The following is a 57,671-nucleotide window of genomic DNA, read 5'->3' on the forward strand; positions in this document are numbered from 1 at the left end:
CAATTCCCCCAAGGGGGGGTCGACGACGGTGAGTCGGCGGAGGAAGCTATGTACCGTGAGTTATATGAAGAAGTGGGCCTAAGACCCGAGCACGTACATATATTAACTTCCACTCGCTCTTGGTTAAGGTATCGTCTGCCAAAGCGTTTAGTGAGGCAAGACAGTAAACCTGTGTGTATTGGGCAAAAGCAAAAGTGGTTTCTGTTACAACTGAAAAGCCAAGACAGTGCGATTAATTTGAGTTCTTCGGGACATCCTGAGTTTGATGATTGGCGTTGGGTAAGTTATTGGTATCCTGTACGGCAAGTCGTCTCATTTAAGCGTGATGTTTATCGTAAGGTAATGAAAGAGTTTGCGGTAACGGCATTGTCATTCCAGACCCAAGAAATACCGAAAAAGCGGGGACGGCAAAAGGCAACAGGCTGATTTTCAAAAGAGGATTGAAAACAGTGTTAAATACGCTCAGGGATATCACCCAGGCTGTGGCATCTGCCCATAGTCTAGAAACCGCATTAGAAGTCTTAGTTTCATCGACGAAGGCCGCGATGGAAACCCAGTGCTGCTCAGTTTATATTCTAGAGCAGCAAGAACTCGTGTTATCTGCCACCGATGGCCTTGAAAAAAGTGCCGTCGGTCGAGTGCGTATGCCACTCAGCCAAGGATTAGTGGGTTTAGCCGCCGAACGAGAAGAAGCCGTTAATTTAGCCGATGCCCGGGTGCACCCTAGATTTAAGCTCTTTCCTGAAGTGGCCGAAGAGGAATACCGTGCCTTTTTAGCTGTGCCTATCATCTATCAGAAAGCTGTGGTTGGCGTTATCGTTGTCCAGCAGGCGAGTGCTCGTCAGTTTAGCGAAGGTGAAGAAGCCTTTTTGATGACGCTTGCCGCTCAGCTCGCGATGGCGGTGCGCGGTTTGAAACAAAAGGCACAGGTGAGTTCGCATCACCAACAGATTCTTTTTCAAGGTACTTCAGCCTCAAATGGCATCGCCATTGCCCATGCCTTTGTGCTGGGCGGAGAAATTTCCCTAGAGCAACCCGATATACATTGCCAAGATATTGCACTGGAATCTAGCCGATTAGTCGCGGCAATGGGGCGGTGCAAAGAGGCAATTGGCGCCCTATCCCAACGATTTGACCGTGAGCAGGATGAAGAGGTTGTCTCTATCTTCAATGCGTTGTTGTTATTGCTCGATGATGCCAGCTTAGGGGGGGAATACGCCCGTGAAGTTCAACTGGGGTGGGAGGCCGAATCTGCGGTCAGTCGTGTGTCCCTTAGATACATCCAGCAATTTTTGGCGATGGAGGATCCTTATCTTAAGGAGCGGGCGAGTGATATCCGCGACTTAGGTCAAAAAGTATTACGCCAGCTTATTGAGCCTGAGCGTTTAGAGCTTGAGCCCGATAAACCGGTTATTTTAGTGACCCGTGAAGCCGATGCGACTATGTTGGCTGAGTTCCCAAGGCAAAAGTTAGCGGGAATTGTGACTGAGCTTGGTGGCGTCAATTCCCATGCTGCTATTCTCGCTCGGGCACTGGGCGTACCAGCGATAACGGGGGTAGAGCAGTTATTGTCCGCCGATATAGATCAAAAACTCTTAGTGGTTAACGCCAGTCGTGGACACTTGATGGTGTCGCCATCCCCCGCGATTGTCAGTGAATACCGCAGTTTGATTTCGGCGCAAAAAGCCCTACAGCGACAATATGCTCAGGAACTCTCTTTACCTTCAGTGACCACGGATGGCTCTCGTATCCGTTTGTATTTAAATGCGGGTTTGCTCAGTGGTGTCGCCTCTGAAATTGCCGAAGGCGCAGATGGGATTGGGCTCTACCGCACTGAGATCCCTTTTATGTTGCAACAACGATTCCCGAGTGAATCTGAGCAAGTGAAAGTGTATCAGCAGGTGTTATCGGCGGCGTCCGGTCGACCAGTCGTGATGCGCACCTTAGATGTGGGCGGAGATAAACCTTTACCTTATTTTCCGATTAAAGAAGATAACCCTTTCCTTGGGTGGCGGGGTATTCGGTTATCGCTCGACCATCCGGAACTATTTCTAGTGCAGTTAAGAGCTATGCTGTTGGCTGGTGCACAAGGGCGGCAATTGAGTATTTTACTGCCTATGGTCAGTAACTTAGATGAGATTGATCAGTCTCTTGAATATTTGCAGCAGGCGTTTATTGAATTAAAAAATGATGTCAATAGCGCGATTGTTATGCCTAGAATCGGCATAATGCTTGAGGTTCCTGCGCTGTTATATCAACTCGATGAAGTGGCTAAACGTGTCGATTTTGTTTCCGTTGGTAGCAACGATCTGACTCAATATCTGTTAGCCGTCGACCGTAATAACCCCAGAGTAAGTTCATTATTCGATAGTTACCACCCAGGGATTTTACGGGCATTACATCAAGCTCACCTCGATTGTCGCTACCATAAGCTCGATATCAGTATTTGTGGAGAATTGGCGGGGGAACCTATGGGGTCAATCCTATTGGTGGCCATGGGGTATGATCAGCTGAGCATGAACCAAGGCAGTCTAGCACGCATAAATTACCTGTTGCGCCGAGTCGCTCGCGCCGATTTAGACCAATTGCTGGCACAGGCACTAAGTCTATCCAATGGCTTTCAAGTACGTGAGCTGGTTAAAGAATATTTGAACTCTCAAGGTCTAGCGACAATTCTTAATTAACTAAAGTTGTCTTTTGCTTTAAGCTAAGACCCTCAATTTATCACGCTGTAGGTACTCGTGTGGATAGTTTGTTGTCGGTGTTTTTTATTTGTTTGGCCTTAGGTGCATTTGTCGGCTTTATGGCGGGGCTATTAGGGATCGGTGGCGGATTGATTGTCGTGCCCGCACTGCTCTATATTTTGCCATCGGTCGGTATTACCTCTGCTCAGTTACCCCATATTGCGATTGCCACTTCGTTGGCGGCTATTATTCTCACTTCAATTTCGTCGGCGCGAGCCCACCATAAGCGTGGCAACATTCCTTGGGATTTATTCAAATCAATGTTACCAGGACTGGTTATCGGGGCGCTTGCTTCAGGCTTTATTGCTGGGCGTATTCCCGCAGACACCTTACAGCAAGGTTTTGCTATCTTCGTAATTTTAATGACAATTCAGATGGCTTACCCCGTTAAGGCCGAGTCGAAGCGTCAGTTACCCAATGCTGCGGTGCTTTTTATTGCATCGGCTTTTATTGCGGTTTTGGCCGGTTTGACAGGGATAGGTGGCGGTATACTCATAGTGCCATTTTTGACTTTTTATGGCTTGCAAATGCGTTACGCCGTTGGTTTTTCTGCGGCTATGGGTTTCTTGATCTCTCTTTCCGGTAGTGTCGGATACATTATTGCGGGGATAAATGCGCCTGAATTACCCTATGGTACCGTCGGATTTATCTATTTGCCCGCATTGTTTGGTTTAGTGATCACTTCTGTCTTGATGGCACCTGTAGGGGTGAAAGCGGCAAGCACTTGGCCAACACCTGTACTCAAAAAGATATTTGCACTGTTACTACTGTGTGTTGGCCTTAAGTTAATGTTGACCTAGTTTTTATTTTACCTCTGTTTGAGACTGCTAATGGATGTGTTATGGCGCTGAGCTTTCCCAATATCGATCCCGTGATCGTATCTTTTGGCCCCTTTAATCTTTTTGGGCAAACCTTTGAGCCAGCCTTACGTTGGTATGGTTTTACCTATCTAGTGGGTTTTGTCGCGGCGATGTGGTTACTCAATCGTCAAGCGGACAGATCTCAGGGGGGGTGGACCCGTGAGCAAGTGTCCGATCTGTTATTTTATGGATTCCTAGGGGTGATTTTAGGTGGTAGAGTCGGATATGTGCTCTTCTATCATTTCGATTATTTCCTCGCTAGTCCTATGTATTTATTTAAGATCTCAGAGGGAGGAATGTCATTTCACGGTGGATTGATGGGGGTGATTACCGCCATGATTTACATCGGATGGAAACAAAAGCGCACTTTCTTCGCCGTTGCTGATATGGTGGCGCCAGTAGTCCCGATCGGATTAGGTGCTGGGCGTATTGGTAATTTTATCAATGGAGAGCTTTGGGGACGCGTGACCGATGTTCCTTGGGCCATGGTGTTTCCAAGCGGTGGACCTGAGCCACGTCATCCGTCGCAATTGTACCAATTTGCGCTTGAAGGGGTAGCGCTGTTCTTGCTCTTGTTCTGGTTTAGCAAACGTACAAACAAAGTCGGTGCTGTGTCTGGGATGTTCTTATTCGGTTACGGTATTTTCCGTGTGCTGGTGGAATCGGTGAGGCAACCCGATGCACAGTTGGGACTCTATTGGGGCTTTATGACTATGGGGCAGATCCTATCTGTGCCAATGATTTTATTCGGTTTATATTTAATCTTTCGTCCACAGGGTAAGCAGTAATGCAACAGTATTTAGACTTAATGAAGCACATCTTAGCTGAAGGTGTCGATAAATCCGATCGCACAGGTACAGGCACTCGCTCGGTATTTGGCTACCAAATGCGTTTCGATTTGAGTAAGGGGTTTCCCCTAGTGACGACCAAGAAGTGCCATATGCGCTCTATTATCCATGAGTTGCTTTGGTTTCTAAAGGGAGATACTAATATTGCTTATCTGCGTGAAAACAAAGTGAGTATTTGGGATGAATGGGCCGACGAAAACGGCGACTTGGGACCCGTTTATGGTGCACAGTGGCGCAGCTGGCCAACCCAGAGTGGCGATGCTATTGATCAAATTTCACAGGTGATCGCGCAGATAAAATCTCAGCCTGATTCACGCCGTCTTATTGTGTCGGCATGGAATGTGGGGGAACTCGATAAAATGGCCCTAGCGCCTTGCCATGCATTTTTCCAGTTTTATGTCGCCGAGGGTAAATTATCTTGTCAGCTTTATCAGCGCAGCTGTGATGTGTTCCTTGGTTTACCATTCAACATCGCAAGTTATGCGCTGCTGACAATGATGGTGGCCCAGCAGTGCGATCTCGCCTTAGGGGATTTTGTATGGACTGGCGGTGATACGCATTTGTACTCCAATCATATGGAGCAAACGGCGTTGCAGTTAAGCCGCGATCCCAAACCATTACCCAGCATGACCATTTTGCGTAAACCTGCCTCCATTTTTGATTATCAATTCGAAGATTTCGAATTGACCCACTACGATCCCCATCCCCATATCAAAGCCCCCGTGGCCATATAACAGCGATTTAATCGGCTAACACCTCGGAAAAACCGAGGTGTTTTGTCGAAACTTACGATTATATTTGTTGTTATTATTCATTTACACTCAACTCATTATGGTTTTTTGGAGTGCAAGATGGAAAAAGCAATTAGAAATTTTCTGAGTCAAGAATCGGCGGGGGGCATCCTCCTATTGGTTGCTGTTGCCCTAGCCATGTTGCTGGCGAATTCTCCTTTATCTGGGCTTTACCAAGGATTTTTAGGCACAGATGTTCAGGTTCGTGTTGGTGCTCTCGATATCCATAAACCTCTATTGCTATGGATTAACGATGGCTTAATGGCATTGTTTTTTCTACTGATTGGTTTAGAGGTAAAACGTGAATTGCTCGAAGGAGCACTGTCGAGTGTTACTCAAGCTTCCTTGCCAACCTTTGCCGCAATAGGTGGCATGATTGCCCCTGCGGGGATCTATCTGTTATTCAACTATGGCGATCCTGTTACGCAGGCGGGGTGGGCAATTCCAGCGGCAACGGATATCGCCTTTGCGCTCGGGATTATGGCATTACTGGGAAGCCGTGTTCCCGTGGCGCTAAAAGTCTTCCTATTAGCCTTGGCCATTATCGATGACTTGGGCGTTATCGTGATTATTGCGCTGTTTTACAGCAGTGATTTATCGACCATCAGCTTAGTGATTGCCAGTTTGGCGATTGCGGGCCTTGTTGGGTTAAATCGTAAAGGCGTGACTTCACTGACGCCATACGGAATATTCGGCCTTATTCTTTGGGTTGCTGTGCTTAAGTCGGGGGTTCATGCGACTCTGGCGGGGGTTATCATTGCCTTTTGTATACCGCTTCGAGCTAAAGATGGCAGCTCACCCTCAGAGCATCTAGAGCACAGCCTGCATCCATGGAGTACTTTCCTCATTCTGCCCGTGTTTGCCTTCGCTAACGCGGGTGTTTCATTGGGAAATATGAGTTTAGATACACTTATTTCGCCGGTGCCAGTGGGAATTGCCTTAGGGTTAATCCTAGGTAAACCGATAGGGGTCATGGTGTTTAGTTTTGTTGCAGTAAAACTGAAATTGGCGCAATTACCCGACGGTATAGGCTGGAAGCAAATTGCGCCGGTCGCGGCCATGTGCGGTATTGGTTTTACTATGTCGATGTTTATTGCCTCATTAGCCTTCGAGCAAGCGGATCCTATGTACGGTGATTTGGCTCGGCTAGGCACCTTAATTGGGTCGATTCTTGCCGCCTTAGTTGGGTATTTCTGGCTATCAAAAGTGTTACCTAAAAAAGGAGTATGACTATGATAAACTTGAAATTAGTAGGAATAGCAGCCCTCTTAACCTTATCTTCAACTGTGATGGCTTCTCAAATTGATGCCTGTAATAAAGACGTAACGTCACAAACCTGCCAGAGTTACCTTGAAGGTATAGTCGATGGTGCTTTGATGTTTAAATCGGAGGCATTAGGCGCAAGGCTCGAAACCAACGGTTATGAGTCTCGTGCGCTCAAATACCGCGGTGGCAAGCGTTTCCAAGAAGCCAACCGAACCTACTGTGCCAGTCGTATACCTGACCGCGATACGTTAGTCTTGGGAATCACAGAAGCCGTCAGTACTGGGACCGCTGCCGATCTAGAACAATTACAGGGCATAGTTGTTAACTTATTGGATTGTCAGCGTTTAAAATAGCCACTAGGATCCACATCGTTGAGCGCTATGGTGAACCTTTGCAATACTGAGTGCCGTTGAGTGTACTTAAGCGCAACGGTATAAATGATAGAAAAGGTGAGTGGCTATGCTGCATTTGAATTATAACCATCTGTATTACTTTTGGATGATTAAAAAAAAGGGTTCAGTAGCTAAGGCTGCTGAGGCCCTTTGCTTAACGCCGCAAACCATAACGGGGCAGATCCGCGCCTTAGAAGACAGGTTAAATGGCAGTTTATTTAAGCGAGTGGGGCGCACCTTAGAGGCGACCGAATTGGGGGAGTTAGTGTTTCGTTATGCGGATAAAATGTTCAGCCTTAGCTACGAGATGCTCGATCTACTTAACTATCAAAAAGATGATGCGATTCTGTTTGAGGTAGGCATTGCCGATGCTTTATCTAAGGCCTTGGTTAGTCGTGTTTTATTGACCGTTGTCCCGAACGATGGCTCAATGCATTTGGCTTGTTATGAAGCGACACACGAGAGTTTGATGGCTCGGCTGCGTGAACATAAGCTAGATATTATCCTCTCGGATTGTGCTGGCGAGTCTTTGAAGTACCCTGAAATTCTATCTAAGAAGCTTGGCGAATGTGGCGTGAGTTTCTTCTCTGCCGAACCCTATAGTGCAGATTTTCCTGCTTGTTTAGAGCAAGGTCAGTTACTGATCCCTGGGCGTAGAACTTCCCTTGGTCAGCAGTTATATCGTTGGTTTGATGAACAAAATCTCAATGTGAGTATTTTAGGTGAGTTTGATGATGCGGCAATGATGAAGGCATTTGGATACTTGAAACGCGGTATTTTTGTTACGCCGTCTATTTATCGTCAGGAGGTGATCTCCCATGGTATGCATTTACTCGGTGAAACCCTCGATGTGAAAGAGGAATACCATGTGATGTTTGCCGAGCGAATGATCCAACATCCGGCGGTAAAACGATTATTAGAAACGGATTTCAGTGATCTGTTTGCGGGTCTCGATGCTCAAGTGCAGCAATGCTAATTTGGACCTTCTCAATCGACACCTTAGGGAATGAACTGGTAGACTAAGGCCAAATTTGTTTTGGGAGAAAAACCTTGGAATTAATGAACATTGCACGGGTACGTTGGGCATGTCGCCGCGGCATGCTGGAGCTAGACGTACTGTTTCAACCCTTCGTCGAACATGTTTATCAAGATTTAGCCGATGAAGATAAAGCCGTGTTTATTCGCTTGCTCGAGTGTGAAGATCCGGAGTTATTTGCGTGGTTTATGGGCCATGAAATCTGCCCTGACGCCGAATTAGCTCGTATGGTGGTGAAAGTCCGTGGAAGAGCGGCACCATAGTTTTAGTGTCAAAGCCTCCTTCGACCAACGACTATCGTTGGTCGTTTTTATGTCTATTTGCTTATCATCCTTGCTCGCTTGGCCCCAAACTGAGTCCTTTGGCGTTTTTCTATTAAAACTGGCAGTTATTTCGCTGAATGTGTGTTTTTTGCTGTATCAATTTTGGCGACTTAAAGATTGGCAATTATGCTTTGTACTCAATCGAAATGGCGAGGGGCGGCTTGCTACGGGGGAGCATTTTCAGGTTTTACGGCGGACTTGGGTGACCCCGTTTGTATGTTTGATGTATCTCGATATCGACGCTAAACCTAGGGTATTGCCGCTTTGGGCCGATATGTTTACCGATGCCGATTATCGCCATTTATGCCGCTTGCTGCTCAATGCTAAAACATTGCAGGCTAAATCTCGTACTGAAATTTAGCCTGTAGCATGTTGAAGTGGTTTTTACCGATTTATTTCTCTGGTTGCAAAATGGTCGGCAGTGGCGAGTCTAGTTTGCCTGGGTGATCAATATTGTAATGCAATCCACGGCTTTCCTTGCGTTCCATCGCGCAGCGAATGATGAGTTCAGCCACCTGCACTAGATTACGCAGTTCGAGCAGGTTATTGCTGACCCTGAAGTTGCTGTAATACTCTTGGATTTCCTGCTGAAGCATCAAACAGCGGCGCAGTGCCCGTTCGAGACGCTTATCCGAGCGCACAATGCCGACATAATCCCACATAAATAGCCGCAGTTCGTGCCAATTGTGGGCAATCACAACCTCTTCATCCGAATTTGATACTTTACTCTCATCCCAAGGCGGAATTTGCCCTGGTAGAGCGATTTTATGCAATTGGCTCTCAATATCCTGTGAGGCGGCGCGGGCAAATACCAGACATTCGAGCAGAGAATTACTCGCAAGGCGATTGGCACCATGCAGGCCTGTATAGGCAACTTCACCAATCGCATAGAGTCCATTGAGATCCGTTTGGCCATGCAAGTCTGTCATTACGCCGCCACAGGTATAGTGGGCTGCGGGTACCACAGGGATAGGACCTTGAGTGATATCTATGCCTAATTCTAAGCAGCGACTGTAAATCGTCGGGAAATGCTTGATGATAAAGTCGCTATCTTTATGGCTAATATCCAAATAAACGCAGTCGGCACCGAGACGCTTCATCTCATAATCGATGGCACGGGCAACGATGTCACGGGGAGCTAACTCGGCGCGTTCATCAAAGTCGGGCATAAAACGGCTACCGTCTGGGCGACGTAAATAAGCGCCTTCACCGCGCAGCGCTTCGGTCAGCAAAAAATTACGCGCATCGGCATGGTATAAACACGTCGGGTGGAATTGGTTAAATTCCATATTGGCGACACGACAACCTGCGCGCCAGGCCATGGCTATACCATCACCGCTGGCGACATCGGGGTTTGAAGTATATTGGTAAACTTTAGAACTGCCGCCCGTCGCTAAGGCGACAAATTTGGCCTTAACGGTTTCAACGTGTTCTTCGTTGCGATTCCACACGTAAGCGCCTAACACTCGGTTTCCTGGGCGGTTAAGCTTACGGGTGGTAATAAGATCGATGGCGTTATAGCGTTCCAACACTTTAATGTTGGGGTGGGCAAGTGCGCGTTCTTGCAGCGTTGTTTGCACTTCTTTGCCCGTCGCATCTGCGGCATGCAAAATACGCCTATGACTATGGCCACCTTCACGGGTGAGATGATAGGGCGCATCCTTAGCATTGCCATCGTTGGTTTCTTCTTTATCGAAGGCGACGCCGCATTCGATAAGCCATTGCATGGCACTTTTTGCGTTTTCTGCGGTAAAGGTCACCACTTCTTTATCGCATAAACCCGCTCCCGCGACTAAAGTATCGGCCACATGGGATTCGATAGTGTCACTTTCATCGAAGACGGAGGCTATTCCGCCTTGGGCATAGTACGTCGACCCTTCCGAGAGCGGGCCTTTTGAAAGCAGAATTACGTTTGCTTTTTCAGCAAGATGCAAAGCTAGTGTCAGACCTGCGGCACCGCTACCTATGACTAATATGTCAGATTGGTGTTCAACTACTTGTTTCATCGGGTATCATGATGTGACTGAGAGTGCCATCTATGGTAAACCAACTGACGAAATATGGGTACTTTCCTTTTGCCTTTACTTTTTTTGTATAATTTTAAGAACTTTTTCAAAGCACGCTAGTCTACATAAGTGAATATGATTCGAGCGACTGAGAAATCAGCATTTTAGATTTGGGAGAAGTCGGCTCGGATGAGTGGACAAATAAGTGATCAACAATTAGTTGAGCGCGTGCAACGGGGAGATAAAAACGCTTTTAACCTGTTAGTGCTTAAATATCAAAGTAAAGTTATTAGCTTGATTTCGCGGTATGTGCGTAACCAAGCGGACGTTACCGATGTGGCACAGGAAGCGTTTATCAAAGCTTATCGGGCTTTGCCAAACTTTCGCGGAGAAAGTGCGTTTTATACCTGGTTGTATCGCATTGCAGTAAACACTGCGAAGAATTATCTCGTATCACAGGGGCGTAGGGCGCCTGCGAATGATGTTGATGCTGAAGATGCCGAATATTATGAAGGCAGTGATGCGCTAAAGGAGTTTGCCTCCCCCGAGCGCATCATGTTATCGGATGAAATCAAAAAAGTGATTTTCGATACTTTAGAGACACTGCCAGAAGAGTTACGAATGGCTATCTCCTTGCGTGAGCTCGACGGTATGAGTTACGAAGATATTGCCATAGTGATGGATTGCCCCGTCGGCACAGTGAGATCGCGTATCTTCCGTGCTCGAGAGGCCATCGATAAAAAGCTCCAGCCCTTACTGGAAGCCTAAGTTCTTATACTAAGTTAGTTCTTATACTAAGAAAACTCTTATATACAGGTGAACAATGGACAAATTAGGTCAAGAATGGGTATCTGCCGCGGTCGATGGAGAGACTGATGCGCAGACCATGGCAGAATTAGTTGTCGATACGCATTCGCATAATAAATGGCATAACTATCACATGATAGGTGATGCTATGCGAGGCGAGTTGCCTCAAACTATTATGTTAGATCTTTCCGCTAGCATTGCAGCTGCAATTGAACTTGAACCTGCGATTGTCGCCCCTCAAGTGACGGCTCCTGAAGTCGATTCTCCGGTAACGACGCAAATTGCTGTTAATGCTGGCAATAGTCGTGTTGTGCCATTGTTTAAGCAGTTTGGTCAATACGCTATCGCGGCAACCGTGGCTATGTTTGCGATTGTCGGTGTACAAAATTACAATCAAACGGCCGATGATGCTGCGTCTCCATCGCCGGTATTGATCACCCGTCCTTTGGTGGGCAGTGCTTCTCCAGTGAGTTTACAAACTGGGCCAGTGCAGCAAAACCAAGGTTACACTAATGATCAAATGAACGAACAACGCCGTCGAATTAATACTTATATTCAAGATCATATGTTGCAACAACGATTGAATACTGGGGCGGTTATAGAAGACAATACCGAGGTTATCCCCGTTCCGCTCAATCAGTAGTAAGGAGTTAGCTTGCGTCTAATCCTGTTGGCTTTGTTAGCCTTGGTGTTCCCTGCAATGGCGCAGGAAGATATGCCCGCCAAGGTCTGGCTCGATAAAATGAGTCAGGCGTTAAAAGAGAAAGAGTTTAAAGCATCGATTATCCAACTTCAGGCCGATCATATTCGGCCTTTGGTTTATCTTCACGGCAAAGTAAATGAACAAGAGGTTGCTTTTTTAGAGTACCTCAATGGTCCCCCAAAGAATGCGGTACGTGTGGGGAATCGTGTGACCTTTATTGAGCACGATCAACCGGCATACAGCATTATATCTAATCATATTCAAGGTGTTTGGCCTGCGGCATTTTCCTCTAAAATGAGCGATTTAGAAGTCGGTTATCAATTCGTGCTCGGTGGTCGAACGCGTATTGCAGGCCGTCCTGGGCAAATGATCCGCTTGTTACCAAATGATGAATATCGTTATGGTTTTCAGATCTGGCTCGATATGGAGACCTATTTGCCGCTGCGATATGACATGCTGACTCAAGATAAACAACTGCTTGAGCAGATCATGGTGATTGAACTTATCGAATTCACCGAGCCGCCAACTATTTTACAGGAAGCCTACAAACAAGAGTGGCCTGCTGTTATCGATCAAGCGGAGCGACAAGATGGTCAAAATTGGCAATTCTCTTGGTTACCTGCGGGTTTTAGCGTTGTTGTGCGTGATCATCACCGTTTAATCGGCAGCCATGAAGCGGTGGAATATATCGCATTGACCGATGGGCTCGCTAATATTTCCGTTTATGTGGCCAGAGCCGGTTCTAGCCCATTGCCAGAGGAGTTAATCACCCGCAATGGTTTATCGCTGGTCTCTGAAACAGTGGGCAATGCTGAAGTCGTCGCCGTAGGTAAAGTGCCGACAGAAACCCTGTCGCGCATTGCAAAAAGCCTCAGACTAGAATAGGGCGCTGCACTATGATGGAAGAAGTAGCAAGGGTGATTGCCTGTGATAATCAGGGCTGGCTCAGGGTTGAAGTTGAGCTTAAGAGCACCTGTAAGAGTTGCAGTAGTAATGAGTCCTGCGGTACTTCCGCCGTGGCGCAGGCTTTTTCAGCCAAAACCCAACAATTCTCCATTCAAAGCGAGCGTCCCTGCGAGCCCGGTGAGCTTCTGAAGTTAGGTCTTCCCGAGAGTGTTATTCTAAAAGCGGCCGCCTTGGTCTACCTATTGCCTTTGTTAGGTTTGTTTGCCGGGGCCGTTTTAGGGCAATTTATCGCTCATCTTATCCAATTGAATCCTGATCTGAGTGCCATGGCTTTTGCCGCCCTTGGCACTTTGCTGGCTTGGTGGTTTGGAAAACAGTGGGCTAAACGGCTCGAAGTGGATGCAAAGCCCGTGATTTTGGCTTATTTAGGTATGGGCGTCAGTTTAGGTAAATTAACCGATTAGTTTCAGTCTATTAGCCGTTTAAGATAGCAAGTTAATTTGAGACTTTCATGCCTTTTGGTGGCATAAATGTAACTAGGAGTGAATCTGATTGGTATTGAAACCGCAATCAGGTACAATTTCGCTCCTTTGAACCGTATCCATTTTCAGTATTAGTCATTGCAGCATAATGAAACACATTAGAAACTTCTCAATTATTGCCCATATCGACCATGGTAAATCGACGCTATCAGATCGTCTTATTCAGGTTTGTGGCGGTTTAACCGACCGTGAAATGGATGCTCAAGTGCTCGATTCTATGGATCTTGAGCGTGAGCGTGGTATCACGATTAAGGCACAAAGTGTCACCCTAGACTACAAGGCTAAAGATGGCCAAGTCTATCAACTCAACTTTATTGATACCCCTGGCCACGTCGACTTTTCCTATGAAGTGTCACGTTCATTGGCGGCCTGCGAAGGTGCATTGCTGGTGGTGGATGCGGGTCAGGGCGTAGAAGCTCAGACTTTGGCAAACTGTTATACCGCACTGGATATGAATCTGGATGTAGTGCCTATTTTAAACAAGATCGACTTACCGCAAGCCGATCCTGAGCGTGTTGCCGCCGAAATCGAAGATATTGTCGGTATCGATGCGATGAATGCCGTGCGCTGTTCCGCTAAGACCGGTGTCGGCGTCGATGATGTGTTAGAAGTGATCGTTGCACAGATCCCGCCACCAGAGGGTAATCCGGATGCGCCGCTGCAAGCCTTAATCATAGATTCTTGGTTTGATAGCTATTTGGGTGTTGTGTCGTTAGTGCGCATTAAACACGGTAGCCTGAAGAAAGGCGATAAGTTTAAGGTGATGTCGACCGGACAAAACCATACCGCCGATCGCGTCGGTATTTTCACGCCAAAACAAACCGATAAGGCCGAGCTGAAAACCGGTGAGGTAGGTTTTGTGATCGCAGGTATTAAGGAGATCCACGGCGCGCCAGTGGGCGATACCTTGACGCTGGCGAAGAATGGCGCGGATAAGCCACTGCCAGGTTTTAAGAAGGTAAAACCGCAGGTTTATGCGGGCGTATTCCCGATTTCGACCGACGAATATGAAAACTTCCGTGATGCGTTAAACAAACTCAGCCTGAATGATGCTTCATTGTTCTTCGAGCCTGAAAGTTCATCGGCCCTCGGTTTTGGTTTCCGTATTGGCTATTTAGGCCTGCTCCACATGGAAATCATTCAAGAACGCTTAGAGCGTGAATACAATCTTGAACTGATCACTACGGCACCGACGGTTGTTTATGAAGTGGTGATGACGAACGGTGAAACCGTCTATGTCGATAACCCGTCAGATTTACCCGCGATTAACAATATCGAAGAAATGCGTGAGCCGATTGTTGAGGCCAACATTTTAGTGCCAAAAGAATACCTAGGTAACGTGATTACCCTGTGTATTGAAAAACGTGGCACTCAGGTGAACATGGTTTACCACGGTAACCAAGTGGCCGTGACCTATCATCTGCCAATGGCGGAAGTGGTGATGGATTTCTTCGACCGTTTGAAATCGACCAGCCGCGGTTATGCTTCGCTCGAATATAACTTTATTCGCTTCGATCCCGCCGACATGGTGCGCTTAGATATCTTGATTAACGGCGATCGAGTCGATGCCCTCGCTATGGTCATCCACAGATCAAACATTCGTCACCGCGGTTTAGCACTTGTTGAAAAGATGAAAGAGCTGATCCCACGCCAAATGTTTGATATTGCGATTCAAGCAGCCGTTGGCAGCCAGATTATTGCCCGTTCAACCGTAAAAGCCCTACGTAAAGACGTTACGGCTAAGTGTTACGGCGGCGACGTTTCCCGTAAGAAAAAACTCTTAAATAAACAAAAAGAGGGTAAGAAACGGATGAAGCAAGTGGGTAACGTTGAGGTGCCGCAGGAGGCATTCTTAGCGGTACTTAAACTCAATGAGTAATCTTGGGTAACAACATGACAATTTAGTTAACTATTGCGCCGCAGTTTGCGGCGCTTTAGTTAGGTTATCGCATGATTTTGTGGTGTTTATGATGAAATGCGGTAAGTTAACTAAAGTTCGCGAGTCGAAATACACTAGTCGCTAAGTTAAGAACCTTTAATTATTTCAAGGCAGGAGTTCAATAAGCAATGGCAGCCTATTTTTCCATTATTTTAGTGCTGGTAACCCTGATTTCAGGGCTTATCTGGTTAGTCGATGTGCTGATGTTTGCCCCTAAGCGCCGCGAGAGTTTAGCGTTGGCAAAGGCATCACAGGCGACGTTAACCGAAGAGGCCGAGTACCAAATCATTCGTGAGTCGACCCTAGTCGAAACTGCGCATTCTATCTTCCCTGTGATTGCCTTTGTGTTGATCCTGCGTTCCTTCATTTATGAGCCATTTCAAATCCCCTCGGGTTCTATGATGCCAACCCTGTTGGTGGGGGATTTTATTCTGGTGGAAAAGTTTAGTTATGGCCTTAAAGATCCCGTATGGCGCACTAAGCTAGTTGAAACGGGCGAGCCTGAACGTGGCGATGTGATCGTATTTAAATACCCTGAAAATCCGCAAATTGACTATATCAAGCGCGTTGTCGGATTACCGGGTGATCGTATTATTTATCGCAATAAGCAGCTGATGCTCCAAAAAGTCTGTGGTATTGAGCAGTCAAATTGCCCCGAGCCAGAAGTGGTTGCACGTACCGAGATCAGCCGTGGCGACTATAGTCAAGATGGGGTGCCATTGTTGCGTTATAAGGAACAATTGGGCGAAGTGGCCCACGATATCTTAATCAACCCAAGCCGTCCTGATATGTTGGGTTACTTTAAGCGCGAAGGTAACTTACCCGCAGGTGAATTCCTCGTGCCTGAAGGCCATTACTTTGCCATGGGTGATAACCGCGATAACAGTACCGACAGTCGTTTCTGGGGTTTTGTCCCCGAAGAAAACTTGGTTGGTAAAGCGGTAGCGATTTGGATTAGTTTTGAATTTGACCGCGCAGCCGCCGATTTCCTCCCAACTTGGGTACCAAGCGGTGTGCGTTTTGAGCGTGTAGGTGGAATAAAATAGCATGGAACCGATTAAAAATTTGCCACGTTTGTGTCGTACCTTAGGCTATGAGTTCAAGAAAATTGAGTTATTAACCCAGGCCTTGACCCATAGAAGTGCGGCAAATAAACACAACGAACGTCTAGAGTTTTTAGGTGATTCGATTTTATCCATCGTGATATCCGATGCACTTTATCACCAGTTTCCTAAGGCGACCGAAGGCGATTTAAGCCGAATGCGCGCCACCTTAGTGCGTGGCGACACCCTAACGCTTATCGCCCAAGCTTTTAAGCTAGGGGACTATCTATACTTAGGTCCTGGTGAATTAAAAAGTGGTGGATTTCGTCGTGAGTCCATTCTTGCCGATGCGGTAGAAGCCATTATCGGTGCGATTTATCTCGATTCAGATCTAGAGGTCTGCCGCAAGTTGCTGCTGACCTGGTATGCCGAGCGTTTAGCGGAAATTCAACCCGGCGTAAGCCAGAAAGATGCTAAAACCTTGCTGCAAGAATATTTACAAGGGTTAAAAAAGCCACTACCGGATTACCAAGTAATCAATATAGAAGGCGATGCCCATGACCAGACATTCACCGTTGAATGCCGTATTGAAGACTTGAGCCAAAGCGTAATCGGGGTGGCGAGTTCACGCCGCAAAGCCGAACAGATCGCCGCGGCCCAAGTATTGGAGTTACTGAAGAAATGACCAAAAAAACAGACTTGCCAGCTGTCGATGCCGCGAATGCGAGCAATGAACCTAGCTTAGACGAATTACTGGCAAGGATGAATGCGGCCGCGCCAACGCCGTCGGCCCACTATGATGTGACCTACTGCGGCATGGTGGCCATTATCGGCCGTCCGAATGTGGGCAAATCGACCCTATTAAATCGTTTGCTCGGGCAAAAGGTGAGTATCACCTCTAAAAAACCACAAACGACCCGTCACCGTATCATGGGCATCCATACCGATGGCCCTAAGCAAATCGTGTTTATCGATACACCGGGGCTGCATATTGAAGAACAACGTGCCATCAACCGCTTGATGAACCGTGCCGCGGCCAGTTCACTTGCCGATGTCTCTATGGTGATTTTTGTTGTCGATGGTATGACTTGGACCGCCGATGATGAAATGGTATTGAGTAAACTGCGCCGCGGTGGTGAAGAGCGTAAAACCATTTTAGCTATCAATAAAGTCGATAATATCAAAGACAAAGAAGCACTTTTCCCCTATTTGGAAGAAGTCGCGAAGAAGTATCCCTTCGATGAAATTCTGCCGATTTCAGCCAGCAAAGGCACTAACGTTAAGCGGATTTTGGAATTAGCGGCTGACTCCCTGCCGGAGAATCCATTCTTCTTCCCCGAAGATTATGTCACCGACCGTTCCCAGCGTTTTATGGCGTCGGAAATTGTCCGTGAAAAACTGATGCGTTTTCTTGGGGATGAGCTGCCCTACGATGCCACGGTTGAAATCGAGCAGTTTAAGATGATGGAAAATGGCGTGTATCAAATTAACGCCCTGATCCTCGTCGAGCGCGAAGGCCAAAAACGTATGGTGATCGGCAGTAAAGGTGAGCGTATTCGTACCATAGCAACCCAAGCGCGCCTCGATATGGAAACGCTGTTTGATAACAAAGTGTTCCTCGAAGTGTGGGTGAAAGTGAAATCCGGCTGGGCCGACGATGAGCGCGCCCTACGTAGCTTAGGTTACGGTGACGATTAATTTTTGTCATTGGAGCATGCTTATCGATGAAACGGGGTTATGTTCTGCATCACCGTCCATACCGTGAGTCCAGTGCTTTAGTTAACCTGTTGGTTGACGGCATTGGACGCGTCGATGTGGTTGCCAGAATCGGCAGTGGTAAGCGTTCTATCAAGAGTATTCTCCAGCCCTTTCAACCGCTGATATTTGAGTTTAGCGGCAAGTCTGAATTAAAAACCTTAACACAAATTGAAGCGGCGGCCCCCGCCGTGCCGCTTAGCGGCCACAGTCTATATGCTGGCATGTATATCAATGAGTTGCTGATGCGCACCTTGTCTGTGCAGCACAATGCCGAAGCCTTATTCCTCATTTATCATCGCGCCTTAGTCGGTCTCGCCGCCGATTTTTGTCAATCCCAGTTGCGTTATGTTGAACTCGCATTATTGCAGGAGTTAGGGGCTATGCCTTCTCTGAGTCGCGACACCCAAGGTGAGGCGCTGATCCCTGAAGATTACTATCAACTCATTCCCGAGTTAGGCTTTCAATTTGTGCTGAATTCCCGTGCCCGCAACGCCTATCAAGGGGCCATGCTAACGGCGCTTAACGATAATCAATTGCTAGAGGAGCATTTTTTAAGTGCTAAGCGGTTGATGCGTTCTATGCTACAACCTCTGCTTGGCACTAAACCTTTGCTCAGCCGGCAATTGTTTCAGAGCGCCTTAATGGCAAAACATGATGGGAATAATTCGCTCGAGTAGTTGTTTTTAGTGAGCGTCGCAGTGTTTTTTCATCTGGGTGTCAGTACAATAGGGCGCAATTTCAGTGTTAATTCTAGCCTTACTACAATAAAGGAGTTCCCGATGAGCCGTATCTTATTGGGTGTAAATATCGACCATATTGCGACCCTACGTCAGGCGCGTGGCACTAATTATCCCGATCCCGTCCATGCGGCGGCCGTTGCAGAACATGCGGGTGCCGACGGTATCACCATCCATTTGCGTGAAGATAGACGCCATATTATCGACCGTGACGTGTATTTATTGGCACAAACCTTAAAAACCCGCATGAACTTCGAATGTGCCGTCACCGAAGAAATGCTTAATATCGCCTGTGAAGTTAAACCGACCTATGTTTGTTTAGTACCTGAAAAACGTCAGGAAGTTACCACGGAAGGTGGCTTAGATGTCGCTGGGCAACTTGAGAAAATCACCGCAGCAGTGACACGTTTAGCCGCTAATGGTATTCAAGTCTCTTTATTTATCGATGCGGATAAGACCCAAATCGATGCCGCGGTCGCCTCTGGCGCACCACTGATCGAAATCCATACGGGTTGCTATGCCGATGCTAAAACGGAAGCGGATGAAGCCCGTGAATTAGCCAGAATTAGCGAGATGGCAAAATATGCCCATGCCAAAGGGCTTATTGTCAATGCTGGCCACGGTTTGCACTATCACAATGTTAAGCCTATTGCCGCGATCCCTGAGTTATATGAGCTCAATATTGGCCATGCTATCGTTGCCCGTGCGGCGATCGATGGTTTAGCAACCGCCGTTAAGGATATGAAAACCCTGATGCTTGAAGGGCGCCGGGGCGAATAATGGCCATTGTTGGTTTAGGCACAGATATCGTTGAAATTGAACGTATAGAAACCCAGATTAAACGTGCGGGTGATAGGTTAGCTAAACGTGTACTGACTGAGGCTGAATTTGCTCTCTATGGTGCCCATAGTCAACCGAGTCGATATCTGGCTAAACGCTTTGCCGCGAAAGAGGCCGCCGCCAAAGCGCTGGGGACGGGCATAGGTCGTGGTGTCTCTTTTCAGCATATTCACATTGGTAACAATGATAACGGCGCGCCGACGATAGGATTTACCGGGGGCGCTCTTGCTCGGCTAGAGCAGCTTAATGCGAAGGTCGGGCATATTTCTATTGCCGATGAAAAATCCTACGCCATAGCGACTGTGATCATCGAGTCCCTATAAGCCGACTTCAGTATTGACTCATTAAACAGGGAACCCGCGGTTCCCTGTTTTCTTTTGTATTTGCAACATTTCATTTACTTTCTCTGTTCAGTGGGGATATTTTGCGTTAGCTTATTGCATCAGCGACCACTTAATTTTAGGTATTGTAATCCTATGTGAGAGTGGAGCTGCATTAGCATAATGCAGGGACAATAATAGAGGAGCCCCAGATGAAATCCGCCGTAGAGCAGTTATCAACCTATAAAAGTGTGCATCTAAATCATCGAAATATTCAAACGCACTTCATTGGTATTCCATTAATTATTTGGTCGGCATTTTTGTTATTGGCGACCGTTAGGGTACCACTTGGAGGCTTGGGAGAAACCAGTTTAGGACTGATCTTAGGTGTCCTTGTGCTGCTGTATTATGTCCGCTTACACTGGAAGTTAGCCATTGGGCTAACCCTGTTTTTAATTCCCGTGCTCTATACCACTGAACTGGTATCACACTCGGCTAATGCCATCTGGTTGGCGTTGGGAGTGTTTATCCTAGGTTGGGTTTTTCAGCTTATCGGTCATCGATATGAGAAAGCCAAACCTGCCTTTGTGGACGACTTAAATCAACTGCTTATCGGACCGTTTTTTTTAATGGCCGAAGTGTATTTTATGCTGGGTTTGGAAAAGTCGCTGAATGAGGAAATAACACCCATAGCGATCGAAAAACGTCGCGCCATCGAGGCACAAAAAAAGACCTAATTTACTCGGGGGAGTGCAAAATCGGCTGGACCCATTGGGTTCAGCCGATTTTTTATGCGAGGTAAGCCGTGAATTATGGGCGTGGCGGGTGATAATGCTGCGGGATCAACCTTACCGTTTTGACCATATTATCAGCCACCTCGATCACCTCTAATGGGTAGCCCGCGAGGCGTAAACTGGTGTTTTCCGAGGGGATATCTTCTAGATATTCCAAAATTAACCCATTGAGTGTCTTAGGGCCATCCGTTGGGAAATTCCACTTCATTTCTTTATTGAGATCACGGATGGTGATGCTGGCGTCGATCAAGTAGCTACCATCCTGCTGGACGGTAATATCTTCGCTCGGGGTCGCAATCATAGAGGTGGTAAAATCACCAACAATTTCTTCTAAAATATCTTCTAAGGTGACTAGGCCCTGGATATCACCATATTCATCCACCACGAGTCCTATTCGTTCTTTATTATGTTGAAAATTCGCCAATTGCACATTTAACGGTGTGCCTTCGGGAATAAAATACAGTTCCTTTACGGCGCGTAATAAAGAGGATTTACTGAATTGTTCCTTGGATTGTAGACGCAGGGCATCACGTAAATGGATAAAGCCCACCGCATCGTCAATGGTGTCACGGTAGACTAACACTCGGGTATGAGGGCTTTGGATAACCTGGCGGTTAATGACTTTAAATTCATCGTTAACGTTAATGGCGTAAATATCCGAACGGGGCACCATAATATCTTCAACTGTGACTTTCTCGAGATCTAAAATAGACAGCAACATTTCTTGATGCCGCTGAGGGATAAGCGCCCCGGCTTCATGCACGACAGTGCGAAGTTCTTCTTGGCTTAAGGCATCGCTACTGCTGATGGTTTTGATACCGAATAAACGCAGTATACCCGTGGTGATGAGGTTCACGCTGGTAACAACATAGGCAAATATTGTCGACAGTGCGATCAGTAAGATGCTCGATGGAAAGGCAATTCGTTCTGGGTTTAATGCGGCAATAGTCTTGGGGGTCACTTCCGCAAACACTAATACCACTAAGGTGAGGACGCCTGTGGCGATAGCGACCCCTAAGTCCCCCCAGAGTCGCATGCCAATAATAGTCGCTACGGCTGAGGCTAGAATATTGACTAAGTTATTACCGATAAGGATTAAGCCTATTAAGCGGTCTGGGCGTTCTAACAGTTTTAATGCCCGTATTGCGCCTTTATGACCATTGGATGCTAAATGCCTTAAACGATAGCGATTGAGGGTCATCATGGCGGTTTCTGAGCCTGAAAAGTAGGCTGAGAATAGAATGAGCACTAGTAAAAAAATGAGGAGTGCGCCGGTCGATATAGCGTCCAAAAAGTCGATCCCAAATTAGCCAGTAAACTTAAGTAAATACCGATATTTAAAAGGAGTGTCAAGCCAGCGAAAGCATTCATCATATCGCTGGCTTAACATTATTAGCTGAGGATTAACTCTTTAACAATACGTGCACCAAAATAAGCGAGTGAGAGCAAGGTTGCACCCGTTAAAGTGTAAATAACGGCGGTGCGGATTTTGCAGCCGACGGAATATTGTTGCCACAGCATAGTGATATACACGAACCAAGCCATAATCGACAGAATGGCTTTATGACCTTTGCCATCGGCGAACATATCGTCGAGGAAGATAAAGCCTGTGGCGAGTGATAAGCTAAGTAAGATAACCCCAATAATCACAAGATGATAGAGCTGCTTTTCTACCGTCATCAACGGTGGAATGCCAGGGCTTAACATCAATTGTTTCTTCTTAAGTTTATTTTGGATCATCGCCAGCTGAATGGCATACAGAGCGGCAATCATCAGTGCACTGTAGGCCATGAGTGATAATACAACGTGGGCCAATACTTCGGGGTAGAGTTCAAAGTGGGTGATAAATTTAGGCGGTAATAACCAGAGTAGGGCCACAGATAGCACAGAACAGGCATAAACCACGGGTACAACGACGATCACTTTTAGTCTGAACATCATCACAGTAAAGGTGAAGGCGATAATCCAGTTCACTAATGAAATAACATTGGTCAGGCTGAGGTTTTGTCCGTCGCTGGTAAATATCGCTTGGGACAGTGCAGCGGCATGTAAAATAACGGCAATCGCCGCCACACCCGCAACGGCTCGGCGATTAGGCCCCTCAGGATGGAACAGTCGGCTTGTCACTAATACCAATGCAATGCAGTAAAAAAACATGGCTGAGGCGGAAAAAATGACCATGGATAATTAACCTATTCGTGTTGTTAAAGGTGCCTTGAAAACGGGGCATACAGATCAATATTTTCCTTAGAATAACATGAGCTGTCGATAAATGGGCAGTGACATGAGTTGCAAAATTTAGCAGATTCTTATTGTTAGGTGTAAATAGTTCACGCCTAGCGGTAAAACATGAGCCAGTGCAAGCAAAATGCTTAAGTGCTCGCAAGATGAGTGTGGCAGTAGCATAATGCGCCGGCATCGTTATAATACAGTCCATTAATCGAGATCCTTAAAGGTATAGAGCAGGATAATGTTTGAGAATCTAACCGACAGACTGTCACGCACGCTGAAAAATATCAGTGGCCGTGGTCGCTTAACTGAAGAAAACGTTAAGGAAACCCTGCGCGAAGTGCGTATGGCACTGCTAGAGGCCGATGTTGCCCTGCCCGTGGTACGTGAGTTCGTTAACAATGTTAAAGAGCGCGCCGTTGGCCAAGAAGTGGCGAAAAGTTTAAGCCCAGGCCAAGCCTTTATTAAGATAGTTCAAAGCGAACTTGAAAAATCCATGGGCGAGGCGAATGAAGCCTTAGATTTAGCGACTCAGCCACCCGCCGTGATTATGATGGCGGGCCTGCAAGGTGCGGGTAAAACCACCAGTGTTGCCAAATTAGGTAAATTACTGCGTACTCGCCATAAGAAATCCGTATTGGTGGTCAGCGCCGACGTTTATCGTCCAGCGGCAATCAAACAGCTTGAGACCTTAGCGAGTGAAGTCGATGTGGAGTTCTTCCCATCGGACGTCAGCCAAAAGCCAATCGACATTGCGAAAGCGGCCATTGCCCACGCAAAACTAAAGTTTATTGATGTCGTTATCCTCGATACCGCAGGCCGTCTGCACGTCGATGAAGCCATGATGGATGAAATCAAGGCGCTACATGCCGCGGTTAAACCTATCGAAACCCTCTTCGTTGTCGATGCGATGACGGGGCAAGATGCGGCCAATACCGCCAAAGCCTTTAATGAAGCCTTGCCCTTAACCGGTGTCATCTTAACTAAGGTCGATGGTGATGCCCGCGGCGGTGCGGCATTATCGATTCGCCATATCACAGGCAAACCGATTAAATTCCTCGGTGTCGGTGAAAAGACCGACGCGTTAGAGCCATTCCATCCCGATCGTATCGCCTCACGTATTTTGGGCATGGGCGATGTGTTATCGCTTATCGAAGAAGTGGAGCGCGGCGTCGATAAAGAAAAGGCGATGAAGCTGGCTTCCAAAGTGAAGCAGGGCGGCAGTTTCGATTTAGAAGATTTCCGTGAACAGCTACAGCAAATGAAAAATATGGGCGGCATGATGAACATGCTGGAAAAGCTGCCCGGTGTCGGTCAATTGCCGCCAGAGGCCCTTGCGCAAATTCAAGACGGCAAGATGACGGGCCAAATGGAAGCCATCATCAACTCTATGACGGCCAAAGAGCGCAAAAACCCGGATTTAATCAAGGGCTCGCGTAAGCGCCGTATCGCCGCGGGTTCAGGCACGCAAATTCAAGACGTAAACCGTTTATTGAAACAGTTTACCCAGATGCAAAAGATGATGAAAAAAATGTCGGCCAAGGGTGGCATGCAAAAAATGATGCGCGGAATGCGTGGCATGATGCCGGGCGGGATGAAATTTCCCGGCCGTTAATTTCAGCTATTTTGACCAAAGTTAATGTTTTATCAGTCGGTTGATTTAGCTTAGATCGACGAGCGCACTAGGGTGGCAGGTTTAATAATCGCCAGATTTGGTTGCATTCGTTGAAAAGTCAGGTAAAATCTTCCGGCTTTCTATCTGGGACTCTTCGCGAACACGGGGTTCCAGTTTTTATTTTTGCTTCAAGCAAATCATTAGAGGATTGAAAACGCATGGTTACCATTCGTTTAGCTCGTGGCGGCGCTAAAAAGCGTCCATTTTACAACATCGTTGTTGCTGACAGCCGTAACGCTCGTGACGGTCGTTTCATTGAGCGTGTTGGTTTCTTCAACCCATTGGCCCGTGGCCAAGAAGAAACTTTACGTTTAGACCTAGCTCGCGTTGAGCACTGGGTTTCTAACGGCGCTGCGACAACTGATCGCGTAGCAAAATTGATCAAAGACGCTCGTAAAGCAGCTGCTTAATAGCGTTAAGGTATAGATTGATGAGCAGTAACCAACAGCCAGTCGTACTGGGGAAATTAGGCTCCTGTCATGGCATTAAAGGTTGGCTGAGAATCACCGCCTATACCGATTCTGTTGAAGGTATCTTTGACTATTCACCTTGGCTTATTAAAGAAAATGGTGAATGGCGCGAAGTAAAGGTCACCCAGTGGCGATACCAAGGTAAGGCCGTTGTTGCCGAACTTGAAGGTGTCAACACGCGGGAGCGAGCGCAAATGCTCACAAATTGTGAGATTGCGATTTTGCCGGAACAGATGAACGATTTGCCAGCAGATGAATTCTACTGGCGTGATCTCATCGGTTGTGAAGTGGTCAATACAACGGGCTATAACATGGGCATAGTCGATCAGATCGTGGAAACAGGATCGAACGATGTACTTTTAGTTAAGGCCAACGCTAAAGATAGTTTCGGCAAAGTGGAACGTATGATCCCCTTTGTCCCTGAGCAGTTCATCAAAACGGTGGATCTGCAAGGTAAACAGATTTTAGTGGATTGGGATCCTGACTTCTAAGTCGAGGTACAACAGATGTGGTTAGGGGTAATAACCCTGTTCCCAGAGATGTTCCGTGCCGTGACAGACTTTGGTGTTACGGGTCGAGCCGTGAAAAACGGCCTGCTGGAGTTGCAAACCTGGAATCCCCGTGATTTCACCCATGATAGACACAGTACTGTGGATGACCGACCTTACGGCGGTGGTCCCGGCATGTTGATGATGGTGCAACCCTTACGCGATGCCATCCATGCAGCGAGAGCTGCAGCGGGTGAAGGTGCGAAGGTGATTTACTTGTCACCTCAAGGACGCAAGCTGGATCAGCAAGGCGTTTCTGAGTTGGCGCAATCATCACGTTTGATTTTGGTCTGTGGTCGATACGAAGGTATTGATGAACGGATTATTCAAACGGAGGTGGATGAGGAGTGGTCAATTGGTGATTACGTGCTCTCGGGCGGTGAATTACCAGCAATGACACTCATAGATGCAGTATCGAGATTGGTTCCTGGCGTGCTAGGAAAACAAGCCTCGGCGGAGCAAGATTCTTTCTCCGACGGCCTACTGGATTGTCCTCATTACACTCGCCCTGAAAGCCTAGATGGACTCGATGTGCCAGCAGTGCTGCTAAGTGGCAACCACGAACAAATTAGACTCTGGCGTTTACAGCAAAGCCTTGGTAGGACTTTTCTAAGACGACCAGAATTATTTGAAAATCTAGCTCTGACTGACGAACAAACGACTCTTTTAGCGCAGTTCGTTGAAGCAATGGACAAGCATGCTTAGTCGTAGCTCAGTTAATTCTAGAACGGAGTAAGTTATGAACAACATCATTAAAATGCTCAACGATGAGCAAATGAAACAAGACGTACCTGCGTTTGGTGCTGGTGATACAGTAGTAGTTCAGGTTCGTGTTAAAGAAGGTGATAAAGAGCGTTTACAGGCTTTCGAAGGCGTTGTAATTGCTAAACGTAACCGTGGTCTGCACTCTGCATTCACAGTACGTAAAATCTCTAATGGTGAAGGTGTTGAGCGTGCATTCCAAACGCACAGCCCGCTGATCGCTAGCATTGAAGTTAAGCGTCGTGGCCGCGTTCGTCGCGCCAAACTGTACTATTTACGTGATCGTTCAGGTAAATCTGCACGTATCCGTGAAAAGCTGGCTACTAAGTAATAGTACCCGCTACAGAAAACAAGACGTAGTGTTCGCACAAAAAACCGCCCTAGTGGCGGTTTTTTGTTGTTGTTTTTCAAGCCAATTTTTACTAATTCCTATTATTTGGGATGGCTCAAGTATCATTTCTGACACTTCTCCTTGATCTTCAAACCATTTGCAGGCATAGTGACGCTTTATTGTAATGGTGTAGCATTACGAAATTACACTTGTAATGTCATCATTTTTACGAATACACTCACACCCAAACCTTTAAAGATGAGCTTTAAAACAGGGTATAACACTCGGCCTCAGGTGGTAAGCATGCAGCAGGATACGATTAATAACGTACACATTAGTTCAGAGAAGATCTTAATCACACCGCAGGAGCTTAAAAATGCGCTGCCACTCTCCGAACATGCCTATCGTTATATCCTCAATGCCCGCAAAACCGTCGCCGATATCGTCCATAAACGCGATAACCGTGTGCTGATTGTCGCTGGCCCTTGTTCTATCCACGACATCAGCGCGGCTAAGGAATATGCCTTAAAGCTTAAAAAATTACACGATGAACTCAGCGATGAGTTTTATATTTTAATGCGAGTGTACTTTGAAAAACCGCGTACAACGGTAGGTTGGAAGGGCATGATCAACGACCCCGATATGGATGAATCCTTCGATGTCGAAAAAGGTCTGAAACTGGCCCGTGAGCTGATGATTTGGCTGGCCGAGCTGGAATTGCCAGTCGCCACCGAAGCGCTCGATCCTATCAGCCCTCAGTACATCTCGGAATTAGTGACATGGTCGGCCATTGGAGCCCGTACTACTGAATCGCAAACCCACAGGGAAATGGCGTCGGGCCTGTCTATGCCAGTTGGCTTTAAAAATGGCACAGATGGTAAGCTCGATGTGGCTATCAATGCGCTTAAATCGGCGGCCAGCAGCCATAGATTTATGGGGATTAACCAACAGGGGCAGGTTGCGCTGCTGCAAACGGCGGGTAATCCCGATGGTCATGTGATTTTACGTGGTGGCGCAACACCAAACTACGATGCCGCCAGTGTGGCCGAGTGTGAAATGCAGCTCCATAAAGCGAAGCTCAATGCTCGCCTTATCATCGATTGTAGCCATGGCAACTCCTCTAAGGATTATGCGCGGCAAATTCCAGTGTGTGAGGATGTTTTTACCCAGATCTACCATGGCAATAAGTCCATTATCGGGGTGATGTTAGAGAGCCATTTAAATGAAGGTAATCAAAGCTGTGATAAGCCATTAAGCGAGTTGGCATACGGTGTTTCTGTGACGGATTCCTGTATTAATTGGGAAAAAACCGAAACCGTTTTACGCCAAGGTGCATCGAAGTTATCTTCGATACTCCCGACACGTTTTAATACCTTGAAAGTGGTAAATGCCTAAGTGCTTAATGGACTCACAGTATGAATGAAAAGACAACGGCCGAGTTAGAAAACCTCCGTGGACTTATCGATGGTGTCGATCAGCAATTATTGCATTTACTGCGTAAACGGTTGGATTTAGTCGCCCAGGTTGGCACGGTGAAACATGCCGCAGGACTGCCTATTTATGCGCCGCAGCGGGAAGCGGCTATGCTGGCGAAACGCCGTGAAGAAGCCAATGCGATGGGGATTGCACCACAGCTCATTGAGGACATTCTACGCCGCTTGATGCGTGAGTCTTATCTCAATGAAAAAGACGTTGGTTTTAAGCAAGTGAAGCAAGATCTCGGCCCAGTGGTGATTGTTGGCGGCAAAGGGCAGCTTGGTGGACTGTTTCAACAGATGCTAAAGCTGTCGGGCTATCAAGTGAATATTCTTGATAAAGACGACTGGCAGCAAGCAGACAGCTTATTTGCCGAGGCGGGATTGGTGCTAGTCACTGTGCCGATTGCCATTACCTGTGAGCTGATCCGTGAAAAACTGACCCAGTTACCCAAGGATTGCATTTTAGCCGACTTAACGTCCATCAAAACTGGGCCAGTTAACGCTATGCTCGAGGCCCATAATGGCCCTGTGGTGGGATTCCATCCTATGTTTGGCCCCGATGTTGGGAGCTTAGCCAAGCAAGTGGTGGTGGTGTGTCACGGACGTGAGCCTGATAAATACCAATGGTTACTCGAACAGATCGCCATTTGGGGGGCGCGGATTGTCGAAGCTGAGCCCGAGCGCCACGACAGTGCGATGCAGTTAGTACAGGCGATGCGGCATTTTTCGACCTTTGTATACGGTTTGAATCTGTGCAAGGAAGAGGCGGATATCGACACTCTACTGCAATTTAGCTCGCCGATTTACCGCTTGGAATTAGCCATGGTCGGGCGCTTATTCGCCCAAAGCCCAGAGCTTTACGCCGATATTATTTTTGCCCAGCAGGATAGTCAGCATGCCATCGGTGATTATTTGGATAACTATCGTGAAGCATTAGAGCTACTAAAGCGTGGCGATAGGGACGAGTTCATTAAGCAGTTTCAAACCGTTGCTAAGTGGTTTGGGGACTTTGCACCGCAGTTTCAGCGTGAAAGTCGCACTATGTTGCAATCGGTTAATGATATGAAAGCCAATTAATAAACAATTAGTTATATAAAAACGCCCATCATATATGGGCGTTTTTTATGGATCTTGGCTAGGTTTATTTATGTTTATTAGCATTTGCTTAAGGTGATCTTTCTCTAAAATTTGATATTGAATTTTAGAAATTACTGTCGCTTACACAGGGTTTCGGTAGACTAGTTTTAAACATGCATAAATAAAGCATGAATTTAAATTAGGAGTCTATCCATGTTTTGTATTCAGTGTGAGCAAACCATCCGCACACCCGCTGGCAATGGTTGTAGTTATTCCCAAGGTATGTGTGGCAAGTTGGCGGCAACGTCCGATCTGCAGGATTTATTGATTTATATGCTGCAGGGCGTGTCTGTGTATGCGGTTAAAGCTCGCGGGCTGGGCATTATCGATGCCGAAGTGGACAGTTTTGTGCCTAAGGCATTTTTCTCTACGCTGACCAACGTCAATTTTGACGATGAACGTCTGATTGCCTACGCACAGCAGGCCGCTAAGTATCGTACGAGTTTAAAGCTTGCCTATGAAGCGGCATGCCAGAGCGCTGGGATCGTTGCAGAGCAGGTTCCTGAAGTTGCTCAATTAGTGCTGGGAACGAGCAAAGTTGAAATGCTTTCTCAGGCGCCTATCGCGCTATTGAATAAAGACAAACATGAAATCCATGAGGATATCCTAGGTTTAAGACTGCTTTGCCTATATGGCCTTAAAGGCGCCGCCGCCTATATGGAGCATGCTCGCGTATTAGGTAAGACGGATGCCAGCATTGCGGAAGGTTTCCATGAAATTATGGCATTTTTGGGTGAGCCTAGCGTCGATGGCGACAAATTATTCACCACCGCAATGGACATAGGTCAGCTTAATTATCGCATTATGGCTATGCTCGATGCGGGCGAAACCGAAGCCTTCGGTCACCCTGAGCCAACAGTAGTGAATACTAAGTCAGTTAAGGGCAAGGCGATTTTAGTTTCCGGCCATGATATGAAGGATTTAGAGCTTATCCTCGAGCAAACAGCTGGCAAGGGTATCAATGTGTATACCCACGGTGAAATGTTACCCGCATTGGCCTATCCCGCCTTTAAAAAATATCCTCACCTTGTCGGTAACTACGGCAGCGCTTGGCAGAACCAACAAAAGGAGTTCGCTAACTTCCCCGGTGCTGTAGTGATGACATCAAACTGCATTATCGATCCAAATGTGGGCAATTATAGCGACCGCATTTTCACCCGCAGCATTGTCGGCTGGCCAGGGGTGACACATATTGTTGGGGATGATTTCTCGGCGGTAGTCGATAAGGCCCTTGCTTTAGAAGGCTTCCAATACGATGAAATTCCACACAATATCACCATAGGTTTTGCCCGTAATGCCTTAATGACTGCGGCTCCTGCCGTGGTTGATAATGTGAAAAATGGCTCAATCAAGCACTTCTTCCTCGTAGGGGGCTGTGATGGCGATAAGGCTGAAAGAAGCTATTTTACCGATCTGGCTAAGTCAGCCCCTAAAGACTCTGTGATCCTGACCTTAGGTTGCGGCAAGTACAAGTTCAATAAACTCGACTTTGGTGATATCAACGGTATCCCGCGTTTACTCGATATTGGCCAGTGCAACGATGCTTATTCTGCTATTCAGCTTGCGATTGCCCTTTCAGAGATTTTTGAGTGCGATATTAATGAATTACCCCTTAGCTTAGTGCTTTCATGGTTCGAGCAAAAAGCCATTGTTGTATTGTTGACCTTGCTCTCCCTTGGGGTAAAAAACATTCGTACTGGCCCAACACCACCCGCCTTCCTAACGGCAAATTTAGCCAAAATTTTGGAAGAAAAGTTTGGTTTACGTAATACCACGACCGTCGAGGCCGATTTGAAAACCATGTTAAACGTGGCCTAAATCAACCGAGAACCTTTGTTTAACTGCGGTTTTAAGCGTTTGAGTAAAACCGCAGTGTTTTGTGGAATAAGAATGCTATGAATATGAGTCTGATGTCGAGGGAGGGGACATTATCCTTTTCTCCCCAAAGACAGGAGAGTTTCAATCAATTAGTGTGCGTCGAACGCTGGAACGAAACCGCTGATGTGGTGAGCTTTCGTTTTCAAGCCGGCGAGCCAATGAAGTTTGACTATAAGCCTGGGCAGTTTATGACCTTAGTGCTTGAGATCAACGGTGAGCAGGCTTGTCGCAGTTATACCTTATCTTCCACACCCTCGCGGCCCTATTCCCTTATGGTGACCATCAAGCGGGTCGAAGGTGGACTGGTCTCCAATTATCTTATTGACCATCTGCAGCCGGGGCAAAGTGTTCGAGTATTACCGCCAACGGGGCAGTTTAATCTGTTTGATATTCCTGCAAAAAAATATCTATTCTTGAGTGCTGGCTGCGGCATTACCCCTATGTACTCTATGTCCCGTTATCTTACCGATAGCCAGATGGATGCCGATATTGCCTTTGTACACAGTGCGCGCTCCGAAGCGGACATCATTTTTAAATCCTCCTTAGCCACTATGGCGCAGCGTCATAGCCGTTTTAAGCTGCGTTACATGTTGGAATCTATCACAACAGAAACACTATGGCATGGGGATGAGGTTTTACATGAGATTGGGCGGTTAAGTGCCGAAAGTTTACTTAATTTAGTGCCCGATTTTGCGGAACGGACCGTGTTTTTATGTGGTCCAGAGCCCTATATGCAGGCGGTGAAACGCTTACTGGGTGAGCTTAATTTTGATATGGCTCAACTGCACCATGAAAGCTTTGCCACCGCGGTCAAAGATGCGCAGCACAGAGTTAAGCAAGCTGAAATGCAGGGCATAGAGCCGGCCAATTCCAGCTCGGCTTTTATGTTGTCCATCGGCGATAGAAAGCGCGAGTTAACCTCGGAGCAAAGCTTACTCGAAGGCATTGAGGCTGAAGGTTTACCGATTATTGCCGCCTGCCGTTCAGGCGTGTGTGGTGCCTGCAAATGCCAAGTGCTCGAAGGGGAGACAGAATCCAGCAGCATTATGACATTAACCCCCGCTGAAATTGAAGCCGGCTTTGTCTTAGCCTGTTCAACTAAGTTGAAGTCCGATATCACTTTGTCCTTGTAGTCTGCATGGATATTAACTTTCGAGAGGAAATATTTTAACTCCTTAGTTGCGATTATTTACCCGAGAACGTAAGGTTAAAGACAGGGGCGTTGAGTGTGAGCGCCCAGTCCCATCATCTGGCTGGAGTCTCTCAATGACAACGACAACCACCTATGCCGCAAAAATTGAAGATCGTAGCCTTGGGCATTTGCTTTATGCTTTGATGTCGGGTTTCCCGCTACTCTTGCTTCCTGTGCTGTTGAGTCTGTTTATCAATGTATCCCAACGCCAAACACTGAATAATGGACTGCTTGCTTCGCATCTGCGCTGGCAGCGCCATTCCAATATTATTTTTATCGGTCTGTTGGCTCTCGGTTATTGGGTGCCTGTCACTTGGCTCAGTCTTTCGATTTATCTCTTTGGTATTATTTGGTTTTGTCATCGAATCCTAAAGGGTTGGTTAAGCTTATTGGATGGTTTAGAAGTCTAAATATGTGCTAGAGTCTCTGCATCTTTGTGTTGAAAGAGGCTCCCATGTCCAGCTATCAAATTCTCTGTATTCTCTGCGCGTTAGCCTTAGTCACCTCTGTAATCTCTTCTCGGGTGCATAAATTACAAGAAACCGTTGCTATCACGGCTTTGGCCCTTGGGATGAGTTTATTGCTCCTCCTCGGGGGAAAGGCACTTGGGGGCGAGGTATATGGCTATTTCGTGGTTGGGCTTAAGAAACTCGATTTTCAGGCACTCTTACTTAACGGCATGCTCGGCTTCTTACTTTTCGCTGGTGCCCTGCAGATCCGCTTATCAATATTAAAGCACCAAAAGTGGGAGATCCTCATTCTTGCCTGTGTGAGCACATTACTGTCGACCTTTATAATTGGTGGTCTGCTGTTTTGGGTTGCGCCCCAATTGGGATTACCCCTAGCGCTCACCCATTGCCTACTCTTTGGTGCCTTAATTTCTCCCACGGATCCCATAGCCGTGCTAGCCATTTTAAAGAAGATGGGGGCTCCGGAAGATATCGCCATTCAAGTGGAGGGAGAGTCATTATTTAATGATGGTATTGGGTTAGTCGTTTTTGTGGTGTTATCCCAAATGGCGTTTTCGACCGAGTCTATTACGACTCTGCAGGTATCGGTTTTATTCTTCCATGAGGCGATAGGTGGTCTGATTTACGGCGCGGTATTAGGTTTCTTATTACATCATTTTTTCCGTTACTGTGAGGAAGAAACCCAATTGATGTTAGTGACTTTGCTTATTCCGACTGCGGGATATGTGATGGCGGAGGTTTTTGGGGTTTCTGGACCGCTCGCTATGGTAAGTGCTGGTATTATCATAGGTAATTTCAGTGTGCCTAAATATTTTGTTCGTCAGGAGCGAGTTAAGTTACTGACATTTTGGTCACTGATCGAATCCTTCTTCAATGCGCTACTCTTCCTGTTACTTGGCCTATTACTGTTACTTGTGACGTTTAAAGCGCCGCTGTGGTGGTTTATGTTTGTGTCGATTCCGCTCGTGCTATTGGCGCGAGCCATCAGTGTGTTACTGCCTTATCGGGGATTTAGATTGGTTAAATCCTATAATCCCTATGCCGAATCTATTTTGATTTGGGGTGGGCTACGTGGCGGACTGGCACTGGCAATGGCCATGAGTCTACCGCAGGGGATAGTGGTCGATGTGAGCAGTGGTGTGGAGTTACGTGAACTCTTATTGGTGATGACCTATGCGGTGGTGGTGTTTTCTATCTTAGTGCAAGGTTCGACTATGGCAGGACTTATTCGCAGGAGTAATGCTGTGCCAGTCAATGCGAAATAGGATAGCTGGCCTGCGTCCAAATAAGCTTATCCGTGATAAAAAAGCCACAGCTCAGTGCTGTGGCTTCTCTTTTACCTTAAAGGTTAACGATATAATTCCCGCACAACTTGGGCCATGAGTTCTAGCCCATCGTCTTCGAGTGCGCAGTTCAGTACTAAACCATCGGCCTTGAGTTGTTTAATCCCTTGGGTTTGCAGCACCAAAGCGTCCTGTGCTATGGCATAACAGGGATTGATCACTATGGGTAAATGGCTAGTGGCCTTAATTTGGATCAGGCTCGCAAGATCTAGGGTCGGAAGGTTCGCGTGGTTAAAGGTGCGAACGCCCGAGTCGCAGAGGATCAACTGCTGATTGCCTTGGCTTAAAATAATCTCGGTCGCCGCCAAAAACTCCTCATAGCTTGCCATATCATTACGTTCGAGCAATAGCGGAATGGGCAGAGTGCCAACTTGGGTCAACAAAGTTTGGTTAAACATTTGTTTTCCCATGATAAACAACATGTCTACCTGCTGGGTGACCAGTGCTATATCCGCGCTTTGTTCCACGGCGACAATGCACTGTAAATCGTATTGATGCAGGATTTGACGCAGTTTAGCTAAGGTTAACTCAGGTGAAGCTAAGAGATTTACCGCCTCCAAAATAATGGCTTGAAACCCGATTTCCTTAAGCTGTTTCACCCTATGTTCAAATTGAGATAACGCTAAGGGAGACAGTTCCTTAGTCAGGCTAAGCTTGGCTATCGCCCCAATATGGCCTGCGCCGATACTCAATGGACCGCTGCTAATTTCGCTGTCCTGTGCTTTATAGGCTTTGCTGTATCTATAGGGGCTTATTTCCGGCGCTGAGGGGTTTATGTTTTGCGTCTTAGAGGTGCTAGGCTCAATCAGCAGTTGGCTGTTGCTCAGCTGTGTTGGTTTGACTGTTTCACAGGGGTAGCAACCTAATACTTTGATAAAACGTGTGATCCGCTCTAATTGCTTCAATCCTGCCTGCATGGCTTCGCTGGATATATTGGCATCGATATCGAGGTAGAACATTTCTTCCCAAGGCGTGCCAGGGATAGGGCGAGACTCTAACTTGCTCATATTCAATTGATGAGCCTTCAGTACCAGTAATGCCTCGACTAAGGCGCCGGCTTTTTGGCTCGTTGCCATGATTAAGGTCGTTTTCGCGGGGAGTTGTTCAGGCACCGCCACGGCTTTACGGGCGACAACAATAAAACGACTTTGGTTGATTTTTTGATTCGCAAGGCCCGCTTCTATGGACTCTAGCTGATAGAGCGCACCACCTTCGGCGCTACCAATAGCCCCAGCGCTATTGTCGGCACTTTGATTGACCTTTTCCATCGCCTCGGCGCTGCTCGAGCAATATTCCAGCCTTAAATCCTTATGTTGACTGAGATAACGGCTGCATTGGCTGATGGGTTGTGGATGGGCGTAAACGGTCTTGATATCGCTCAATTTGCTGCCGGGTTTGCCAAGTAAGCAATGGCTCACTTCTATGGTAGTCTCGCCCACGATGGAGAGACTGGTATGCTGCAGCACGTCATACACTTCGTTGATCGAACCCGATGAGGTATTTTCAATCGGCAGAAACCCATAATCGGCATGACCCGATTCAACCGCTTGCACAATTTCATCGAAACTTTGGCAGCCTAAATCCAACATATCGACTTGGCGGCGTAGGCAATAACGGCTCGCGGCAAGGTAAGAATAGGAGCCCCTAGCGCCAAGGTAGGCGATACAATACTGCTGTTTTTGTGTTTCAGGATTGGCGCGACCGTGTAAATAAGCCTGCTGATTGAGCACTGAATCTTCAATAATGCTTTGATAAAGGGAGATCACATAGTGGGCATCTAGGCCTTTTTCCCGCCCTTCCTTAACCAGTCTGGTTAATAATTCCTTTTCCCTTTGGGTGTCCCTAATGGGTCTGATATCGACTTCTTTGCTGCGGGCCACTTCTAAACTTAAGCGACGGCGCTCGGCGAGTAATGAGAGCAGTTCATTATCGAGCTGAGTGATTTGTTCTCGAGTTTGGTTTAAAGGCTGTGGTTTATGCATTCTGACCTCAATTGCCGCCGTGTATTTATCAATCGTTTAAGACAAAAAAGCCTCCCAGTGGGGAGGCTTTGGATTTTTACTTTCGTTTTTACACAGTAAATCCGCCTCCTAGAGTGGGGGTGTAAAAAAGAAAGTAAAAAAAGCTGCAGTCATCGTTTTCATGGGGTTAAAACTAAAGGGCTGGGGCGTAGCTGTCAATCAAAACTTACTCAAGATGAGGGATTAGCGGGTAACGAAGGAGAATAGATTAATTCGCCTAGGGATGAGGGGAAAAACTCTAGTTTCAAAGAGATAAAAAAGGCGAAGAGGATTATCTTCGCCTTTTGTGAGCATTAACTTATCCGTTAAATTTACTCGCCCAGTTCAACACCAGCACGATTGATTAAGAACTGTGTCAAAATCGGTACTGGACGACCCGTGGAGCCTTTATTGGCGCCACTGTTCCACGCAGTACCGGCTACGTCTAAGTGAGCCCAGTTGTACTTTTTCGCGAAACGCGACAGGAAGCAAGCGGCGGTAATAGCACCGGCAGGACGACCGCCTAGGTTGGTCATATCCGCAAATGGGCTGTCGAGCATATCTTGGTATTCATCCCATAATGGCATGCGCCATGCGCGGTCACCGCTCTGCTCTCCGGCATTTAACAGCTCGTGTGCCAATGGGTTGTGGGATGAGAATAGGCCTGAAGCGTGTTTACCTAAGGCGATCACGCAGGCCCCGGTTAAGGTGGCAGTGTCGATCACTAATTCAGGCTCGAAACGCTCAACATAGGTTAATACATCACATAGCACTAAACGGCCTTCGGCGTCGGTATTAAGCACTTCAACGGTTTGGCCTGACATAGTGGTCAGAATATCACCCGGACGATAGGCATTACCCGATGGCATGTTTTCACAACCCGCGAGCACACCGATGACATTAATAGGTAACTTCATCTCACAGATGGCTTTCATGGTGCCAATCACACCCGCAGCGCCGCCCATGTCGTATTTCATTTCATCCATAGCTTCGCCAGGTTTTAAAGAAATACCACCAGAGTCGAAGGTTAAACCTTTACCAACCAGCACAATAGGCTTCTCTGTGCTGTCAACGGCGCCTTTATATTCCATCACTGTCATGATGGATTCGTTGGCGCTGGCACGACCCACGGCTAGATAAGAGTTCATGCCTAACTTGGCCATTTGCTCTTCACCTACGGTGGTGACATGCAGATTTTCATGTATTTCAGCCAGTTGGCGTGCTTGTGAGGCTAAATAGGCTGGATTGCAGATGTTTGGTGGCATATTGGCCACATCGCGGCATAAATGCACACCCGCAGATACGGCCATACCGTGCTCAATGGCGCGTTCACCTAAGGTTAATTCGCGGCGAGTTGGCACATTGAACACTAACTTACGCAGTGGACGACGGGTTTCACCTTTGCGGCTTTTTAACGCATCGAAGCTATACAAGCTGTTATTGGTGGTTTCGACGGCTTGACGTACTTTCCAATAGGTATCACGACCTTTAACATGCAACTCGGTTAAGAAGCACACGGCTTCCATCGACCCAGTTTCATTTAAGGTGTTGATCGTTTTAGTAATGATTTGCTTATATTGGCGTTCGTCTAGTTCTCGTTCTTTGCCACAGCCAACTAATAATACACGCTCACTCAATACGTTAGGAACGTGGTGCAGCAATAACATCTGGCCAGGCTTGCCTTCCAGATCACCGCGACGCAACAGATTACTGATATAACCTTCGCTAATCTTGTCTAATTGCTCGGCGATGCCGGATAGACGGCGGGGTTCATAAACACCGACAACGATACAAGCCGAGCGTTGTTTTTCGGGGCTACCGCTCTTTACGCTAAACTCCATGAGCACTCCTAGATTCTTAAAGACAAATTTTTATATTTATTGGATAATGTCTGCTTGTCCCGAAAAGGGCCTAAGTTATTACTCCAAAGGTGATTTATTCTCGGCATTTGAGTCACGTGTTTGTGAAACACTCGTATACTTAAGTTTGCCAGGAACCCCTGAAGCTGGTCAGAAAACTATCAAAAGTAAACAGTTTACATGAAAGTTAGTCTGTTACCAGCAAAAAGATAAGTTTAGAGACCGGATCCTACCTGTGATTGTATTTAGATACCTTATTCGAGAAGTTTTAAAAGCGCAGATTGCAGTACTTTTTGTACTGTTAACTATTTTTATTAGCCAGCATTTCGTGCGTATACTGGCCGACGCCTCCGATGGTGAATTTCCTGCCTCCCTCATTGCGACATTAATTGGCTTAAACCTCCCCTATTTAGTGGTGCTCGTTTTACCCTTGAGTTTGTTTCTTGGGATCTTGATGGCCCATGGTCGCATGTATGCCGAGAACGAAATGGTGATCCTCCATGGGGTCGGCGTGAGCGAGTGGTATGTGACCCGAGTGACCTTAATTCTTGCCGTTATCAATATGTTGTTTACGGGATATTTGTCCCTCTATGTCGCTCCCTGGGCGGAGGAACAACAAAATCAAGTGCTTGAAAAGGCTCAATCTGAAGCTGGATTGGCCGCACTGGTGCAGGGACGTTTCCAGGCGAGTCCTAACGGCCGCGCCGTGTTATTCGTCGAGCGCATCGGCAAAGATAATGAGCTGGACAAAGTGTTTGTGGCCCAGTTACCCGATCCCAGTGATGAAGTTGGCTTAACCAATGTGGTGGTGGCGAAAGGTGGTCGCGTGCTGGAGGATAAGTTCGGTGCCCAGCAATTGCAGCTAAATGAGGGGGTTCGTTACCAGGGCAGCCCACAGCTGAAAAACTACCAAATGATTGAATTTGGTGATTATAAAATGCAGATTAAAGAGCAACAAGTCGATGAACGTCGTCGCAAACTATCGGCTCTCCCGTTGAAGGATCTGCTTAACGTCGAAGGAGCAGAAGCGGTGGCAGAGTTCCAGTGGCGTCTCGCTATTCCGTTGGCCATTCCGATTATGACGCTTATCGCCGTGCCATTAGCAAGGGTGAATGTGCGCCAAGGTAAATTTGCGAAGATGTTGCCCGCAGTGCTCCTGTATTTAGGCTATTTTGGTCTGATGGTAGCAGGGCGTAAAGCGCTTCAAGATGGCGTGATCCCACTGTATTTAGGCATGTGGTGGATACATTTGTCTGCTTTGATCATGGGGCTTCTCCTGCTCGGTAAAGACAGACCCTTATTTGCGCGTTTATCCACTGCAATGGTGCGTAGAAAGGTGGCTGCATGAAGATCTTAGACCTTTATATCGCTAGGGTATTATTGAGCACTTCGGCGCTGTGTTTACTCGTACTCACCGGTCTTTCTGGCATTATCAAGTGGGTTGACCAATTGCGTTTAGTTGGTCGTGGGACTTATACCATGATGGATGCCGGGATCTATGTCCTATTTTTAGTGCCGCGGGATATCGAAATGTTTTTTCCGATGGCCGTTCTGCTCGGTGCTTTAATCGGGATGGGCATGTTGGCGTCGAACTCTGAATTGGTGGTGATGCAGGCCTCGGGGATGTCGCGTTTGCAGATCACGCTTTCCGCCATGAAAACGGCGGTACCTTTAATGCTGATGGTGATGGCGCTGGGGGAGTGGGGGGCACCGATTGCCGAGCAGAAAGCCAATGAGTTACAAGCGATTAAGTTATCCGGTGGCAGTTTAATTAAATCACACCGAGGCATTTGGGCTAAGGATGGGGACCTATTCGTCAATATTGGCGAAGTTGAAGATATCAATAAACTCAATAACATCACTCTCTATAAATTCAATAATGAGCTTAAACTCACCAATGTTGTACACGCTGACCGAGCCCTATTTGCTAAGGACAGTTGGCGTTTATTTGGGGTTGAGCGCACAGAAGTGACATCCGATCTCGTGAGCTTAGATTACCTCGAAGAAGATGTGTGGAAATCGAGTTTAACGCCGGATAAGCTCAGCGTAGTGTCGATTAAACCAGAGGCGCTCTCTATCCGTGGCCTACTCGGTTATCTCGATTATCTTAAAACGAATAGCCAAGATCCCAGTCGTTATGAGTTGGCCCTATGGCGTAAATTTATGCAACCTATTACCGTCGGCGTCATGATGCTGGTGGCCCTCTCATTTGTATTTGGCCCGCTGCGAACCGTGACTATGGGCGCTAGGGTGTTGCTCGGGGTTGTTGCGGGCTTTAGCTTTTATATCAGCAATGAAATCTTTGGCCCTATGAGCATAGTCTACGAGTTGCCAGCCTATGTGGGGGCCGTAGCACCGAGTCTGTTATTTACGGGGATTGCCTTCTACTTTATTCGGCGATGATATGCATTCAGTTATGCCGAATTTAGCCCATAAAAAACGACGCGTTGCGTCGTTTTTTATGGGTGGATTTGGCTTGGTTTAAGCTCCGAAACCTAAGCTTCAAATCTAAGCTTCAAATCTAAGCTTCAAATCTAAGCGCCGTGCCAGTTACGCATTTGGTTAGCTTCCTTCGAGAGAACAACCACTTCAGAACGCGTCATCCTATCCTGCAGTGCGCGTTTATCATCATTGATGACAATCCATAAATTGCCAATGCCGAGCAATGACCAAACGATACGGGCATAGGCGGTGATCATGCTTAAGTTTTGGCCATTAGGATGTTGGATCTTAAGCCGCCAAGCGCGCATCCCTAAGGTTTGACCGCCCTTACTCCAGAACAAGGCATAGAAAGTTCCGACACACAAGACGAGCCAGAGTTGATAAAGACCGTGGTAAATCGGCGTGCCATTGAGCGCATCTGAGACATGCTCAAAGCCATTCATGCCAGCCAATCCTGAAGCGGTAAGACCGTAGAAAATGCCAAAGCCCACAGCGCCAGAAACCATATAAACGGCCACGGCTAACAGCGAATCGTAAACGGCAGCACCTAAGCGGCGAAAGAATCCCGCACGGGGAAAGTTAGCATGTTCGGTATTGAGCATCACAGTGTCCTGTTTTTAAAGTGCTTAAAGCGAATACAAAAATAAATACGCTAGTCTAGGCTTCGGGTTCTTCGTCGCGGACAAAGTGGATATTGCTAAAGCCAAAGCGGGCAAATTCTACTTTTCTGAATTCTTTTTCAGCCTTAGCCCCCTTGCGCGAGGTCATAGCGACTTGTTGTTCCATGGCCAAAAATTTGCTCAGATCGATACCTTCGGCTTCGGCAACTGCCTCATATAAATCATGGTGTTTGTCGTAGCTAAAGGCGATGGTTTTAGTCGTACCTTTGAAGGTATAAGTGACTTGACGTGCCATGGGGCTCTCCTGAAATTAATTGAATTCGCTTCTAAAAATAAAATACACAGCACCTAATATGCATAATCCTGCCCACAGATAATCGAGCTTCAATGGTTCTTTCATATAGAAATAGGCAAAGGGGACGAACAGACTTAAGGTGATGACTTCTTGTAAAATTTTTAACTGGCCGACATTCATGACCGTGTAACCGATACGGTTAGCGGGCACTTGCAGCAAGTATTCAAATAGGGCGATGCCCCAACTCACTAAAGCGGCGATAACCCAAGGCTTTGAACCTAAGGTTTTTAAATGCCCATACCAGGCAAAGGTCATAAAAATATTGCTAAGACAGAGTAAGCCGATAGTGGTGAGGGTTGGGTTCATCATATATCTCTATGATCAATATTATAAATCATGTACATGGCATCGTCGGTATAGCTGCCAAGGCACTTGTCTATAGCCTGAGGTTTAAAGCCCATTTTTAGCCAATAACTGTCGGCACCTTGAACGGCAACGAGGGACAAGGAATTGAGATTATAGCGATCCGCCAGTAGTGTTAAGCGGGTGAGCGCCTTAGCACCTGCGCCTAAACCTTGGGCTTTGGCCGAAATCGCAATATCGTGTAGGTATAAAGTATCAGCCTTAGGTAAATGAGTGATGGGCTGATAGAGCGCGGGCGGCATATTGGTGGTCCAAGGGTGGGCCAAGCAATAACCGACAACCGAGCCATTCACTTCGAACACAAAACAGGATTGTGGCGATACCTGCCATTTACTCTGCAGTACATGCAGGGGCTCAGGATCCAGTTGTGAGTAACACTCATCTTGGATTGCTAGAATGGCATCCCAATCCTGTGGGGTGATTGCTCGCAGTAGCATGGCCGACAATTATCCTGTTTCAAGAGTCCTGATTAAAATAACTCGGCATTATAACCTCAAGCGGCTTCAAAATGCAGGCTCCGGCGGTAATATAAAGCGCTTTAAAACCCGTATAAACTGAGCTTTCAGCGCTTTTAAAGCGGTTAAATGCCCTGATATCGTTGGCGCAGGTGACGCTCAAGATATTGACCATTTAAGGTTTCGCCCGTTGCTTGGCGGATCAGTTCATCGGTGGTGAGCAAGGATCCCTTAGACCAAATGTGCTCACTCAGCCATTGAAATACCGAGTCCAACTTGCCTGCATCGATTAGGGCTTCAATCGGCCCTAAGGCTTTTTCCATCGCAAAGCGGCATTGGGCGGCATACATGGCGCCTAAGGTATAGCTGGGGAAATAGCCTAATTCCCCCACAGCCCAATGTATGTCCTGCATACAGCCGTCGCGATAATTGCCATCAGTATTGATCCCCAGTAATTGTTGCATCTGACTTGACCAAAAATCAGGTAAATCATCGACGGTTAAGCTGCTGTCGACAAAGGCTTTTTCCGCCTCAAACCGCAGCAAAATGTGGCAAGGATAGGTGACTTCATCGGCGTCGACGCGGATAAGTCCGGGAGCCACGCGGGTGTAGTGTCTTGCCAAGTCTTGGGCGCTGAACTTGCAGCCTAAGTGCTGTTTAATCAGTGGCTGCAATTGGCGTAAAAACGCCGGGTTAGCCCCAAGCTGCATTTCGCAAAATAGACTTTGGCTTTCGTGGACGCCCATAGAACGTGCAAGCCCTGCGGGTTGACCGCGCCACGCTTGAGGTAAACCTTGCTCGTATCTGGCATGGCCTGTTTCATGAACTATGCCCATGATTGCGCTACTGAAATCGGCCTCATTGTAGCGAGTCGTTATCCGCACATCGCTTGGCACGCCGCCACAAAATGGATGGCTACTCATATCCAGCCTGCCGTGATTAAAGTCAAACCCCAAAAACGCCATGACGTCACGGCCAAGGGCTTGCTGCGCGCTGATATCGAAGGGGCCATTGAGTACAAGCTTAGGCTCGTTTGCCTGCTTAGCCAGCACTTCTTGGATGAGTGTCGGTAGCCAATCTTTCAGGCCACCAAAGGTTTGTTCAAGTTTTGCCGTGGTCATTCCCGGCTCAAATTTATTGAGTAGGGCATCATAGGGCGCGATATTTTGGGCTTCGCCGCGGATCTGCGCTTCTTCCTTGGCAAGGTCGATGACCGCTTTTAGATTGGGCTTAAAGCCCAGCCAATCATTATTTTTACGCTGCTCGCGCCACGCATTCTCACATTGATAGGCCATCTTGGTTTTGGCTTGTACTAGGTCGCCGGGCACTAAGTTGGCCTGTTGATACTGGTACTGCATTTCCCGCAGATTAGCTTCTTGCTCAGTTGAGAGTGATTCGTCCGCCGCGCCGTGTAAGTGCTCGGCTAATACGGCTGAGGTTTTGAGACCGTGGATATGCAGCGCCAGTTCTGCCATAGCATCGCCGCGATCTTGACCGCCACCCATCGGCATCATGGCCGCTTGATCCCAGTCCCCCAAAGCGCTGAAATGTTCAAAGTGAGAAATTTTCTGGAAATGTGCCGTCAGTTTGTCGTAACTTGGCGTTGGTACTTTAGTCTTAGGTGTGCCCATGGGATTTCCCTTCTGGCGCATAAAATCTGCGCGAATAAATAACAATAACAGGATGATAATACAATGAAGTCAAAATCATATAGCACTAAAACGCTTAAGGCTGCGCTGTGCCTGACCCTAGCCGCTATCGCTTCGACGGCGCAGGCGGGCGCCGATAAATTTGTGGCTGGGCCTGCTATTCCTGAATTTGGTCAGATTGCCAAAGTCGATAGCATGATGCCCATTCCTAAGGGCATAAAGTTTAAAGTGGCTTTTGATATGAGTAAGGCGGCCGATGCGGGTAAGACGAATCGTCAGCTCGAAAGTTTAGCCCGTTTTATCAATATGCATGTGGCGGCAGGCGTTAAAGAAACTGATATCGAACTGGCCATGGTGGTGCATGGTGGTGGCATCAGCGATTTAGCTGATGATGTTTTTTATGCCAAGCAGCACTCAGGTGCCGTCAACGCCAATCGTACTTTGGTTAAGGCTCTGGTTGATCACGGCGTGAAGTTTTATATCTGCGGACAGAGCGCCGCCTATTTTGATTTGACCAATGCCTCATTATTACCCGGAGTCGATATGGCATTATCGGCGATGACAGCCCACGCTATTTTGGCGCAGCAGGGTTACAGTGAAAATCCATTTTAGGGTAAATTTTTAGTTTGGAAATAGGGCTTGGCTTGCTATTCTGTGGCGCATAAGTCGATAATTATAGTGAAATAAATGGAATGCTGTATTGTTCAAGGAGATGACTATGTGGGCGTTTTTAGTTGAGCAGCCTAATTTACCTTACACCATAGCTTTTGCCTGTGTTCTGGCCCTCGGTGTGTTTGAAGCCTTCGCGTTAGTTATTGGCCTAAGCATGATGAGTGCACTAGACCAATGGGTGCCTATCGATGCGGATTATGACGCCGATGTCAGCCCTGGTGGGCTCACCGGCATTGCCGGTTGGCTGTGCCTCAATCGACTGCCGTTATTGATTTGGTTTGTGCTCGCCCTGACCAGTTTTGCGATAGCGGGTTATATCGTCAATTTTATCAGTTTCAATGTCGCTGGTCTTTTGCTGCCGCAATTGTTCACCTTACCCATTGCTATAGTTGCGAGTGCCTTTTCTTGCCGTTATTTCGGTCGAGTGCTGGCGGATCATCTGCCGAAAAATGAATCGAGCGCAATTTCCCTTGATGATTTGAGCGGCTATGTCGCGACTATTACCTTAGGCTGCGCCATTAAAGGCATGCCCTCTGAAGCCGTTGTGCGTGATAAACACCAACAAAAACATTATGTCTTAGTCGAGCCTGAAACTTCGGGCATCGAGTTTGCCTCTGGCACTCAAGTAGTGCTACTTAAACGTGAAGGCCGTGTCTGGTCTGCTACGCGTTTTGATAATTAATCGTCCCCAGCCATAAATCAATTGAAAGGAAATCAAATGGATGTGTTAACTGATATCGGTTCATCCGGTAGTTTTATTTTGCTCGTTGCCGGTATGGTGTTACTTGGCTTTATCGTGATAGGGTTAATTTTTGCCAAGTTATATAAACGGGCAACCAAAGAAATGGCCTTTGTGCGTACCGGCTTTGGCGGTGAGAAAATCATTAAAGATGGCGGCGCTATCGTCCTGCCCGTGCTGCATGAAACCATTTCGGTCAACATGAATACCCTGCGTATCGAAGTGGAAAAAACCCAGAAAGATGCGCTGATCACTAAAGACAGAATGCGTGTCGATGTGAAGGCAGACTTCTATTTGCGAGTTGCTCCCAATTCAGATGGTATTTCGATGGCGGCGCAAACTCTAGGGACGCGCACAAACCGCGTCGAAGAGCTTAAAAAGCTGATGGAGTCTAAGTTTGTCGACGTGCTGCGCGCCGTTGCCGCTGAAATGACCATGACAGAAATGCATGAGCAGCGTGCCGATTTTGTACAACGTGTGCAAAATAACGTGGCTAACGATCTGGAGAAAAACGGTCTCGAACTCGAGTCGGTTTCGTTAACCGGGTTTGACCAAACTGATCTGCAGTTCTTCAATGAAAACAACGCATTCGATGCCGAAGGTCGTGCGCGTCTGGCGAAGATTATTGAAGAAAAACGCAAAGAAACCAACGATATCCAACAGGAAAACCGGATTAAGATCGAGCAGCGTAACCTCGAAGCTGAAAAAGAATCTCTGGAGATTGAAAAGTCGGAAGAAGAGGCGCGGCTGATCCAGCAACAGTCTTTGGAATTTAAACGCGCCGATCAAAAAGCGGAAATCATTAAACAAAAAGAAAATAAGGCCCGCGAAGAACGCGAAGCCGAAATTGCTAAAGAGCGCGCTATCGAAACCGCTGAAATCGAAAAGACTAAAGATATCGAAACCCGCGAGATTGAAAAGCGCAAGTCTATCGAACAGTCGCGCATCCAGCAGCAAAGGGATATTGAAGTTGCCGAGCAGGAAAAACGTATCGCCGTTGCGGCCAAATCCGAAGAAGAGTCCGCCGCCCGTGCCCGCGCTGCTGAAGCGGAAAAACTGAAAGTGGAGAAAGAAGAAGCGGTTATCACGGTGCGTCAAGTGGCGGAGGCTAATCGTCGTAAAGAGATTGAAGTGATTGACGCCCGTAAAGAAGCTGAGCGTGATGCGGTAGGCGTAACTGTACAAGCCGAAGCCGAGAAACGTGCCGCCGAAGACAGATCGAGTGCAATTCTGATTGAAGCGCGTGCCAGTGCCGATGCGAAAAAACTGCAGGCCGAAGCGGATGAGAAGGTCTATGCCGTTGAAGCTGCGGGTAAACAAGCACTTTACGAAGCCGAAAACGTCTTGAGTGATGAGCAAATTGCCCTGCAAAAATCCCTCGCGATTTTGAAAGCGTTGCCTGAAATCGTGGCACAAGCCGTTAAACCGTTGGAAAACATCGAAGGCATTAAAATCCTTCAAGGCTATGGCGCTGGCAATCAATTTGCCGCGGGTGGCGAAGGCGCTCACCATCAAGGTGGTATCGCCGAGCAAGTCACCAGTGCTGCATTAAACTATCGCGCCAATGCGCCAGTTATCGATGCCATGCTCAGGGAATTAGGGTTAGTGAATGGCGACTCTGGCACCTTAAATGATTTATTGAACGGTAATAATACCTTAACCGCCGAGGCGTTAAGTGGTGTGAAGTCGTCTCATGCAGAGCTTAAAGATTACAGCCAAACACAAGTGGTCGAGAGTCAAAGCGTGCCTAAGCTGTAAAGTCGATTTAGCTAACTTTACGAGGTTAGCTTTATGAGATTAAATCTGCTTGATTAACTAAAAACGCTCGCATTTTTGCGAGCGTTTTCGGAGCAAGATAAGCCCATGGCGGCCATTTGCCACGGTGCACAGTTGCTGGCGGCGGCGGATGTCGTTGGTGGTAAAAAGGTTTCAGCTTATCCAGCATGTGCTCCCGAGGCGAGGCAAGCGGCGCCGAATATTGCGAGATTGCCGTAACCCAAGCGATTACCGATGGTAAGCTTGTCGCCGCCCCCGCTTGGCCTGCTCATCCTATCTGGCTTGCACAATTTAATCAGTTGCTTGGCTAGCTTATCAGTTTGATTTTGTGACATAACAGTTCGGGTCGATACCTAAGGGGAGCAAGAGAGTGTGTGAAATCTATTCCGGCATTGAACCCGAACTGTTCGAACTTAAAACCCGTTCTATTCGTATCGATAGCGTCGTAACTAGTGTGCGTCTTGTTGCGTGTCGCCTGTACAATCTATCTCAATGAGGGGAAACCTTTAGTGCTGAATCCTAGAGTCACCTCCCAGCCACGGAAATGAGTAAGACTTAACTGGCTAAAGTCTGGGTGTACTTTTTGATGATTTCGTCAATTTTGCCATTGGCCTTGAGAGTGGTAATGGCCTGATTGATTGCGGGGAGCAATTCAGCGTGTTCTTTGCGCAACCTTAAGACCAATTCTCCGTTGGAGTGTATTGCAGCCAACCCCACTGGAACGCCGAGTTTTGATGACCAGTAGAGAGCCGGATAGTTACCGACGATAATGGCATCGATTCGGTGTTTATTTAATGCCTTGATAAGCTCCTGCTCGGAGGTGAAATCAACACGGATAAATTCCTTATCATTGTGGTACAAATATCCCCGAACCGTACCAATTGCCTTGCCTTTTATCTGATCGATACTGTCATATTGTTTGACGTTCTCTGGCAGAGTTACAACGTACTCAGTGATTTGCATTATGGGGGCAGACTGCACAAACTGCGGGCCAAAAGCTTGTTTTTCAAACCAGCTTGGACTTACGACATCAAAATCTAATAGGCCAGTTTCTAAGGCATTATTGGTGCGTTTAGGGGGTAAAGATAAAATTTCCCCCTCAATATTAGCGAGGGATAAAATCATGGGGATAAGCTCAGTGATCATTCCCGGTGCTTGTGGCTGATCACCAATAAAATACGGATACCAAGAATAGGAACCCGTGATATTGTATTTGAGCGGCACCGCAAAGCTGTGCTGATGAATGAGGCAAAGACCGAATAAAACATATCTAACGAACTGTTTAGATTGCCATCCTTTAACCATATACCCCTTCCCTTCGTTATGCCTTAGCCCAATCTTCGAGTCATTTTACGCAATCACGGTAAATCAATTGTTGCCTTGCTCACATTCAGCCACTTTTATAGACTAAACCAACAACTGACATAGGGAAGGTAGCTGATTATTAGGATAAATCCTATAGGTTTTATGGTGTTTAATTAGGCTCGATTTTTTATTGCCTTGGCTGATCAGCAAACCGTGGGATAGGGCGATGCGGGTGAGTTGCTGTTCATCGGCCCGAACATATAAACTGATTGGCTTAATGAGTTGGTCATCTTTGATATGTTGTGTCAGCTCTTTCACATCAATCACTAGGCTAGATTGACCCTCACCGTCGAGTTTGAGTTTGGTGTTGATTTCTGTATCGGTAAAGACTAACCAATCGGCTTGCTTTAAGGTTTCTATCATGGCGTTTAATGCCGTACCTAATGCTTGCTTTGATTCATCAACTGTTTGATATTGAAATACAATTCTCTCTAGTAAACGCTTAAGTTCAGCACCAGCACCTTGACTGCGGGCTAAACGTATCCATGCTGTTAGGTCATCGGCAACCAGTTTAGAAAAGCGCTTTTCCTTTAGGGATTCGACCATCCAATTACACAGAAAGTGACTTTCCTGCGCTGGAGTGCGTTGTGCTCTTTTGGCTTGGGCCGATGCAGTTAAATCGGCAAGGCCAGCGAGGGCGAGTTCGAGCACGGCTTGGTTATAGGTTTGAGAATTCATTATGACTCCGCCGCGGGTTGAGGTGATGTTAACTATTTGAGCATTGATGTTATTGGTTGCGGCGGCGTTAGTTTAACAAAGCCATCATTAAATCGATAATGATTCTTGCGAACCGACTAGCCCAGTATTCGTAGCCGTTGAGATGCGGGGCTACTTTATCCTTAGGGCTTAAATATTCATATTTGCACTGAAAAGTACGGTTGAAAGATGGGGCTCCTAGGTCTAGACTTAAAATATTAAAGGACTGATTCACTCTAAAGATAAATTTAAGTGACAATAATGGAAGAGGTGAACTATGCGCTTTTATATGGCAAGACAACCTATATTAAATAGAAAAAAACACGTAGTTGCTTATGAATTACTCTTTAGAAATAGTCGAGAAAACAGCTTTCCACAGGGGGTTGCTGATAAAGTTGCTACGGCAAAATTACTCATAAATAGCTATTTAAACATGGAGTTAGATGAACTTACCGAAGGCAAGCCTGCGTTAGTTAACTTCCCCGCTCATTTCTTGAGCGAGCACCTATTGTATATGTTGCCATACAAGAATATCGTCGTTGAAGTATTAGAAACAGTCAATCCTACTGATGAAAATTTAAATATAATCAAAGAGTTATTTAATATTGGGTATTATTTGGCTTTAGACGATTTTGTTTATTCACCTCAATGGGAACGTTTTTTTCCTTTTTTCAAACTGATCAAAATTGACATAGTTTCTACACCTTTGAATAGTATTTCACATTTAATTCCTATGTTTAGGAAATATAATTTAAAGTTACTTGCAGAAAAAGTGGAAACACTTGAAGAGTTTAAATTAGCTGAGTCTTTAGGTTTTGATTATTTTCAGGGGTATTTTTTTTGTAAACCAGAAATAATGGAAGGGAATGATATAGGTGCTACTCAATATTCTATTATGTCAATTTATAATGAGGTAATAAAAAAAGAATTTAGCTTTAATAGACTGGAAAGATATTTTTCACAGGATTTAGATCTGACTTATAAGCTATTGAAATTTGTCAACTCAAGTCAATTTAAACATGCGAAAGAGTTTACTTCAATCAAGCAAACAATGGTTTTTTTAGGTGAAAATAAACTTCGTAAATTTGTGAGCCTTATTATTTTAGCTGAACTTAATCCAAATAAACCTGCAGTATTAATTCATAATACTATGATAAGAGCTAGGCTATGTGAAGAGTTAGTGTCTTTAATGGGTTACCCATCATTGATGGAGTCTGCTTTTCTAACAGGATTATTATCTACTTTGGATACTATTTTAGATAAATCTATGGAAAAAGCATTAGAACAACTTCCTTTAGATCAACAAATAAAATGTGCCCTACTTAAAGATGAAGGATACTTAGCGCATTGCTTACAACTTGCACTGGCTTATATGGAGGGAGATTGGGTTTCTGTAGATTATTTTACTGACACTTATCAAATTGACCCAGATAGGCTGATTTCAAGGTGTGACAGAGTATACAGTTGGTTGAGTCAGTATCAACGTTCAATTCAATAGTGATCAATGTAAGGTAACCATAAGGATATTGGTATATGAGTATTGTGGATTTGAACTTGTTTAATTCTTGTGCATTTATGCTATCCCCTAAAGGGGAATGGTTAAGTGAGAATTATGCATTTTCAATTGATGCGTTCTTATCAAACTCAAAAAAATTAATTTATGATCATTTTAATACCTTAAAAGATAACTTATTTCCAGATGAATACCTGAGAGTTAATGGGAAATATATAAGATTTAAAATATTAGAAACGATAACTAAAGATATTGTTGTCTTTTGTAATGTTATAAATGATTCCCAAGTAAATAATGAGTTTGAATATAATCAGCCTAATAAATTAGAGATTGCTGATTATGATTGCTGTCATCGACGGCCTATTTGTTCGGATGCATTTATTCTTATAAATAAACTAGGTTACATTGAATTAATAAATGAAAAAATTGAATCTATATTTCCTTATTTGTATGGCGAGTTCTATGCCGGAAAACAATTTTTTACATTAATTACTGATATTGTTAATCATGAATATCAGTTTATTAGTAGAGATTCTTTTAATGTATTGCAATGGTTTGAGTTTAAACTTAAAGAAAATAAAAGAATTCAGTTCCTATTCAAAACTGAATCTGGATTTATCCTAGAGTATAGAGATGTTTTTTTTGATGATGGGAGTCGATTTGGGTTACTGATTGATCGAACCGAGAAATATAAACGCGCGGAGGCAATAAAACAGGAATACTCTCTGCTCATCCAATTCAATGAAAATCAGAGTGATTTTATTGCAACCCTTGGTCATGAAATTCGAACTCCATTAAATGCTGTATTAGGTTTAATTGAGCTTAGTTTAGGTAGTGTAAGGGCGCAAGATAGACCATTATTATCTATAGCATTTAGTACATCGAAACAAGTTCTATCACTCATTAATAATATGCTGAACTTTAAAAGAGGGCGCGATGATCGGCTAGAGATTGCCCATGATGTGGTAGACATCAGAAGGCTTGGGGAGTCTATTGTTGATGCTTTCAGTGTTCAAGCTGATAAAAAAAATATTAATTTAGATTTTTATATGCCACTAAACTTTAGAAGCAAAATAATTTGCGATGAGGTAAAGCTAAGCCAAGTTATCTATAATTTAATTTCCAATGCAATGAAGTTTTCTGGTGAAAATAGTGCTTCTGTTCTACTGACTATTGATGTCCTAGAAAAAACATTTGATAGTGCTAAATTGAAATTTTCCGTTATTGATAATGGTATTGGTTTGACTGAAGACGAACAATCAAAAGTGTTTGGCAAATATGAGCAAGTGTCTTCAGATGCCTATAGTAAACATCATGGTATTGGTTTAGGGTTGTATATAAGTAAAAATATATGTCATTCTATGGGGGGAGATCTTAAGGTTATTAGTAAAAAAGGCGAAGGCAGTATTTTTTATTTTGTATTAGAGTTTATGTTAGACGATGAAGATGTTGTTACAGTAGATGATAATGCGCATGTCTATAAGAGTGATAATTTAGTTAGAGTTTATACTAATAGCCCATTATTCTATACGTCCGTTAGTCGATATTCACAAGAAACCAATTTTGAATTGTTGTATTTATCCAGCAGTGAAATGATCCTTGTTGATATTGCTGATGGGGTGTTTTTTATTGATTTAAATCAAAGTGATATTGTTTCAATGGATGAGTTTTTAGCCTATTTATCTCCTCGGGGTGAATGTGTTGCTGAATTGAGAAAAGTGTCATTTACTGAGTCATATTTAGATTGCGAAATAATTTTATATCCGCCACTGAAGATGTGGAAAGTTATTGATTTTATTAATGATAAAGATCGATTAAGTTGTATTTGCGAGGTAGACAGTGATGAAGTTGATTATAATGATATCTGCGTGTTGGTTATTGATGATTGCCAAGAAAACTTATTTGTTATTGAAAAGCAACTGTTATCTTTGGGTGTGAAGGCGACTTGTGTACAGGATCCGATACAAGCCATTGAACTTTTTAAAGTTAATAATTTCAATGTCGTCATTTCTGATGTGGTGATGCCAACGATATATGGCGTCGATTTAGTCAGTGTTATTAGAGATGTTGAAAATTATAGAGAGTTAACACCGTCGATAATCATTATGTTGACAGCAGAACATGGTGATGACTGTAAAGATGAATGTTTGCAAGCCGGTGCTAACAGGGTACTCGTGAAACCGTTAGCCTTAAGCGAGTTGGAGTGTCTTTTAGATGACGTTAAGGCGACTTTCCCCCATCATACTAAGAGCCACTTTGTTATAGCTGGCAATGATAGTAATATCGAAGAGAATGACTTTGTTTGTTTTGATGAGCATGATGTAACACTGTGTGAAATGACACCACAGTCACAGTCTATGGCGCAGTTGGTCAACTTCTCAGAGATATATAAGTTTGTTGGCGAAGATATTAGTGATGAAGAGTTAGAGACATTTTTAGAACAATATTATAGTAACTTAATCGTAAAGCGTGAAGCATTAAAATCGGCAATAATGGAGAATGATTTCCTGAGGATCAGCACTATTAGTCATACGCTTAAAAGTAATTCTCTTTTTGTTGGTGCTAAAAAGCTAAACTTATCTTGTCAAGAATTAGAAAATATTTCACGTGATAACACAGTTGATTACAATGCTCTCTTAGATTGTTGGCAAGAAGTGGATGATGATTTGTTTACTTTGACGGAGTTTTTTATACAAAGGAGTAATCAGAGTGGACAGAGTTAATTTTGAACATATAGTACTCTATACGAACGATCAAGAGAATGACCGATTATTGATCAGTGTCCTGATACGCCATTTTTCTCGTATTCATGTTATTAAATCGAATACTGAACTGATTGAACAGATAAAACAGTCAACACCTAAAGTTATTTTAGTTGCGGCCGAAACGTTGCAAGAAACCTTGCTCATTTATTACGAAGCTATTGAAGAATTACAAGCTGTAGAAATATGCGAACATGCTGTTGTTTCTCTTATTCCAAAGCATCAGGAGAAAGAAGCGTATGAGGCCTATCGCAGTGGGATAATTAATGATTATTTAATAGCCAGACCCATGTATGAAATACATAGGGCAATTATCATTTGTACACATTTATTGAGAGAGATTGGATTAAAGGGTAAATATAGAAAAGTTGAAGAGTTTGTTAATGTACAAGAGAATTACTCTTCGCACATAAAAGAGATTGTTTTAAGAGGGGCTCAGCGAAAGAAGGATTTGGAACATGATTTTGAGTTGAGCTTAGAGGAGATAGATAAGTCTTTAGATAAGGCAGAGTCACATCTTGCGAATAAAAAATCTGCTGAGTTAGATGTGACATCATTAAAAAAAATATTATCTTTTATTCGCTCTAACGAAATTCGACCAGCGCTGTTAAAATTACAAAGTAAAGCATTGCATTTACTTGAGCTTGTTGTTACTGATGTATCAAATGTTGCATCAGTTGCAGAAACTCCTTTACCAGAAGAGGAAGAGGCCACCGTCACTCATAAGAAAAGTGCTACTGTTTCTGACACTAAATATACCTATAATAGATTATATTCTGAATCAAAAACGGCATCTGCATCATCGCTGGAAATTGAAATTCCGATAGTACCAAAGATGTTAATTGTTGAAGATGATCATATTAGTTTAAATCTCACTATTATGCTGCTTAGAACCTATGCAATAGAACTTGATACTTCCCTATCGGGACGCATGGCGTTGGACTTGTTGTCGAAGAAAAAATACGACGTTATTTTAATGGATATAAATCTTCCTGATACCAATGGGTTTTATATTATAAATCATGTAAATAAAACTAATGGAATAAATTCAAGCACACCTATTGTCATGCTAACAGGTAATAAAAATAAGTCATCCGTTCAGCAGGCTGTAACAGCCGGAGCAAAAGGTTATATTATTAAGCCACTATATAAGGAGTCGATAGTAAAACTTTTTAAAAAATACGATATTCCATTGCATTTGCGTTGAAATAAAATTGGGACAATGTATGTCAGGGCGGGACACAGGACAGGACAAGTAGAATAAAAAAAGCGTCCACTTTAGGACGCTTTTTTATGTGCATTTTAGTTCAATTAAAAAATGTTGCTGTTTAAGCTTATCTCGCAAATCACTTTAGCTTTTTAGCTTTTTAGCTTTGCTTGGCACTTGGCCCACTTTTACTTTGACACGGCGGCCCTGCATACTTTTTTCTGCTATAACCTGTGCACCAACATTGTCGGTTCGTTGTTGCTTTTTGGCAAAACTACGACGGGTTTGCAACTGTTTTAGGAGCAGCTCGCGGCTGCCGACTTCATAACCTGGCACTGTGACGCGGCGGATCTGTTGGCCGATCAATTTTTCGATATCCGCCAGCGTGCGCTCTTCTTCGCGACTTACGAATGAAATGGCGACCCCGGTTTTACCCGCACGGCCCGTTCGACCGATACGATGAACATAGTCCTCGGCGAGGAAAGGTAAGTCATAGTTGACGACATATTCTAGGCTTGGAATATCTAAACCGCGGGCGGCAACTTCGGTCGCGACGAGTACTCGAACTTTACCAGCCACAAATTCGCGCAGGGCACGGCGGCGACTGCCTTGACCCTTTTCACCGTGGACGACTTCAGAGGGTATACCATCTAAGTTCAATTCTTTGACTAAGGTATCCGCGGCTTCACGGGTGGCGGTAAAGACTAAAACCTGTTGCCAGTTTTTCTTACCGATTAGCTCTGATAACAGTTCACGTTTACGGCGTTGTTCAACCGGATAAACCACTTGGCTGACGGTATCGGCGGTAGTGTTTTGTTTATCGACGCTGATCACCTGCGGTTTAACCATCATGTCGTTGGCGAGTTTCTTCACGGCACTCGAGAAAGTGGCCGAGAAGAGTAGGTTTTGGCGCTTCTTATTCACCGCTTGGAGGATCTTTTGAATATCGGCGCTAAAGCCCATGTCGAGCATTCGGTCGGCTTCATCGAGCACTAAAAAGTCGATGTTCGACAGGCTTAAATTACAGGCGGTAAGGTGTTCGAGTAAACGACCTGGCGTAGCAACGATTACATCGGCGCCGCGTTTCAGCTTTTGCGCTTGAGTCTCGACTTTTACGCCGCCGTAAATCGTTAATACGCTGAAGTTTAAGTATTTGCTGTATGCCGTCACGTTATCTGCGACTTGAGCCGCCAGCTCACGAGTCGGGGTAAGGATCAATACGCGGGCATTCGACTTTAGGGTTTCGCTTGGCTTTTCAACCATCTTTTGCAGGATAGGAAGCGCAAAGGCCGCGGTTTTACCTGTGCCCGTTTGTGCGCTGGCCAGCACATCTTGGCCACGGCGAATAGCAGGGATTGCTTGCTGCTGAATAGGCGTCATTTGTTGATAACCGCAATCTGAGATAGCGCGCAAAATCTCGGGGGAAAAACTAAAAGATTCAAATCTCATTTTGGATTCCTATCATTCACTTATTCAAACATTCAAGCGCCAAGTTTGACTCTGCACTCAGGCTGCGACATCACACTGGGTTTGCTCATTCTTCCACACAGATTTATAAGAAAAATGGCGGGCGCGGAGTATAGCAAAATTTTTGGTTAAAACCTGTACTTTTTAACCTTGTCTGGGCTTTATACTCACAATGGCGCCTCAATGCCTCAATCGAGTAAGGTATTGGGGCGCCTTTAAGCGACGTTTTACTGGAATCTGCATCTTGAGCTGTTTGACTATTTTTTATGCCCTAGCCAAAGGCACGGCGTAATCCCTGCGCCTTTTGAGCATTGTGTTTTAGGTGATTGGCAGCTTCACCAATTTGATGGGTTGCGGCGAGGTTTTCACTGCTAGTCTGGCTGATTGAGTGAATATTACTGGTGATCTCATTGACCACTTGGCGCTGTTGATCGGCAGCAACGGCGTTTTGCTGGGCAAAGGTGTGGATTTCACTGACCTCTTGATAGATGGTATTGACGTTATTGGCGGATGCTTGAATATCATTGGCGCAGAGTTCGGCATGTTGGCGGCTCTGCTCCATTTCCTTGGCCCAGGCATTTAACATGCTAAACATCTTATCGACACTCTGGGAAATGCTATTAGTCGACAGTTGGGTGCGGCTCGATAGGGCGCGAACTTCATCGGCAACCACCGCAAATCCCCTGCCTTGTTCACCGGCGCGGGCGGCTTCAATGGCGGCATTGAGGGCGAGCAGATTTGTTTGTTCGGCGATAGAATCGATTTCACCCATGGCATTGGCTACCCGTTCAGCCTCCCGATTCAATTGATGGGCATTGTTAGCCGCATCGGCAACGGATTTCGCTAATAATTCAATCTGTTGGGTATTAGCCTTCATATTGGCGCTACTTTTAAGGCAGAGATCGTAAGCTGTGTTGATGTTAGTGGATGTCAGGTGGGTATTTTGTGCGACTTCGGCTATGGTGGCACTCATTTCTTCCATCGCACTGGCGAGTTGCTCTAGCTGATTTTTCTCTTGATCTAGGCTGACATAGGTTTGCTCAGTGGTGACGACTAATTGGTCGGCTATGGCATGTAGATGATTGGCCTGATCTTGAGTTCGACCGAGGACGCCATTCATCTTGGCCTGTAGCATGATCAGTTGAAAATCAAGGATGGATGAAGTATCGGCACCGGAATAAATATAACGGCTGATAGAGTCGTATTTTTGCTGCATCTGCAACAGCTGAGTCGGGATGCGAAAGGCCTCATCGTAGAAGATGGCGAGGTTTAAACTCATCAAAATCGCCCCAGCGATGATCACGCCCCATCCCCAAAAATATCCCGCGATCAGTAATCCCGTCGAGGCGACAATGGCTGAGACAATGCGTTTTTGCATCAAACTTAAAGGCTTAGGTATAGATTTATCCTGCTTAAGTCTTTGATAGATATCCGTCGCCTTAGTCACATAGGCCGCTTTGGGCTGAATGCGTACCGATTGATATCCTACGATAGTGCCATTTTCAAACAACGGCGATACAAAGGCATCGACCCAGTAAAAGTCGCCATTTTTACAGCGATTCT

General features: G+C 45.8%; 55 protein-coding genes, 1 pseudogene and 1 other annotated feature (1 of these 57 only partly in view). Of the genes and pseudogenes, 42 read left to right on the forward strand and 14 right to left on the reverse strand.

Going from position 1 to position 57,671, the window contains the following annotated elements:
- From rppH to COW15_RS17155, 10 genes are all read left to right on the forward strand, one after another.
- The coding region (gene rppH, locus COW15_RS17110; RefSeq protein WP_293634315.1) for an RNA pyrophosphohydrolase at positions 1–426 on the forward strand (426 nt) is incomplete at its 5' end.
- Between the two features lie 23 nt (positions 427–449).
- Positions 450–2,684 carry a phosphoenolpyruvate--protein phosphotransferase gene (gene ptsP, locus COW15_RS17115; RefSeq protein WP_293634317.1) on the forward strand — a complete coding sequence of 745 codons (2,235 nt, stop codon included), beginning with the start codon at positions 450–452 and terminating at the stop codon, positions 2,682–2,684.
- A gap of 59 nt (positions 2,685–2,743) precedes the next feature.
- A complete protein-coding gene (locus COW15_RS17120) occupies positions 2,744–3,544 on the forward strand; it encodes a sulfite exporter TauE/SafE family protein (RefSeq protein ID WP_293634319.1) in 801 nt (266 codons plus the stop codon).
- Between the two features lie 41 nt (positions 3,545–3,585).
- The gene (gene lgt / locus COW15_RS17125; RefSeq protein WP_293634321.1) at positions 3,586–4,392 is read left to right on the forward strand and encodes a prolipoprotein diacylglyceryl transferase; all 807 of its coding nucleotides are present in this window, start codon (positions 3,586–3,588) and stop codon (positions 4,390–4,392) included.
- A complete protein-coding gene (gene thyA / locus COW15_RS17130; RefSeq protein ID WP_293634323.1) occupies positions 4,392–5,186 on the forward strand; it encodes a thymidylate synthase in 795 nt (264 codons plus the stop codon). Before lgt ends, thyA begins: the two co-directional genes overlap by 1 nt.
- 117 nt (positions 5,187–5,303) lie before the next feature.
- A complete protein-coding gene (nhaA, locus tag COW15_RS17135) occupies positions 5,304–6,473 on the forward strand; it encodes a Na+/H+ antiporter NhaA (protein WP_293634325.1) in 1,170 nt (389 codons plus the stop codon).
- 2 nt (positions 6,474–6,475) lie between these two features.
- Entirely contained in the window at positions 6,476–6,862 is a 387-nt protein-coding gene (locus COW15_RS17140; protein ID WP_293634327.1) for a hypothetical protein, read from the forward strand.
- A gap of 106 nt (positions 6,863–6,968) precedes the next feature.
- A complete protein-coding gene (gene nhaR, locus COW15_RS17145) occupies positions 6,969–7,877 on the forward strand; it encodes a transcriptional activator NhaR (RefSeq protein WP_293634329.1) in 909 nt (302 codons plus the stop codon).
- Between the two features lie 74 nt (positions 7,878–7,951).
- Entirely contained in the window at positions 7,952–8,200 is a 249-nt protein-coding gene (locus COW15_RS17150; protein WP_293634331.1) for a succinate dehydrogenase assembly factor 2, read from the forward strand.
- On the forward strand, positions 8,181–8,621 hold the full coding sequence (locus tag COW15_RS17155; RefSeq protein ID WP_293634333.1) for a protein YgfX: 441 nt from the start codon (positions 8,181–8,183) through the stop codon (positions 8,619–8,621). The genes COW15_RS17150 and COW15_RS17155 overlap by 20 nt, the downstream gene beginning before the upstream one ends.
- 31 nt (positions 8,622–8,652) lie before the next feature.
- Here the strand turns inward: COW15_RS17155 and nadB are convergent, their stop codons facing one another.
- A complete protein-coding gene (gene nadB, locus COW15_RS17160; protein WP_293634335.1) occupies positions 8,653–10,266 on the reverse strand; it encodes an L-aspartate oxidase in 1,614 nt (537 codons plus the stop codon).
- Positions 10,267–10,455: 189 nt separating this feature from the next.
- On the opposite strand from nadB, the gene rpoE reads away from it, so the two are divergent.
- The 12 genes from rpoE (at position 10,456) to COW15_RS17220 (ending at position 20,598) form a co-directional block, all read left to right on the forward strand.
- Positions 10,456–11,034 (forward strand): RNA polymerase sigma factor RpoE, encoded by a 579-nt coding sequence (rpoE, locus tag COW15_RS17165; RefSeq protein ID WP_293634337.1) that lies wholly within the window; start codon positions 10,456–10,458, stop codon positions 11,032–11,034.
- A 55-nt stretch (positions 11,035–11,089) separates the two neighbouring features.
- Positions 11,090–11,716 carry an anti sigma-E factor RseA C-terminal domain-containing protein gene (locus COW15_RS17170; RefSeq protein WP_293634339.1) on the forward strand — a complete coding sequence of 209 codons (627 nt, stop codon included), beginning with the start codon at positions 11,090–11,092 and terminating at the stop codon, positions 11,714–11,716.
- Positions 11,717–11,728: 12 nt separating this feature from the next.
- Positions 11,729–12,661, forward strand: a complete 933-nt coding sequence (locus tag COW15_RS17175; RefSeq protein ID WP_293634341.1) for a MucB/RseB C-terminal domain-containing protein — start codon at positions 11,729–11,731, stop codon at positions 12,659–12,661.
- Between the two features lie 11 nt (positions 12,662–12,672).
- On the forward strand, positions 12,673–13,146 hold the full coding sequence (locus COW15_RS17180) for a SoxR reducing system RseC family protein (protein ID WP_293634343.1): 474 nt from the start codon (positions 12,673–12,675) through the stop codon (positions 13,144–13,146).
- Between the two features lie 166 nt (positions 13,147–13,312).
- Complete coding sequence (gene lepA / locus COW15_RS17185; RefSeq protein ID WP_293634345.1) at positions 13,313–15,103, forward strand: translation elongation factor 4; 1,791 nt, start codon at positions 13,313–13,315, stop codon at positions 15,101–15,103.
- Between the two features lie 188 nt (positions 15,104–15,291).
- Positions 15,292–16,209, forward strand: a complete 918-nt coding sequence (gene lepB / locus COW15_RS17190; RefSeq protein WP_293634347.1) for a signal peptidase I — start codon at positions 15,292–15,294, stop codon at positions 16,207–16,209.
- 1 nt (position 16,210) lies between these two features.
- Entirely contained in the window at positions 16,211–16,891 is a 681-nt protein-coding gene (rnc, locus tag COW15_RS17195; RefSeq protein WP_293634349.1) for a ribonuclease III, read from the forward strand.
- Positions 16,888–17,904, forward strand: coding sequence for a GTPase Era (gene era, locus COW15_RS17200; RefSeq protein WP_293634351.1), 1,017 nt, complete (start codon positions 16,888–16,890; stop codon positions 17,902–17,904). The genes rnc and era overlap by 4 nt, the downstream gene beginning before the upstream one ends.
- A gap of 26 nt (positions 17,905–17,930) precedes the next feature.
- On the forward strand, positions 17,931–18,641 hold the full coding sequence (gene recO, locus COW15_RS17205; RefSeq protein WP_293634353.1) for a DNA repair protein RecO: 711 nt from the start codon (positions 17,931–17,933) through the stop codon (positions 18,639–18,641).
- Positions 18,642–18,743: 102 nt separating this feature from the next.
- The gene (pdxJ, locus tag COW15_RS17210) at positions 18,744–19,481 is read left to right on the forward strand and encodes a pyridoxine 5'-phosphate synthase (protein ID WP_293634355.1); all 738 of its coding nucleotides are present in this window, start codon (positions 18,744–18,746) and stop codon (positions 19,479–19,481) included.
- Positions 19,481–19,864, forward strand: a complete 384-nt coding sequence (gene acpS / locus COW15_RS17215) for a holo-ACP synthase (RefSeq protein ID WP_293634357.1) — start codon at positions 19,481–19,483, stop codon at positions 19,862–19,864. Before pdxJ ends, acpS begins: the two co-directional genes overlap by 1 nt.
- 209 nt (positions 19,865–20,073) lie before the next feature.
- Positions 20,074–20,598 carry an Mpo1-like protein gene (locus COW15_RS17220; protein WP_293634358.1) on the forward strand — a complete coding sequence of 175 codons (525 nt, stop codon included), beginning with the start codon at positions 20,074–20,076 and terminating at the stop codon, positions 20,596–20,598.
- Between the two features lie 73 nt (positions 20,599–20,671).
- Here COW15_RS17220 and COW15_RS17225 read toward each other — a convergent pair whose 3' ends face one another.
- Together COW15_RS17225 and ccsA are read right to left on the reverse strand one after the other, a co-directional pair.
- A complete protein-coding gene (locus COW15_RS17225) occupies positions 20,672–21,946 on the reverse strand; it encodes a CNNM domain-containing protein (protein WP_293634359.1) in 1,275 nt (424 codons plus the stop codon).
- A gap of 101 nt (positions 21,947–22,047) precedes the next feature.
- Positions 22,048–22,836, reverse strand: a complete 789-nt coding sequence (gene ccsA, locus COW15_RS17230) for a cytochrome c biogenesis protein CcsA (protein WP_293634361.1) — start codon at positions 22,834–22,836, stop codon at positions 22,048–22,050.
- Between the two features lie 289 nt (positions 22,837–23,125).
- On the opposite strand from ccsA, the gene ffh reads away from it, so the two are divergent.
- From ffh to COW15_RS17285, 11 genes are all read left to right on the forward strand, one after another.
- Positions 23,126–24,499 (forward strand): signal recognition particle protein, encoded by a 1,374-nt coding sequence (gene ffh, locus COW15_RS17235; RefSeq protein ID WP_293634363.1) that lies wholly within the window; start codon positions 23,126–23,128, stop codon positions 24,497–24,499.
- 218 nt (positions 24,500–24,717) lie between these two features.
- Positions 24,718–24,969 (forward strand): 30S ribosomal protein S16, encoded by a 252-nt coding sequence (gene rpsP / locus COW15_RS17240; RefSeq protein WP_198782703.1) that lies wholly within the window; start codon positions 24,718–24,720, stop codon positions 24,967–24,969.
- Between the two features lie 20 nt (positions 24,970–24,989).
- The gene (gene rimM, locus COW15_RS17245) at positions 24,990–25,520 is read left to right on the forward strand and encodes a ribosome maturation factor RimM (RefSeq protein WP_293634367.1); all 531 of its coding nucleotides are present in this window, start codon (positions 24,990–24,992) and stop codon (positions 25,518–25,520) included.
- Between the two features lie 15 nt (positions 25,521–25,535).
- Positions 25,536–26,282 carry a tRNA (guanosine(37)-N1)-methyltransferase TrmD gene (trmD, locus tag COW15_RS17250; RefSeq protein ID WP_007649866.1) on the forward strand — a complete coding sequence of 249 codons (747 nt, stop codon included), beginning with the start codon at positions 25,536–25,538 and terminating at the stop codon, positions 26,280–26,282.
- A 34-nt stretch (positions 26,283–26,316) separates the two neighbouring features.
- Positions 26,317–26,670, forward strand: a complete 354-nt coding sequence (gene rplS, locus COW15_RS17255) for a 50S ribosomal protein L19 (RefSeq protein ID WP_006080791.1) — start codon at positions 26,317–26,319, stop codon at positions 26,668–26,670.
- A gap of 303 nt (positions 26,671–26,973) precedes the next feature.
- A complete protein-coding gene (locus COW15_RS17260) occupies positions 26,974–28,065 on the forward strand; it encodes a 3-deoxy-7-phosphoheptulonate synthase (RefSeq protein ID WP_293634395.1) in 1,092 nt (363 codons plus the stop codon).
- Between the two features lie 20 nt (positions 28,066–28,085).
- Positions 28,086–29,225 carry a bifunctional chorismate mutase/prephenate dehydrogenase gene (tyrA, locus tag COW15_RS17265; protein WP_293634397.1) on the forward strand — a complete coding sequence of 380 codons (1,140 nt, stop codon included), beginning with the start codon at positions 28,086–28,088 and terminating at the stop codon, positions 29,223–29,225.
- A 213-nt stretch (positions 29,226–29,438) separates the two neighbouring features.
- Entirely contained in the window at positions 29,439–31,103 is a 1,665-nt protein-coding gene (hcp, locus tag COW15_RS17270; protein WP_293634399.1) for a hydroxylamine reductase, read from the forward strand.
- An 83-nt stretch (positions 31,104–31,186) separates the two neighbouring features.
- Entirely contained in the window at positions 31,187–32,296 is a 1,110-nt protein-coding gene (locus COW15_RS17275) for a hybrid-cluster NAD(P)-dependent oxidoreductase (RefSeq protein ID WP_293634612.1), read from the forward strand.
- Positions 32,297–32,429: 133 nt separating this feature from the next.
- Positions 32,430–32,765: a hypothetical protein gene (locus COW15_RS17280; protein WP_293634400.1), complete on the forward strand. Its 336-nt coding sequence runs from the start codon at positions 32,430–32,432 to the stop codon at positions 32,763–32,765.
- A gap of 44 nt (positions 32,766–32,809) precedes the next feature.
- The gene (locus COW15_RS17285; RefSeq protein WP_293634402.1) at positions 32,810–34,090 is read left to right on the forward strand and encodes a sodium:proton antiporter; all 1,281 of its coding nucleotides are present in this window, start codon (positions 32,810–32,812) and stop codon (positions 34,088–34,090) included.
- Positions 34,091–34,173: 83 nt separating this feature from the next.
- On the opposite strand, the gene COW15_RS17290 is transcribed toward COW15_RS17285, so the two are convergent.
- Together COW15_RS17290 and pepA are read right to left on the reverse strand one after the other, a co-directional pair.
- Positions 34,174–36,150, reverse strand: a complete 1,977-nt coding sequence (locus tag COW15_RS17290) for a chorismate mutase (RefSeq protein WP_293634404.1) — start codon at positions 36,148–36,150, stop codon at positions 34,174–34,176.
- A 40-nt stretch (positions 36,151–36,190) separates the two neighbouring features.
- Positions 36,191–36,307 (reverse strand) — a sequence feature (Phe leader region).
- Between the two features lie 193 nt (positions 36,308–36,500).
- Positions 36,501–38,009, reverse strand: coding sequence for a leucyl aminopeptidase (gene pepA / locus COW15_RS17295; RefSeq protein ID WP_293634406.1), 1,509 nt, complete (start codon positions 38,007–38,009; stop codon positions 36,501–36,503).
- Positions 38,010–38,262: 253 nt separating this feature from the next.
- Between pepA and lptF the strand changes: the two genes are divergently transcribed.
- Both lptF and lptG read left to right on the forward strand, forming a co-directional pair.
- Positions 38,263–39,375 carry an LPS export ABC transporter permease LptF gene (gene lptF / locus COW15_RS17300; RefSeq protein WP_293634408.1) on the forward strand — a complete coding sequence of 371 codons (1,113 nt, stop codon included), beginning with the start codon at positions 38,263–38,265 and terminating at the stop codon, positions 39,373–39,375.
- Positions 39,372–40,430, forward strand: coding sequence for an LPS export ABC transporter permease LptG (gene lptG / locus COW15_RS17305; protein ID WP_253988618.1), 1,059 nt, complete (start codon positions 39,372–39,374; stop codon positions 40,428–40,430). The genes lptF and lptG overlap by 4 nt, the downstream gene beginning before the upstream one ends.
- A gap of 131 nt (positions 40,431–40,561) precedes the next feature.
- On the opposite strand, the gene COW15_RS17310 is transcribed toward lptG, so the two are convergent.
- The 5 genes from COW15_RS17310 to COW15_RS17330 form a co-directional block, all read right to left on the reverse strand.
- A complete protein-coding gene (locus COW15_RS17310) occupies positions 40,562–41,071 on the reverse strand; it encodes an RDD family protein (RefSeq protein WP_293634410.1) in 510 nt (169 codons plus the stop codon).
- Between the two features lie 55 nt (positions 41,072–41,126).
- Positions 41,127–41,384, reverse strand: coding sequence for a DUF2960 domain-containing protein (locus tag COW15_RS17315; RefSeq protein WP_220592355.1), 258 nt, complete (start codon positions 41,382–41,384; stop codon positions 41,127–41,129).
- A gap of 15 nt (positions 41,385–41,399) precedes the next feature.
- The gene (locus COW15_RS17320) at positions 41,400–41,750 is read right to left on the reverse strand and encodes a DMT family protein (RefSeq protein ID WP_293634614.1); all 351 of its coding nucleotides are present in this window, start codon (positions 41,748–41,750) and stop codon (positions 41,400–41,402) included.
- Positions 41,750–42,244: a GNAT family N-acetyltransferase gene (locus COW15_RS17325; RefSeq protein WP_293634416.1), complete on the reverse strand. Its 495-nt coding sequence runs from the start codon at positions 42,242–42,244 to the stop codon at positions 41,750–41,752. Before COW15_RS17325 ends, COW15_RS17320 begins: the two co-directional genes overlap by 1 nt.
- Before the next feature lie 143 nt (positions 42,245–42,387).
- Complete coding sequence (locus tag COW15_RS17330; protein WP_293634418.1) at positions 42,388–43,893, reverse strand: carboxypeptidase M32; 1,506 nt, start codon at positions 43,891–43,893, stop codon at positions 42,388–42,390.
- A 63-nt stretch (positions 43,894–43,956) separates the two neighbouring features.
- Between COW15_RS17330 and COW15_RS17335 the strand changes: the two genes are divergently transcribed.
- The 4 genes and pseudogenes from COW15_RS17335 to COW15_RS20780 all read left to right on the forward strand — a co-directional run.
- The gene (locus COW15_RS17335; RefSeq protein WP_293634420.1) at positions 43,957–44,523 is read left to right on the forward strand and encodes a DsrE family protein; all 567 of its coding nucleotides are present in this window, start codon (positions 43,957–43,959) and stop codon (positions 44,521–44,523) included.
- 106 nt (positions 44,524–44,629) lie between these two features.
- Positions 44,630–45,265: a YqiJ family protein gene (locus tag COW15_RS17340; protein WP_071938326.1), complete on the forward strand. Its 636-nt coding sequence runs from the start codon at positions 44,630–44,632 to the stop codon at positions 45,263–45,265.
- A 36-nt stretch (positions 45,266–45,301) separates the two neighbouring features.
- Complete coding sequence (locus COW15_RS17345; RefSeq protein WP_293634423.1) at positions 45,302–47,080, forward strand: flotillin family protein; 1,779 nt, start codon at positions 45,302–45,304, stop codon at positions 47,078–47,080.
- A 75-nt stretch (positions 47,081–47,155) separates the two neighbouring features.
- A pseudogene (locus COW15_RS20780) lies at positions 47,156–47,409 on the forward strand (DJ-1/PfpI family protein); the annotation flags it as partial.
- A 244-nt stretch (positions 47,410–47,653) separates the two neighbouring features.
- Here the strand turns inward: COW15_RS20780 and COW15_RS17355 are convergent.
- Positions 47,654–48,403 carry a transporter substrate-binding domain-containing protein gene (locus tag COW15_RS17355; RefSeq protein WP_293634425.1) on the reverse strand — a complete coding sequence of 250 codons (750 nt, stop codon included), beginning with the start codon at positions 48,401–48,403 and terminating at the stop codon, positions 47,654–47,656.
- A gap of 102 nt (positions 48,404–48,505) precedes the next feature.
- On the reverse strand, positions 48,506–49,141 hold the full coding sequence (locus COW15_RS17360; protein ID WP_293634426.1) for a DUF2913 family protein: 636 nt from the start codon (positions 49,139–49,141) through the stop codon (positions 48,506–48,508).
- A gap of 295 nt (positions 49,142–49,436) precedes the next feature.
- Here COW15_RS17360 and COW15_RS17365 point away from each other — a divergent pair, with 295 nt between their 5' ends.
- The 3 genes from COW15_RS17365 to COW15_RS17375 are packed head-to-tail and all read left to right on the forward strand — an operon-like array spanning position 49,437 to position 54,641.
- Positions 49,437–50,657, forward strand: a complete 1,221-nt coding sequence (locus COW15_RS17365; protein WP_293634427.1) for an HDOD domain-containing protein — start codon at positions 49,437–49,439, stop codon at positions 50,655–50,657.
- Positions 50,658–50,692: 35 nt separating this feature from the next.
- The gene (locus COW15_RS17370) at positions 50,693–53,395 is read left to right on the forward strand and encodes a hybrid sensor histidine kinase/response regulator (RefSeq protein ID WP_293634429.1); all 2,703 of its coding nucleotides are present in this window, start codon (positions 50,693–50,695) and stop codon (positions 53,393–53,395) included.
- Entirely contained in the window at positions 53,382–54,641 is a 1,260-nt protein-coding gene (locus tag COW15_RS17375) for a response regulator (RefSeq protein WP_293634431.1), read from the forward strand. Before COW15_RS17370 ends, COW15_RS17375 begins: the two co-directional genes overlap by 14 nt.
- Before the next feature lie 144 nt (positions 54,642–54,785).
- Here the strand turns inward: COW15_RS17375 and COW15_RS17380 are convergent, their stop codons facing one another.
- Together COW15_RS17380 and COW15_RS17385 are read right to left on the reverse strand one after the other, a co-directional pair.
- Positions 54,786–56,090: a DEAD/DEAH box helicase gene (locus tag COW15_RS17380; protein WP_293634433.1), complete on the reverse strand. Its 1,305-nt coding sequence runs from the start codon at positions 56,088–56,090 to the stop codon at positions 54,786–54,788.
- Between the two features lie 289 nt (positions 56,091–56,379).
- Positions 56,380–57,671, reverse strand: the 3' portion of a protein-coding gene (locus COW15_RS17385) for a methyl-accepting chemotaxis protein (RefSeq protein WP_293634435.1). The gene runs 277 nt beyond the window's last position; the window shows 1,292 of its 1,569 coding nt (coding positions 278–1,569); its start codon lies off the right edge, out of view; it ends in the stop codon at positions 56,380–56,382.

Source organism: Shewanella sp. CG12_big_fil_rev_8_21_14_0_65_47_15 (assembly GCF_002783505.1).
Taxonomy (GTDB): domain Bacteria; phylum Pseudomonadota; class Gammaproteobacteria; order Enterobacterales; family Shewanellaceae; genus Shewanella.

Coding starts and splice junctions, on each gene's coding strand:
- rpsP (WP_198782703.1), top strand. CDS start 24,718: ATGGTTACCATTCGTTTAGCTCGTGGCGGCGCTAAAAAGCGTCCATTT.
- COW15_RS17220 (WP_293634358.1), top strand. CDS start 20,074: ATGAAATCCGCCGTAGAGCAGTTATCAACCTATAAAAGTGTGCATCTA.
- pepA (WP_293634406.1), bottom strand. CDS start 38,009: ATGGAGTTTAGCGTAAAGAGCGGTAGCCCCGAAAAACAACGCTCGGCT.
- COW15_RS17280 (WP_293634400.1), top strand. CDS start 32,430: ATGACAACGACAACCACCTATGCCGCAAAAATTGAAGATCGTAGCCTT.
- COW15_RS17340 (WP_071938326.1), top strand. CDS start 44,630: ATGTGGGCGTTTTTAGTTGAGCAGCCTAATTTACCTTACACCATAGCT.
- thyA (WP_293634323.1), top strand. CDS start 4,392: ATGCAACAGTATTTAGACTTAATGAAGCACATCTTAGCTGAAGGTGTC.
- recO (WP_293634353.1), top strand. CDS start 17,931: ATGAAACGGGGTTATGTTCTGCATCACCGTCCATACCGTGAGTCCAGT.
- lgt (WP_293634321.1), top strand. CDS start 3,586: ATGGCGCTGAGCTTTCCCAATATCGATCCCGTGATCGTATCTTTTGGC.
- lepB (WP_293634347.1), top strand. CDS start 15,292: ATGGCAGCCTATTTTTCCATTATTTTAGTGCTGGTAACCCTGATTTCA.
- nadB (WP_293634335.1), bottom strand. CDS start 10,266: ATGAAACAAGTAGTTGAACACCAATCTGACATATTAGTCATAGGTAGC.
- trmD (WP_007649866.1), top strand. CDS start 25,536: ATGTGGTTAGGGGTAATAACCCTGTTCCCAGAGATGTTCCGTGCCGTG.
- COW15_RS17355 (WP_293634425.1), bottom strand. CDS start 48,403: ATGGTTAAAGGATGGCAATCTAAACAGTTCGTTAGATATGTTTTATTC.
- acpS (WP_293634357.1), top strand. CDS start 19,481: ATGGCCATTGTTGGTTTAGGCACAGATATCGTTGAAATTGAACGTATA.
- COW15_RS17310 (WP_293634410.1), bottom strand. CDS start 41,071: ATGCTCAATACCGAACATGCTAACTTTCCCCGTGCGGGATTCTTTCGC.
- rpoE (WP_293634337.1), top strand. CDS start 10,456: ATGAGTGGACAAATAAGTGATCAACAATTAGTTGAGCGCGTGCAACGG.
- COW15_RS17290 (WP_293634404.1), bottom strand. CDS start 36,150: ATGCATAAACCACAGCCTTTAAACCAAACTCGAGAACAAATCACTCAG.
- COW15_RS17285 (WP_293634402.1), top strand. CDS start 32,810: ATGTCCAGCTATCAAATTCTCTGTATTCTCTGCGCGTTAGCCTTAGTC.
- COW15_RS17325 (WP_293634416.1), bottom strand. CDS start 42,244: ATGCTACTGCGAGCAATCACCCCACAGGATTGGGATGCCATTCTAGCA.
- hcp (WP_293634399.1), top strand. CDS start 29,439: ATGTTTTGTATTCAGTGTGAGCAAACCATCCGCACACCCGCTGGCAAT.
- COW15_RS17335 (WP_293634420.1), top strand. CDS start 43,957: ATGAAGTCAAAATCATATAGCACTAAAACGCTTAAGGCTGCGCTGTGC.
- rnc (WP_293634349.1), top strand. CDS start 16,211: ATGGAACCGATTAAAAATTTGCCACGTTTGTGTCGTACCTTAGGCTAT.
- COW15_RS17320 (WP_293634614.1), bottom strand. CDS start 41,750: ATGAACCCAACCCTCACCACTATCGGCTTACTCTGTCTTAGCAATATT.
- COW15_RS17180 (WP_293634343.1), top strand. CDS start 12,673: ATGATGGAAGAAGTAGCAAGGGTGATTGCCTGTGATAATCAGGGCTGG.
- tyrA (WP_293634397.1), top strand. CDS start 28,086: ATGAATGAAAAGACAACGGCCGAGTTAGAAAACCTCCGTGGACTTATC.
- pdxJ (WP_293634355.1), top strand. CDS start 18,744: ATGAGCCGTATCTTATTGGGTGTAAATATCGACCATATTGCGACCCTA.
- COW15_RS17275 (WP_293634612.1), top strand. CDS start 31,187: ATGAGTCTGATGTCGAGGGAGGGGACATTATCCTTTTCTCCCCAAAGA.
- nhaR (WP_293634329.1), top strand. CDS start 6,969: ATGCTGCATTTGAATTATAACCATCTGTATTACTTTTGGATGATTAAA.
- rimM (WP_293634367.1), top strand. CDS start 24,990: ATGAGCAGTAACCAACAGCCAGTCGTACTGGGGAAATTAGGCTCCTGT.
- COW15_RS17315 (WP_220592355.1), bottom strand. CDS start 41,384: ATGGCACGTCAAGTCACTTATACCTTCAAAGGTACGACTAAAACCATC.
- COW15_RS17260 (WP_293634395.1), top strand. CDS start 26,974: ATGCAGCAGGATACGATTAATAACGTACACATTAGTTCAGAGAAGATC.
- COW15_RS17380 (WP_293634433.1), bottom strand. CDS start 56,090: ATGAGATTTGAATCTTTTAGTTTTTCCCCCGAGATTTTGCGCGCTATC.
- COW15_RS17370 (WP_293634429.1), top strand. CDS start 50,693: ATGAGTATTGTGGATTTGAACTTGTTTAATTCTTGTGCATTTATGCTA.
- era (WP_293634351.1), top strand. CDS start 16,888: ATGACCAAAAAAACAGACTTGCCAGCTGTCGATGCCGCGAATGCGAGC.
- COW15_RS17170 (WP_293634339.1), top strand. CDS start 11,090: ATGGACAAATTAGGTCAAGAATGGGTATCTGCCGCGGTCGATGGAGAG.
- COW15_RS17345 (WP_293634423.1), top strand. CDS start 45,302: ATGGATGTGTTAACTGATATCGGTTCATCCGGTAGTTTTATTTTGCTC.
- COW15_RS17140 (WP_293634327.1), top strand. CDS start 6,476: ATGATAAACTTGAAATTAGTAGGAATAGCAGCCCTCTTAACCTTATCT.
- rplS (WP_006080791.1), top strand. CDS start 26,317: ATGAACAACATCATTAAAATGCTCAACGATGAGCAAATGAAACAAGAC.
- COW15_RS17365 (WP_293634427.1), top strand. CDS start 49,437: ATGCGCTTTTATATGGCAAGACAACCTATATTAAATAGAAAAAAACAC.
- ccsA (WP_293634361.1), bottom strand. CDS start 22,836: ATGGTCATTTTTTCCGCCTCAGCCATGTTTTTTTACTGCATTGCATTG.
- lepA (WP_293634345.1), top strand. CDS start 13,313: ATGAAACACATTAGAAACTTCTCAATTATTGCCCATATCGACCATGGT.
- nhaA (WP_293634325.1), top strand. CDS start 5,304: ATGGAAAAAGCAATTAGAAATTTTCTGAGTCAAGAATCGGCGGGGGGC.
- ffh (WP_293634363.1), top strand. CDS start 23,126: ATGTTTGAGAATCTAACCGACAGACTGTCACGCACGCTGAAAAATATC.
- COW15_RS17360 (WP_293634426.1), bottom strand. CDS start 49,141: ATGAATTCTCAAACCTATAACCAAGCCGTGCTCGAACTCGCCCTCGCT.
- COW15_RS17330 (WP_293634418.1), bottom strand. CDS start 43,893: ATGGGCACACCTAAGACTAAAGTACCAACGCCAAGTTACGACAAACTG.
- lptG (WP_253988618.1), top strand. CDS start 39,372: ATGAAGATCTTAGACCTTTATATCGCTAGGGTATTATTGAGCACTTCG.